Source organism: Candidatus Thiosymbion oneisti (assembly GCF_004359955.1).
Classification (GTDB): domain Bacteria; phylum Pseudomonadota; class Gammaproteobacteria; order Chromatiales; family Chromatiaceae; genus Thiosymbion; species Thiosymbion oneisti.
On the sequence record NZ_SMSC01000023.1, the window covers coordinates 1 to 57,671 of the forward strand.

Genomic DNA, 57,671 nt, shown 5'->3' on the forward strand with positions numbered 1-57,671 from the left:
CGCAGGTCGGGTCAGACCAGGGCGACGGAGATGGCTGGCATACGGCGGATGGCGTAAGCTTATCCGCCCTAGGCAGGCTGTTGCGACACCCTCCGTGAGCCGGGGGCTTGCAGGCCTGGTTTTCGGGATCGCCCTATCCGCCGCCGCAGGGTCCGATGACTACTGGACGCTCCCTGTCCCTCCCCAAGGGACTGCTCCTGCCGGCTATGTGGAGCCGGCAAAGGACCTTTCCCCGGCGGCCTGTGGGGTGTGTCACCGCAAGCAGTTCCGCGAGTGGTCGTCCTCGCTGCATGCCGGTTCGGCCCGCGGGGGCGTGCTGGGACAGCTGCCGGCGTTCGACCGGGAGACCCAGATTTCCTGCCTGAATTGTCACGCCCCGAGGAGCGAGCAACAGGCCAGGTTTCTGGCCGCCGATGCGGGCCAGGTGCAGTCGCTGAGCGGGGTCGATTGTGCGGCCTGTCATGTCCGCCGCCATCGCCGCTACGGCCCTGGCTCCAAGCCGATTACGCCCCATGGTCGGGTGGAGGCGCTGCCCTTGTTCAAGGACGCGGCGTTCTGCTCCCCGTGTCACCAATTCCCGGACTGGGGCGAGCGGGTCAACGGCAAGCTGTTGGAGAACACGGAGCAGGAATGGCGCGCCTCTCCCTATGCAGCCGCGGGCATCGGTTGCCGGGATTGCCACATGCCCGCCGGCAGCCACGCATTCAAGGGGATCCATGATCCGGGGATGGGCCGCCGGGCATTGCAAGTGGAAATCCGACGCGGGCAGGAGGGGATCGAGCTGCGGGCGCGCAACCTCGGGGCCGGTCATGCGCTGCCCACCTATGCCACCCCCCGCATCCGGGTGATACTGCGCAGCGGAGGCCCGGAGGGCGCCGGACTGGAGCATATCATCCAGCGTCAATTGCAGTGGGACCCGGACACGGGCTGGACGGAGGTAGCGGATACACGGCTGGGCCCCGGCCAGGAGCTAAGGCTGGCGCTCGCACTGGAACCCGCCGCGGACGCAGAGGCAGTCCTGTTCGTCGAGCCGGATGCCCTCTACGCTGAGCAGGTCTACCCGAGCCTCGAAGCCTCCATCGGGGCGGACCTCGATCCGATCTCCTTGCGACTGCTCCGGGAGGCAAGGCACCGGGCCGGCCAAACCGGCTTCGTGCTCTACCGCGCCCGGTGTCCGCCTTGGCCGGGACGGGAGGTCGTATGCGCGATTGAATTCGATATACAGCTTGAGTAGGGCGGATGTGTCGCAGTAAAGCATCAACCGCGATCTTCCAACACCATTTGCGAAACCGGAGTACCCTTCGCGGTTAGCCGCAAACCGGCGCCGGTCGGTTTTCCCCCCGCCCAAGTCGCGGCGCCACCCGCCAGCAAACGGGTAAGGCCATTGTCCGAGGTGGTGGGTACTCCGATAATCCGCGCCACAGTTTTGCGGTGAGAGGTGATTTCAAGGCTTTGCCCAGCCTGTGCTCGGTAGAGGTATTGGGATAAATGAGCCTTCAATTCTCGTATGGAAACCTGCATTGTGACCCTATCTTGTGTCCGTTTCCGTAAATCGTGGTCACATATTTTATGCCTGTCAATCGTAGAATATCCCAACTCTGCGTCTCTAGGGTCCAATCGTCCATCACCTTTTGCGTCTGCGTCCTTCGCGCCTTTGCGGTTCAAGAGTTGACTTTGCTTGGCAGTCGGCTATGGTTGGGCGCGCAGTATCCTTACTGTTTCGCCTTGGTCGATCATTCTATTATGGAGGATTCCCGATGAACCTACGCCGCATCTCCCTTGCGGGGGCGCTCTTCTGTGTTCTCGCCTTGCTGTCCGCAACCGCTTCCGCGACTCAGGTCCCGGGGCCCCTGGTGGATACCCAATGGTTGCGGAACAACCTGGATAAGGTCGTCATTCTCGACGTGCGCAAGGACGTGAAGAGCTTTGAGAGAAGGGGCAAGCGGGCGGGGGCGGTGAATCCCTGTGGCGTCGCGCAGCGGAAAGGACCGCGCAAGGTCGCAGGTCACATACCGGGGGCGATGCTGGTGCCCTGGAACAAGGTTACCGCCAAGCGCAAGATAGCGGGTAAGGAGATCAAGGCCCTGCTGCCCGCAAAATCGGATTTTGAACGGCTCATGCAAAAATCCGGTGTCGACAACGACAGCGCCCTGGTGATTACCAGCAAGGGGGAAGCGATCATCCACATGGCGCTCGCCGCCCGCCTGTTCTGGACCCTGAAGTACTTTGGATTCGACAATGTGGCCCTCCTGGACGGCGGTACCGCCCAATGGATCAAGGACAAGCAGAAGCTCGAGTTCGGCAGATCCAAGACTAAAAAGGGCGATTTCAAGGCCACCGCCGAGCGCGCCGAAATCCTGGCGAGTATGGAGGACGTCGAGAAACTGGCCGCGGGTCAAGGCACCGACCAACTGGTGGACGTGCGCAGCACTAGCGAGTATCTGGGACTTACGGCATCCGGAAAATTGGCCCGGGGCGTCAAGGGCCATGTCTCCGGGGCGAAGAGCTTCCCCATCAGTCTTTATGCCGACTCCTTCGGTACGGCTACCCTCTATGACAAGGACCGGATCAAACAGGTAGCAGCCCTATTCAAGGTGGATACTGAGGCCCCTACCGTCTTCATGTGCAGTGCCGGTGTGATGGCCAGCCTTGCTTGGTTCGTCACCTACGAGCTGATGGGCAACCAGAATGCGCGGCTCTACGACGGTTCCATGCACGAGTGGAGTCACAGCGGCAAGTCCGTGGTATCGATTGACTGAAAAAACGGTCAGCGCCATGAACCGAACTGCGTATGCCGACAAACCCAACGACCGCTCGGCAGCGAGTCTCTCTCGCTGCCTTGCATTGGTCCTCCTGGTTCTCATAACCGCCACCGGTTGTACGACACCGACCGCGACCCGAGAACCATCCCCGGCAGCGGTTGCCGACGCCAAAGAGTATCGGGCGCCCGGCATCCGCATTCGGCTCATCAATACCCTACGGGCAGGGGACCGGGGTACGCTGCTCGAAAGTCCGGGCTGGGTCGAATACGTCTTTGCCATCGACAACACCGGTAGCAGACCCCTCAGGATCCATGACGTAAAGCTCCTGAACGCGGACGGGCGCTATCTGGCCGCGGCGGATTCCTATGAACAGATCATCGCCCCTCCCAGTGCGGGGGGCCAAGTAGCCGCCAGCACCGCCGGTGCAGCGGCCGGACAGGTCATCCCGTTCGGGGGAGCGATCGTCGGCATCATCTCCGATGCCATCTCCGCTTCCACCGCCCAATCCAGGGAAGACGCCAAACGGGCATTCGAACGGCACAAGCTCAAAGCCGTCGAGCTGGCACCGGCAGGAAAGATAACCGGCAGCGCCTGCTTGCCCGATTTGGCGGCAAACCAAGCCAAGGCCCTGGTCATCAGCTACGGCCACGGCGATCAAACAAAACAGATCGAGATCCGGTTGTCACGCCGGGGGGCCTGAGTGCATACAGGTGTGATGCAGTGTAGACCTGGGGGAATTGTTTTTGTCCGCAAATGAACGCGAATCAACGCAAATCGGTTCGCCATCAGACGCCCGTTCAGACAACGCCAAATAACGCCGAACAGTGGGGTGTTAGGGCCGTTTAACATACGAAAACAGTTGGTTAGAGTTAGATGTCAACAACCCCTGGTCGCCAGCTGTCTGCCACAGGCAGGTCTCCGCGGTTAGTCAATCCTGCGCCTGCCTATTTGTGAGGAAAGACCAACCGGATGCCGGTGAAACCCTGCCGGTCACCGGGTGCGGCCCGGTTGCGGAAGCTGGCCCGACGCAGGCAGCCTTGGGTATGTAGACTGGCCCCGCGGAGGCTGAACCGAGCGCCGCCGAAGTCGGCCTGGGAGATCGAGCTGTCCGGGAAGGGGCGGAACTCGGGATAGGGGTGAAAGGGATTTGCGCACCACTCCCACACTTGCCCTATCCCCTCGATCAGGCCCGCGCGCGCCGCCACCTCCCACTGGTACTCGTGTTGCAGTACTGCCCCGTTCAGGTCCCCGTCCAGCCCGGCGACCCAGGCGGCGAATGCCTGCGCCTCGTGTCGGGACAGCCCGGCAACCGGCGCGTCGGGTTGCAGATCCACGGGCCCTTGGAGCCCAATGCCGTACCAGCACTGCGTTCGGTCTCGGCGCCAGTGTAACGGAGCGGCGGCACCCGAACCGTCTCGCCAACGCCGACCCTCTTCGCTCCAGAAGCGGTCTTCGCGATACCCCCCCGCCGCTATGAAGGCCAGAAACTCCGCATTGCTCACCGGCCGTTTGGCGATGCGAAAGCCTGAAAGCTCGACCGCCTGGGGTGGCAGCTCATTGTCATAGGCAGAGGGCTCGTCCCGAGATCCGATCCGGTAATGGCCCTGCTCGACGACGACGAGATCCGCTGCGGGGATCCTCGCCGTCAAGGCCCTTTCCACACGATAGCCGTCGTCCCGCTGCTGCATCCTGGCCGCGTGCAGTACCATAAGCATGCGCTCGTAATCGCGGGCCCCTTCCTGGAGCAATAACCATTGCAGCCGGTCATTCCGAAGCAAGTCGCTCGCCGGCAACGCCCCCGGCGTGGCCAACCTTCGCAAATGCTCGTCCTGAATCTGGGCGGCCCAATTGAGCAAATGAGCCGGCGGAGGAAGACGGGCCGATTGCAGCGCCGGGTCCATGGCACCGGGGGTGAACAGGGGACGCACCCGATCGGTAAGATCGGTGTCGCCGGCCAGGACCTCTCGCAGCCAGTAGGACTCTCGATACACCGAACGCCCGAGATACCAGCCGAGCGAGCTAAGCGCTGGATCGAAACGCTGGTTGGCATGGGCTGCGGGGACCCCGCGCAAGAGGTCGCGCATCATCTGCTGTAGGCCGCTGAGCCGGGCTAGGAGTTGGGGGGATGTCATCGTTGCGGGAATCCGTGCTCGAAGATTTCCCACATATAGTACAGATGACATTGAGCGGGCAGGATCTCCAAGGAAAATTTAGCCGCAAATAAACGCAAATGGCCGCAAATGAGCTTTAATGGACCAGGAAGAATCGATGATGGCGAACCAATCTCGACTACCGATTTGCGTTGATTTTCGGGTATCTTGAATTTTTGGTAGTGGTAAATTTTTAAATGGTTAGCGTAGAGCGGTTCATTATACCCCATTTCTTTATTTGATCCCCTCTCCCCAGCCCAATGCCATAAAGTTAAGCCTCAAAGCCCCTCTCCCGGAGGGAGAGGGAGTGCAGCGTGTGGCGTGCCCAACACACTGCTATTGGCGATGTTTCCATTTAAACCTTAACCACTACCGGCGTTGGTTGTGGGATCTGACTGAGCCTTGAGGAGCGATGTCCCTTTGTTAGGCATGAACTTCCACGAATTCGCTGTAAGAATGTGGCTGAGGCAGAGGCATACCTTCTTCTCTGATACCTTCAAGGTGAAACTCTATTAACTTAATGGCATTGGCCTGAAACCAACCATCGAGGAAAAGGATTATTTTTGCTGGTGTTAGCCAATTCTTCTGCATCGGTTTGCCTCCACAATCCCACCCCAACCTCTATTCTGTAGGGCAGATAATGTACCTCTGTCCTCATCAAGCTCAACAGGTACTTCTCGCGAATCTTGAGTCGGCAACTCACTCTTCACGGATGCTTCTTCAGACGGTGCTTGTTCTTCAGTCTTCATCACCGGCTACCTCTGTGCTTTGATAGTCTCAAGCCCAATATAGTGCCTTTTTCAAGGCCCCTCCCCTGCGGCGGAGGAAGCCGACTTCTGGGAAGCGTCCTCAGCCGGCTCCTCAATGACCTGCAGAAAGAGTTCTCCCCGCTTGATCATCCCGAGCTCGCTGCGGGCCCGCTCTTCCAGGGCGTCCAGACCCTCGTGGAGGTCGAGGACCTCCGCCTCGAGGACCTGGTTGCGGGCCCGCAGCTGTTGGAGCTCGACCTTCTGCGCGTTGATCTCATCCCGCAGGGCCTGGACCTCCGCCAGGCTGCCGTCGCCGGTCCACAGGCGATACTGCAACGCCAGCAGCAACAACAGCAATAAACCTACGAACCAGCGCATGGTGTTAGGACGGGTAGGGCATCACAGCCAGCGGAAGGCACTCTTGCCCGCGTAGCGGGCCTCGCTTCCCAATTGGTCTTCGATACGCATCAGCTGGTTGTACTTGGCGACGCGATCGGAGCGGGACAGGGAGCCGGTCTTGATCTGTCCGGCCTTGGATGCCACCGCCAGGTCCGCGATGGTGGTGTCCTCGGTCTCGCCGGAGCGATGGGAAACCACGGCGGTGTATTTTGCCTCGTGGGCCATCCGGATGGCCTCCAGGGTCTCGGTCAGGGTGCCGATCTGGTTCACCTTGATGAGGATGGAGTTGGCGGTTTGCTTGTCGATGCCTTCCTTCAGGATCTTGGTGTTGGTCACGAACAGGTCGTCGCCCACCAGCTGGACCTTGTGGCCGATGGCGTCCGTGAGCAGCTTCCAGCCGTCCCAGTCCCCTTCGGCCATGCCGTCCTCGATGGAGAGGATGGGGTACTTTTTTACCCAGTCGGACAGGAGCTCGCACATGCCCTTGGAGTCGAGCTTGCGGCCCTCGCCTGCCAGGGTATAGGTGCCGTCCTGGTAGAACTCGGAGCTGGCTACGTCCAGGCCCAGATACATGTCCTTGCCGGCCTTGAAGCCGGCCTTCTCGATAGCCTCCAGGACCACCTCGACGGCCGCCACGTTGGACGGCATATCCGGCGCGAAGCCGCCCTCGTCACCGACGCCGGTGGCCAGCCCCTTGCCGTGGAGCACCGATTTGAGGGCATGGAAGACCTCGGCGCCGTAACGCACCGCCTCGCGCAGGCTGGGGGCGCCCACGGGCATGATCATGAATTCCTGGAAGTCCACGCTGTTGTCGGCGTGCTCACCGCCGTTGAGGATGTTCATCATGGGCACCGGCAGCAGGAAGTCGCCGTCGCCGAGGTATTTGTACAGCGGCACCGCCCGTTCCTGGGCCGCGGCGTGGGCGGCGGCCATGGAGACGCCGAGGGTGGCGTTGGCGCCGAGCCGGCCTTTGTTGTCGGTGCCGTCGAGCTTGATCATCTTGTCGTCGATGTCTTTCTGGGCGCTGACCTCGGTGCCGACCAGGGTGTCGCGGATCTCGCCCTGGATGTTCTTGACGGCCGTCAGCACACCCTTGCCGAGGTAGCGGGATTTGTCCCCGTCGCGCAGCTCCAGGGCCTCGCGGGACCCGGTGGAGGCGCCGGAGGGGACCGCCGCGCGACCGACGGCGCCGGTGGCGGTGATGACGTCGGCCTCGACGGTGGGATTGCCGCGGGAATCCATGATCTCACGGGCCTTGATGTCAACGATCTCAGACATTTGGGGTTTCCTCTTTTGGGGTAAAGACTTACGGTTCGAGCAAGTCGGGTTGGATGATCAACTGAGGTTACGGGTTAATCCGGCGGTGCACAATATCCGGAAACAACCGGCAGGATTTTCTAAGGATGTTTGTCTGCGTTCGGCGTCTTGATAAGCGACGCATGGACGCGCCGCCTATCGTTAAGGCTCAGACGCGCCGCCACTGAACCTACCGCGAAGCGCCACCGAGGCTTCCAGCGTCGCCTGGAGCTGCCCGTCAGGCGAATTACGCATAGGCAAGGCGACGCCCTAATGGTTCCGGTATAGGATCATCAAATTCACGAGCCGTATCAATCCAAAGCTGCATAGCATCCTGTGCGTTGGCTAATGCCTCATCCGGTGATGCGCCGTGCGCCATACAGCCGGGCAGTTGGGGAACATCTGCGATGAACGACCCATCTTCATCACTCCAATAAATAATAGTCTCGTACCTTGTCATGTTTCGCCATAAAATGCCTTTCGTCTTCCCTCGCGCCTGAGAGGCTATCTAAAAACTAACACATTGTAGTAACGAACCGTTTCCCTGCGCTCGCGCCGAACTGGTAATAGAAATCGAACCTTCAAGGATTGCGTCCGAGCTCGGCAAATACTTCATCCGCATCAACGGCTGCAAGCTCTCCGGCACGATAGGCATGCATACGATCCTCGGCCTCTTTCAGCCATAAGGTGTCGAGCATGTTATCGGGTTTGTCGAGGCTGGCGATCAGTCCCTCGACCAGGGCGGCGCGATCCAGAACGGAAAGCTGCATTGCCTGCTGAAGCATTTGCCGGATATCGAAAAGTCCTCCTTTATTTTTTATATCTAAGTATTCCTTAACTGGTATTGAAGGCCAAGAAGAACTTGGATCACATGTATTTATAAGACGTGTTTTCTCAATTTCCAAAGTTTTTTTTAGTTTATGCCACGGAAAGGGCCACGATGGCTTTTTCACCCTCATCAAAGAGATTGAGCCAAATAAAACTTTGCATTTCCGGTTTTTTGTCGGGCGGGCAGTAATCCAATTTCCATAGAGTTTTCCTTCGGCGGCCACCGAGAAGATCATAAATCCATGATTTTCTTTTTCGAGTTCATGTTCGCCTTCTATTTTCGAAATCAGAGAGTATTCCATGTATCCCATACTGTTACTTACACGGAGCTCTCCTTTTAATTCACCCTTCCCTAAGAACTTTTTATTTGGTCTCTCATATATATCTAAGTATGCCTTCATCTTGTAGTGAGATGAGGGAGAATTCCTTGCACGGATAACATAATTCATTTTTGCACGGATATCATAATTCATTTTTGCATGGATAACATAAAGCAGGTCAAGATCCGGTTTGGAGTTATCACAAATGAGATCCTCAGCATTCCCCTCATATATCCCATCGAATTCACTAATTTGATTCATGAGTCGCGTTGGTAATTTAAATATGATACTTAAAATAATGCCACCAACGATACTAGATAAAATACCATTCTCGCTAATGAATTGGAAAATATAAATACCATTAATGGTCATTCTCACTTTCTCCTCTGATCTCAATTCCCCACGCGAATACCTTAAATGCCTCAAAGCCCGCGTAGGGCGGATAAGCTTGCGCCATCCGCCGTATGCCAGCCACCTCCATCGGGTGGTAGCCATCCCTGGCCTGATCCAACCTACGGGCCGCCATCCGGCGGGTGACGGCGCGCCCACCGCCGCAGCAATCGCAGCGCTTGGCGCACGCGCCTGACCCGCCCTACGGGCTCGTATGCCGGAAGAAGCTGGGGTTCCGTATCTCACCCCAGCCTGCAACCCTCCGCAGCGCAGAGCTTCCGCGTTCCCACGCGGCGCGTGGGAACGAGAGAATCAAGCAAATCGGTCGCAATCGATTCGCCATCAGCGACGGTTCTCGGTCCATTTCATTTAGGTTGATTTGCGTTCATTCGCGTTCATTTGCGGACTCTAAGGTTCGTCCTCGGGAAAACCACGAGCTTTGACTACCCGGTCCAGCTCTATCAGGGTCTCCAGCAGCTCGCGCATGCGGCCCAGGGGCCAGGAATTGGGGCCGTCGCTCAGGGCCTCATCGGGTCGGGGGTGGGTCTCCATGAACAGCCCCGAGATCCCGGCGGCGACTGCGGCGCGCGCCAGTACCGGCACCATTTCCCGCTGACCGCCGGAGCTGTCCCCCCGGCCTCCGGGCAGCTGGACGGAATGGGTGGCGTCGAACACCACCGGACAGCCGGTAGCGCGCAGCAGGGCCAGGGCCCGCATGTCCGCGAGCAGGTTGTTGTAACCGAAGGAGACGCCGCGCTCGCAGACCATGATCGCCCCATTTCCGGTGGAGCGGGCCTTCTCGACCACCAGCCGCATGTCCCAGGGGGCCAAGAACTGCCCCTTCTTGATGTTGACGGGTCGCCCCTGATCGGCTACCGCTCGGATGAAGTCGGTCTGGCGGCACAGGAAGGCCGGGGTCTGGAGCACATCCACCACCGCGGCCACCTCATCCAGTGGCGTGTCCTGATGGACATCCGTCAATACGCGCACCCCGATCCGGTCGCGCACGTCGGCGAGAATTCGCAGGCCGGCCTCCATTCCAGGTCCGCGGAAGCTGTTCAGGGACGAGCGGTTTGCCTTGTCGAAGGAGGCCTTGTAGATAAAGGGGATGCCGAGCGCGTCGGTGAGCGCTTTGAGCACGCCGGCGCTTTCCTGCACCAGGCCCTCGCCTTCGATGACACAGGGGCCGGCGATCAGGAACAGGGGGCGGTCGAGCCCCACCTCATAATCGAGTAGCCGCATCATGTCGCCTTCTCCGCTGCCTCGTGCCGCCCGAGCGCGGCCGCGATGAAGCCCTGGAAGAGGGCATGGCCGTCCCGCGGCGTGGAGGTAAACTCGGGGTGGAACTGGGAGGCGATGAACCAGGGGTGATCCGGGATCTCTACGATTTCCACCAGCTTGCCGTCCAGAGACCAGCCCGAGAAGCGCATCCCGGCGTCCATCATGCGGTCCAGATAGCGATTGTTGAATTCATAGCGATGCCGATGGCGCTCGCGGATCTGGGGCCGGCCATAGACTTTACGGGCCAGGCTACCGGGCTCCAGCCGGCAGTTTTGGCCCCCTAAGCGCATGGTACCGCCCAGGTCGGTATCCGCGTCGCGTCGCTCGATATGACCGTCCGCCTCCTGCCATTCGGTAATCAGGGCGATGACCGGGTGCGGTGTCGCGGGATCGAGCTCGGTGCTGTGCGCCCCCGCCAGACCGGCCAGGTTGCGCGCATACTCGATGACCGCCACCTGCATCCCCAGGCAGATGCCGAGATAGGGCACCAGGTTCTCCCGGGCATAGCGCGCCGCCGCGATCTTGCCCTCGACCCCACGTTCACCGAAGCCCCCAGGGACCAACACTGCGTCGAGACCCTGTAGACATCCGGTGCCCTCGTCCTGGATCCGCTCCGAATCCAGATAGACGACCTTTACCTTGGTGCGGGTGTGGACGCCGGCATGGGCCAGGGCCTCGGAAAGGGATTTATAGGCCTCGGTGAGGTGGGTGTACTTGCCCACCATGCCCACTGTCACCGCGTGCTCGGGCCGGTCGAAGCCCTGGAGTACCCGCTCCCACTCGCACATGTCCGCCGCCGGTGCCGTGAGCCCGAACTGCCCCACCACCAGGTCGTCGAGCCCCTGGGCGTGCAGCAGGAAGGGGATGCGGTAGATGTTGTCCGCGTCCACGGCGGAGATGACCGCCGCCTCCGGGACATTGGTAAAGAGCGCGATCTTCTTGCGTTCCGCCTCCGGCAGATAGCGCTCGGCACGGCACAGCAGGATGTCCGGCTGAATGCCGATGGAGCGCAGCTCTTTGACCGAGTGCTGGGTGGGCTTGGTCTTGATCTCCCCGGAGGTCTTGATGTAGGGGACCAGGGTCAGGTGCATGAAGAGGGCGTTCCCGCGCCCCATTTCTACCCGCAGCTGGCGGATCGCCTCCAGGAAGGGTAGCGACTCGATGTCCCCCACCGTGCCTCCGATCTCTACCATGGCGATATCCGCCCCCTCCGCCCCCAGGCGGATGCTGCGCATGATCTCGTCGGTGATGTGGGGGATCACCTGCACCGTCCCGCCCAGGTAATCGCCGCGCCGTTCCTTTCTAATGACGCTGTCGTAGATCTGACCGGTGGTAAAGTTGTTGTTGCGCCCCATGCGGGTACGCAAAAATCGCTCGTAGTGCCCGAGATCCAGATCGGTCTCCGCACCGTCGTCGGTCACATAGACCTCGCCGTGCTGAAACGGGCTCATGGTGCCGGGATCCACATTGATATAGGGATCCAGCTTGATCATGGTCACCAGTAATCCGCGCGCCTCCAGCAGGGCCGCCAGGGATGCGGACGCAATGCCCTTGCCCAGCGACGACACCACACCACCCGTAATGAAGATGCATTTGGTCATACCGACAAGGCGTCGAGGATTGAAGAAGAACCGGCCCGGATACCGCTGACAAACTAACAAATTCCCTTGAGTGCCTCAATTCTAAGAAGCTGTTTGGTTAAATGTAGAGAGATGCGCCATGCCCGAAATCGGGATCGGGATTCGATTGCGATCCCGATTTCGATCCAGGCCGGTGGGCGTGCCCGACTAGTTGGGCGCGGACTATTCATCGATGCGGTTCGCGCCACCCGACAGAGCCATCCTGAAAGATCTCCCGCGCTCACCGCATCCTACGCCCTACGCCCTTTGCCCGGTCAATCCGACTCGCTTCCAGCCACGTCCAGTCCCCCAATCAGCACCGAATCATTCAGCTCGTAAGCAGACAGCTTCTAAGGTTTAGAGCAAACGGCCCGATCCTTTGGAGTGCGCCGGCAAAGCGCCGCGACCGGATCGCAGCCGGCGGCGGTGTGTGCTACGACCACGACCTTTGCTCAAGGATAGGTAGTGTGGTGTTCCCCACGCGGCGCGGCGATGGCGCTTTGGTTTTTGGACGCTTCTGATCCAAAGCGGCGGCGGTTTGGTGCCAGCCGCCAGACCGGTGCGACCAGCCAATCATCGAGGAATCACCTGCGGTACTGGGCTCACCGACTGCCGCCGCACTCCAAAAGGCCCTCGGGGCGAGCAAGTTTTCACCCCGACCGCCAGCCGGCAGTGACCGGATGCGATCGGAACGCGTGGCGAATGACAGGGAGCTGGTCGTTGGTACTTGATTGCCGCTGGGTTCTCTTAAGTCTTGAGCGGTTAAAAATCGGCAACCCGTTGTTTCTATCGCGTTATCATTCGGTTGCGCTAGCGGGCCGATCGCAATTTCCCATCTGCCGCTGGTTGGCTTACACTTGCACTGCGTCATTCGACGCGATCTTCCAATCACCATGCCGTTACCTCCATGAGGTCTGTGGTCGCGGTTTCCGCGGAAGATACTCCTCTGTCTCGATTAGGAGCGACAGACTATGCAAAAACTTTCCAAGATCCTGGGCGTTGTCGCCATTGCCGGCGTCGCCGCTTTCTCTATGAGCTCCGCCCAGGCCTGGTGGGGTGGTGGCGGCCCCTGGGGTGGTGGGCCCGGCTGGGGTGGCTGGCCCGGCTCCGGCTATAACGACAACAACTGGTGGAACGACATGTTCGGCGATGGTTACGGCGATTTCAGCATGAACATGAGCGGCGGCGGCCGCGGCTCGGGCCGCGGCTACAACCGTTATCGCGATCGGTACGGTTACGGACCCTACGGCTGGGGCGGCCCATACGGCGGCTGGGGCGGTTACCCGGGCTATGGCGGTTGGGGTGCCCCTTACGGCACCCCCTTTGCCACCCCCACCCCTCCGACGGCCCCTACCCCCGGTAAGACGAAGAAGTAAAGGACGCAGCTGATTCTAAGGTTACCGGTAGTTCTGTAGGTCGGGTTAGGCGCGTGTTCCGGTGTATCGGTTGAGCCGATGAATCCGGACGCGCCATAGCCCGACATGTCGAGACACGATCGATCAACAACCAGGCCGGAGGAACCCTACCATGTGCCGACTACTCGCAGCTGCCGCCACCCTGTTCATCCTGCTCGGCGCCGCCCCCGCGGCCTTGGCGGACAACCCCAAGCTACGGATTGAAACTAGTAAGGGGCCCATTACTGTCGAGCTCTATCCCGATCAGGCCCCGATAACCGTAGAAAACTTCCTGGCTTATGTGGACGCGGGTTTCTACACCGGGACTGTCTTCCATCGGGTCATCAAAGGCTTCATGATCCAGGGCGGCGGGTTCGACAAGGAGATGCGGAAAAAGGCCACCCGTGCTCCCATCAAGAATGAGGCGGATAACGGCTTGAAAAACAAACGCGGCACCCTCGCCATGGCCCGTACCATGGAGCCCCACTCGGCTACTGCCCAGTTCTTCATCAACCACAAGGACAACGCCTTTCTGGATCACAAGTCCAAGGATCGACGGGGCTGGGGCTACGCGGTCTTCGGCAAGGTAACCGACGGCATGGAGGTGGTGGACGAGATCGCTGCCACTCCCACCGGAGCCTTCTCGAAAGACGGGAAAGATGTGTTCTCGAAAGATGTGCCGAAGGATGGCGTCGTCATCGAAAAGATCACGCGCTTGGACGGCTGACCCGGAACGACCCGATGATCAAGCTGACCACCAACCACGGCGATATCCTCATCGAGCTGGAACCGGATAAGGCCCCCCTTACCTGCGACAACTTCGAACGTTATGTACGCGAAGGCCATTTCGATGCCACCCTCTTCCACCGGGTGATCGATGGATTCATGATCCAGGGTGGGGGCATGACGACCGACTTCACGGAGAAGGCCACCCACACGCCGATCCGAAACGAGGCCAAGAACGGGCTCAAGAACCTCACCGGCACCGTCGCCATGGCCCGTACCATGGAGCCTCACTCGGCAAGCGCTCAGTTCTTCATCAACGTGTCCGACAACGCCTTTCTGGACTATCCGGGCCAGGACGGTTGGGGCTACTGCGTCTTCGGTCGGGTGACCGCCGGTATGGACGTGGTGAACACCATCAAGGGCATCAAGACCGGCTCCCGGCACGGCCACCAGGACGTGCCGATGCAGGATGTAATCATCGAGAAGGCGGAGATCGTCGATTGAGGAAAAACCACGAATCACGCGAATCAGCGCGAATCAATTTTCGCGTGGATTCGCGTGATTCGTAGTTTTAAACGATAGCATGGCTTCTCATCACCTCAATCCTGCCTGCTGCGTCGGGATCTTCCTGTTGCTGGCAACCGCTTGCGCCGTTTGCGCTGGCGAGGGTCGGAGCTGCGGTGCGGGAGCGGGTGGTATTGATCGGCGTTGCGTGGGTCAAGGTCGAGAAGGGCCTCCCACACCGGCGCAACCCCCGGTCCGCACATCTACTGCAACGCCCCCGGAGGCGGCCACTGGCGTATCCACTCAGGCGACCGTCGATACCGATCTCCTCCATGAGGGCCTGGATTGGGAGTATTGCGGTCTCCGCCCGGTCAGGCTTGGGCCGGCAGTGCGCCCGCCGCCACCGACCGCAGAGGACCCCTTGTCCTTGAGCGCCGATGCCTTCGATTATGATCAGGAGAGTGATCTGCTATGGCTGAGAGGGGACGTCCGAGGGGTCCAAGGCAACCGATTCGTCGCGGCGGACGGGGTTGTTTACGACCACAACACCTCGGACCTGGTGGCTAAGGGGAGCATCTTTCTCGCCGACCCGGGGCTCCGGCTCATCGCCGACGGGGCACGGATGAACCTGGCATCGGACCAAGGTAGCCTCTCCGATGTCTACTACCGATTCACGGGGAAGCTCAATGCCCGCGGCAACGCCGACCAGGCAGAGCTGGTTGACCCGACCCTGACCCGGTATCGAAATATCGTCTATTCCGCCTGCCGACCGGGACAGCGGGCCTGGTCCCTGGATGCCGCCGAATTGGAGCTGAATCAGGCCAAAGGATGGGGCGTGGCACGCCACGCCAAGCTACGGGTACGTGGCCTGCCGGTTTTCTACTCCCCGTATCTATCGTTTCCGATCGATAAGCGGCGCAAGAGCGGCTTCCTGGTGCCGACGTTCGGTAGCTCGGACCGCAACGGTATCGATGTCACCGTGCCCTACTATTGGAATATCGCCCCCCATATGGACGCAACCTTCTTCATGCGCCATATGACCAAACGTGGCCCGATGCTCGAGACCGAATTCAGGTACCTGTCGCCCCACCAGAGGGTGCGACTCTCCGGCGAGCTCCTGCCCCGGGACAACCAGCGCGACAGCCAAGACACGCGCTGGGCGTTACGGATCGAGCAGGCGGGTGCTTTCGGTCCACGCTGGTCGACTGCCCTGGATTACAGAGCCGTCTCCGACGACCAATATCTCGAGGATTTCAGTGCCCAGCTGGAGCAAACCAGTACGCGCAACCTCGAGCGCCGGGGCGATTTAAGCTATTCCGGCGACGGCTGGTACCTGCTCACCCGGCTGCAAGAGTTCCAAACCCTGGATGAAACCCTTGGGCCCGAGTCCAAACCCTATGCACGATTGCCCCAGCTGGTCTTTGGGATAAATCCGCGCAATCGGGTTGGCCCCGGAATCGAGCTGGGCGTCAGCGGCGAGTACGACTACTTCCATCACGATACGATCATACATGGGCACCGCACCACCCTCCAGCCCTTCGCCCGTTGGCCACTGCGCAGGCGCTACGGACATCTGATCCCGCAGCTGAATCTCCATCTGGCCGGATACGACCTTAAGGACCGGCAACCGGACAAGGATGCACGTCCCTCCTATGCGATCCCGAGCTTCAACCTGGATGCGGAGCTGGTGTTCGAGCGTGCGGTAAAGTGGTTTGGTCGGGAATCGCTGCAGACGCTTGAGCCCCGGGTCTTTTATCTCCACACCCCCTTCACGGAGCAGGCAGATCTCCCCGTTTTTGACACCGCCGAACAGAGCTTCAGCTACGACAGTCTGTTCCGACTGAATCGGTTCACGGGATGGGACCGCGTCGGCGATGCGAACCAGGTTACCCTCGGCCTTACATCACGAACCCTCGCCAGGGACTCGGGGCAGGAGCTGCTGCGGGCCAGCATCGGCCAGATCCTGTACGCTCGCGACCGGGACGTGCAGGTCTCCGGTCCGCCCGAAGAGGGGGGCAGGTCCCCGATTGCGGGGCTTCTGAGCGCCCGACTCCTGCAGAACTGGACCGGTCGCGCGAGCTTCGAATATGACTCGGACCAGGAGACCGATCGCTTGCGAAAGCAGACCCTGGAGCTACGCTACCAGACACCAGACAATCGGCTGCTCAACCTGGCCTATCGGTTTGATCTCGGCACCGGCGAGGAGAAGCTATACGAGAATACCGACCTGTCGTTCAGTCTACCGGTCAATCGAGGGTTCCAACTCGTCGGTCGCTGGCACTACTCTTTGCTCGACAGCCAGACGGTGGAGGCCTTCGCCGGCCTCGAGTACGGTCAGTGCTGCTGGCGGGTACGGCTGCTGGGCCATCATCTGAAGAACGAGCCGGCCAGCGCCGGTACTAACAGTGTCATGCTCCAGGTAGAGCTGGCGGGGCTCGGCTCGATCGGACAACAGGTGGACAAATTCTTCGAGCGCAGTATCTATGGTTATTCCATACACTAAGTACGGATGCTCCCAATTACCGATAGTGTTGAGCGAGCAGATATTCACGGAAGGATTATCCGCAAATCAACGCAAGCGGCAAAAAAATGATTCCTGTGTTACCGGTACTTCGGTGCTGCCGTACTCGGGGCACCAGTGGGCAGGGCCTACCGATCCGGGCCCTATTCGTCATCTTGATCTGCTCCCTCGTCCCCGCCGATGCCCTGTGGGGGGTCGAGGAGCTGGACTCTATCGTGGCGGTGGTCAACGACGATGTCATCGTCGCCAGTGAGCTTGAGCACCAGATAGTCCTAGCGATCCCTGCGATCCGGGACCGGGGGATGACGCTCCCGCCGCGTCCGGACCTGGAGCGTCAAGTCCTTGAACGCATGATCCTCGGACGCCTCCAACTCCAGAAGGCCAAGGACTTAGGCATCGTGATCGATGACGCCGTGCTGACCGAGACCATCACCAATATCGCCGCCCGTCACGGCATGAAGTTGGAGGAGCTGCGCGCTACCCTCGAGTCCGAGGGCGTGCACTACGAGGACTTTGCCGCGGATACGCGCCTCAAACTGATTACGACCCGCCTCCAGACCCACGAGGTCGTCACGAATATCAGGGTCACGGATCAAGAGATCGATCGTTTTCTAAAACGGGAATCCGGCCGCCTGATCAAGCGTAGCGATGTGAGGCTTTCGCACATCCTGGTCGCGGTCTCCGAAAATGCCCCCACCGTAGCGGTCAGGAAGGCCGAGGCCAAGGCCAAAGACCTGGTCAAGCGCCTACGCGGCGGCGCCGATTTCGCACAGCTGGCGATCCGTTTCTCCGATGGACGGCGGGCCTTGGAAGGCGGCGATCTCGGCTGGTTCCCGCTGGGCCAGGTCCCAACGTTGGCACAGAAGGCGGCCCGCTCGCTGACCAAGGGGGAATGCACCGAGCCGTTACGCAGTCCAAGCGGTTATCACATCATCAAACTGGCCGATTTCAAGGGTTCGGGCCCTAAGATCGTCAACCAGATCAACGCCCGCCACATCCTCATCCGCACCAACGAGGTGGTGTCCGACGACGATGCCAGGAATCACCTGGGGCAGCTGCGGATCCGCATCCTGGGCGGCGACGATTTCGCCACCCTCGCCCGTTCCCACTCCGACGACACAGGTTCTGCGCTCAAAGGCGGTAATCTGGGTTGGCTCGGCCCGGGAGATACGGTACCCGAGTTCGAAAAGGCAATGAGCACCCTGGCGCCGAATCAAGTGAGTGCGCCATTCAAGAGCAGCTTCGGTTGGCACATCGTCCAGGTCATCGAGCGCCGCACCCAGGACACCACGGACGAGGCCATGCGGTTGAAAGCCCGCGAGGTGATTCGGGAGCGTAAAGCCGATACGGCGATCGAGCTGTGGTTACGCCGGCTGCGCGATGAAGCCTTCGTGGAGATTCGGCTTCCGAGTGCCGAAGAAGAGAAGTCGCGGTAGAGATCCCCACGAGAGATTTGGCCGCAAATTAACGCCAATGAACGCAAATGGATCAAGAGCTATCGATAATGGCGAGCCAACTTGACCGACCTGCGGTGATTCGCGTTCATTTGCGGCAAAAAAGAATTCCTATTGTCGAACCACAAGCGCCGCATCGAGAGAACATAATTGTACCCGAATAGTTACTTTTTTCGATGTTCAATACATTTTAATTGAGAGGAATATCATGGTCCTTTCATTTCAATCATTATGGACTAACTACCCAAAACTATTACGACCATGTGATGGGCCTTGGCAAAACCAATGTGCAATACGGTTCTCGATTGCACTGGAAAAGACGGGGTTCGGTTTGGCCGGCTATAAGCATCCTGTTTGCAAACATGGTCATGCCCGAGGGGCGGACGGCCTTGCCAACTATCTGTGGAGGAATGTTCGGCCACCACGGCTTGTTACAAACAAGCAGAGCAGCATTACGAACAAGAAAGGAATTGTTTTCTTCGAAAACCTGAAAGGATTTCGAGGTGGACGAGGTGATCACATCGATCTTTGGAATAAAGGGATTACCAAAACCGGAGATTATTTTGGAGCCTGTCAAAAGGTATGGTTTTGGGAGTTGTTATAATGGCCCGCGGAATATTTGCACTTTTTGCATGTTTCCTTGTTTTGATCTGCTGGGGAAACGATCATGAAATTCCCTACGATCAGGAGACTGACCGAACGCAAAACGGAATGCCTGAAAAGAAAATCGTGGTTGGCGATTTCGAGCTCACTATATCGCGCTCGGATGATAAGTGCATAGTACACTATAAGGGTGAAGCTAAAATCGGAGCTATAAAAACCAATATGACATCTCCCTGTGTTTTTGCTGTTGGCCGAGATGGGAATGTTCATTCAGAGAAAACCAAATGGGGATGGAGTCTGATTCTTGTCAGCTCCGAACAGAGTACAAACGAAGGGGATTGTATTACCCGACTTCAAGGGATACTCGTAGGGAAAGGACAAGTTCTGTCTTCTCCTGTCCAACAGACGGTTGCCCTCTGTGGTCACGGACCATGGGATCAAAAATCATATCTTGTTTTTGCCGCACAGACAGCACATTTTCATGATCTGTGAAAAACATCTGCAGAAGATTCGGAAACGGGGTACGAGATTGTGATGATTGTCGGGGCACCTTTTTTCTTAGCTGCAAATAAGCACAAATGCACGCAGATAGATCGAGAACCCTTGATGACAGCGAATCGATTTCTGGCGATTTGCGTTGATTCACGTTCATTTGCGGCAAAAAATGATTCCCATGCTATCGGTACTCCGGTGCTATTGCACCAGCCTAGCATGCTTCCCTCCACGCCGCGATGAATAATGAACCCAGCTCTGACAAGCCTTGGGCCGGACGCTTCCATGAGCCCACGGATGCCTTTGTGGAGGCCTTTACCGCGTCGGTGGGTTTCGACCACCGGCTCTACCGCTACGACATCGAAGGCTCCATCGCCCATGCCACCATGCTGGCTCGCCAGGGCATCCTGACCACAGAAGAACGCGACCTCATCGTCGACGGCCTGATCCGCATCCGCGAGCGCATCGAAGCCGGTGGATTCGAGTGGTCGATCCCCCTCGAGGACGTACACATGAATATCGAGGCGGCGCTCACCCGGGACATCGGTGACACCGGCAAGAAGCTGCATACCGGGCGCTCGCGTAACGATCAGGTGGCGACGGACGTACGGCTCTACCTGCGCGCCGAGATCGACACCATCCGCGTCGAGATCGGGCGCCTGCAGGGTGCGATCCTGGAGCTGGCCGAACGCGAGGTCGAATCGGTGATGCCCGGCTTCACCCATCTGCAGGTCGCCCAACCCATCACCTTCGGCCACCATCTCATGGCCTGGTTCGAAATGCTGCAGCGCGACCGTGAGCGTCTCGCGGATTGCCGCCGGCGGGTCGATATCCTGCCCCTGGGGGCGGCCGCCCTGGCCGGCACCACCTACCCCATCGACCGCCACTATACGGCGGAGCTGCTGGGGTTCGCACACCCGGCGGAGAATTCCCTGGACGCCGTCTCGGACCGAGACTTTATCGTCGAGTTCAGCGCCGCCGCCGCGATCCTGATGATGCACCTGTCGCGCTTCTCCGAGGAACTCATCCTCTGGTCCTCCGCCCAGTTCGGCTTCGTCGAGCTCTCAGACGCCTTCTGCACCGGCTCGTCCATCATGCCCCAGAAGAAAAATCCGGACGTGCCCGAGCTAGTGCGCGGCAAGGCGGGGCGCATTTTCGGGCACCTGATGGGATTACTGACCCTGATGAAGGGCCAGCCGCTGGCCTACAACAGGGACAACCAGGAAGACAAAGAACCCCTGTTCGACACGGTTGACAACCTCAAGGGCTCGCTGAAGGTGTTCACGGACATGATGGGGGCGCTGCGGTGCAATCCGGAACGTATGCGCGCGACGGCGCGTCAAGGCTTTGCGACTGCTACCGATCTGGCGGACTATCTGGTGCGCAAGGGTATTCCCTTCCGTGATGCCCACGCGATCGTCGGCCAGGCGGTGGCCCTGGGTATCCGGGAGGGGAAAGACCTCTCTGAGCTATCCCTGGAGAGACTGCGGCAGTTTTCCGCGGACATCGCCGAGGACGTCTTCGCGGTGCTGACGCCGGATGGCTCCGTGGCCGCCCGGAACCACATCGGTGGTACCGCCCCGATCCAGGTGCGCGCAGCCATCGCGCGGGCCCGGGAGCGCATGGTGGATGACTGAGAAGCTGTTTGGTTAAAACGGATCCTGATTCTCTCCGCGGCGCGGAGCAACCAGGTTCCCACGCAGCGCGTGGGAACGAGAAAAAATTGGTTCTAATGCAGTACAGTAAAACCCCTAATACCATTTGTTGCTTCTAACCAGACAGCTGCTCAGATGATTGCAGACTGGCTCTTTGAAAAATGCCCGTTATCGCCAAGCGCGTCCTGATCGATCTCGCCACTCAGAGCCTGGAGCTCCGGGAGGGGGGGCGGGTGCTCGGGCGGTATCAGGTCTCTACCGCCCGCAATGGCCCCGGCGAGCAGCGGGACAGCGGTTGCACGCCCCGCGGGCTGCACCGGGTGCGTATCCGCATCGGGGCCAACTGTCCGGAGGGAACGGTGTTTGTGGGGCGACGGGCAACGGGCGAGATCTATGGCTCGGAGCTAGCAGGGCAATATCCCGGACGGGATTGGGTCCTGACCCGCATCCTCTGGCTCACCGGGTTGGAGTCCGGGCGCAATCGCGGCGGGTGCGTGGATACTTTGCGTCGCTACATCTATATCCATGGTTGCCCGGACACGGAACCCATGGGAGTGCCTTGCTCCCATGGTTGCATTCGCGTGCGCAATCGGGATCTGACCGAGCTCTTTGATCTGGTCCCGGTAGGGACCCTGGTGGAGATCCGCTAGTACACCTGCGTACAAATTGGGTAGTGCTCAATATATAGTGATCGTGCAATTATCCCATCGAAGAAGAGAGAGGTTCAGCAAGAAGTTCACCACTACCCATTAATAAGCACTACCCAAAGTTGACAGCCTTGCGTGCAAACCCTACATTGCCCTGTTAGCACTCGTATAAATCGAGTGCTAACCTGCTCGCTGTGGTCGAGCTTCGATTTCCCGCGAGAGGGTCTTGATGACGAGTACTGCCAGCGGTGACAGCCAGGTTAGCGAGCGCGCCCAGCATTTTCTCAAGGTCCTGATTGAACGCTATATCCGGGATGGTCAGCCTGTGGGCTCCCGGACCCTGTCGAAGGAAACGGGCCTGGAGCTGAGCCCGGCGACGGTGCGCAATGTGATGGCGGATCTGGAGGAGATGGGGCTGGTGTCCTCGCCCCATATCTCCTCCGGGCGGGTACCTACGGACTTGGGTTACCGGCTCTTTATCGATTCCCTGCTTACCGTCAAGCGATTGGCCGAACAGGAAGTGGCCGCGATGCGTCGCCAGCTGAACGACCTCGGCGATGCCTCCACGCTGATCGAGCGCGCCTCCCAGCTGCTTTCCGGCGTAACCCGTCTCGCCGGGGTGGTCATGATGCCGCGCCACGAGCACGGTGCCTTCCGCCAGATCGAATTTTTGTCCTTGTCCGGGGGTCGGGTGCTGGCGATTCTGGTGACCAGCGAAGGCGAAGTCCACAACCGGGTTGTCAATACGGATCGCAGCTATTTACCGGCAGAGCTCGAGCAGGCGGCAAACTGTTTGAACGCCATGTTCACCGGCCAGGATCTGCATGCGGTGCGCAGGCGCCTGGTGGCAGACATGAAGACCACCCGCGAGCATATGGACCGGGTCATGTTGCAGGCGGTAGAGATGGCACAAGGGGTGGTGGAGGCCGCCGAGGGCACCGACGATTGCTTTATCGCCGGGCAGACCAACCTGATGGAATTCAACGAGCTGGCGAGCGTGGAACGGCTCAAACAGCTCTTCGACGCCTTTACGGAGAAGAGTCAGATCCTGCATCTGCTCGATCGCTGCATCGCGGCCGAGGGGGTGCAGATCTTCGTCGGCGAGGAGTCCGGCTATCAGTTGCTGGACGACTGTAGCCTGGTTACGGCGCCATATGGTAGCGACGATCAGGTGATCGGCGTGCTGGGGGTGATCGGGCCGACGCGAATGAATTATCCGCGGGTCATCCCCCTGGTGGACATGACCGCGCGTCTGTTGACGGCGGCCCTGAAGCAACAATAGGGTACTCGGAGGTTCAGATGGTAGGGGAACGAGAGACAGACAAGCCGGAACAGGAGCCGGAAGGGCAGGACGAATCGGCGCAGGACACGGCAGAGACGACAGAGACGACAGAGGTGACGGAGGGCGTAGTGGCAGCGGGAGCCGAAGAGACAGCGATAGCGGCGGATGACGCCGACCCGGCCGGGGATGCTACGCCGGAGCGTCTGACCGCCCTGCTGGAGGACGCACGGGCCAAGGCGGACGAAAATTGGGACCAAGTGTTGCGGGTCCGCGCCGAGATGGAAAACCTGAAACGGCGTCAGGCCAACGAGCTGGAGAAGGCGCACAAGTTCGCCCTCGACGGCTTCGTGCGCGAGCTGCTGCAGGTACGCGACAGCTTGGAGCTCGGCCACAACGCGGCCTTGGACGAGCGCGCGGACCTTGCCAAGCTCCGCGAGGGCACGAAGCTGACCCTCAAGCTGCTCGCGGACGTGATGGGCAAATTTGGCGTCGAGCAGATCGACCCGAAGGACGAGCCCTTCGACCCCGCGTATCACCAGGCCATGACCATACAGCCCACGCAAGATGCGGCCCCTAGCACAGTGGTCACGGTGATCCAGAAAGGCTATCTGCTCAATGGCCGGCTGGTGCGACCGGCCATGGTGATTGTCGCGGCGGCCCCGGCATCGGAACAGGCTTGAAAACCACAGGGTTTTACCCCAACTGAGTCGGCAGAGAAGGCGCGTCGAGCGACGAGAACTCAACTTGGAGATAAGAGCATCATGGGCAAAATCATCGGCATTGACCTAGGTACGACCAACTCCTGCGTCGCCGTCATGGAGGGGGATAAGGTCAAAGTCATCGAGAACGCGGAAGGCGACCGCACTACCCCTTCCATCGTTGCCTTCAGCAACGACGATGAGGTCCTGGTCGGCCAATCCGCAAAGCGGCAAGCGGTTACCAATCCGCAGAATACCCTGTTCGCGATCAAGCGACTGATCGGCCGGCGGTTCGATGACCAGGTGGTGGGGAAGGACAAGGATATGGTCCCCTATCAAATCGTCAGGGCGGACAACGGCGACGCCTGGGTCGAGGCCAATGGCAAGAAGATGGCCCCGCCGGAGATCTCCGCCAAGGTCCTCCAGAAGATGAAGAAGACCGCTGAGGACTATCTGGGGGGTGAGGTCAAGGAGGCCGTCATCACCGTGCCCGCCTACTTCAATGACTCCCAGCGGCAAGCGACCAAGGATGCCGGCCGGATTGCGGGCCTGGATGTCAAGCGCATCATCAACGAGCCTACCGCCGCCTCCCTGGCCTACGGTATGGATAAGCAGCGGGGCGATCAAAAGCTCGCGGTCTATGATCTGGGCGGGGGTACCTTCGATATCTCCATCATCGAGATCGCCGAGATCGAAGGCGAGCACCAGTTCGAGGTGCTCTCGACCAACGGGGATACCTTCCTCGGGGGCGAGGACTTCGACCTGCGCATCATCGACTTCCTGGTGGCCGAATTCAAACGCGATCAAACCGTTGACCTGCGCAATGATCCCTTGGCCCTGCAGCGTCTCAAGGAGGCCGCCGAGAAGGCCAAGATCGAGCTCAGCTCCAGCCACCAGACCGACATCAACCTGCCCTACATCACGGCCGATGCAGCCGGACCCAAGCACTTGAACGTCAAGCTCACCCGGGCCAAGTTCGAATCGCTGGTGGAGGATTTGGTGGGGCGCACCATCGAGCCCTGCCGAATCGCCCTCAAGGATGCCGACGTAACCGCGGGTGACATCGACGAGGTGATCCTGGTGGGCGGCCAGACCCGGATGCCCAAGGTCCAGGAGCAAGTGGAGGCCTTTTTCGGCAAGGCGCCGCGCAAGGACGTCAACCCCGACGAGGCGGTGGCCATCGGCGCTGCCATTCAAGGCGGCGTGCTCGGCGGCGAGGTCAAAGACGTTCTGCTGCTCGACGTGACCCCATTGAATTTGGGGATTGAGACCCTGGGCGGGGTGATGACCAAGCTCATCGAGAAGAACACCACCATCCCCACCTCGGCCCAACAGATCTTCTCCACCGCCGACGATAATCAGACCGCGGTGACGGTGCACGTGCTGCAGGGACAACGCGAGCGGGCAGCCGACAACAAGTCGTTGGGTCGATTCGACCTGACCGATATCCCCCCCGCCCCCCGCGGGGTACCCCAGATCGAGGTCAAATTCGACATCGATGCCAACGGCATCCTCAATGTCTCGGCCAAGGACAAGGCCACGGGCAAGAAGCAGTCCATCGTCATCAAGGCCTCATCCGGCCTCGCTGACGACGAGATCGAGCGGATGATCAAGGACGCCGAGGCCCACGCGGAAGACGACCGCAGATTCCATGAACTGGTGGCGGCCCGCAACCAGGCGGATACCATGATCCACGCCACCCGCAAGTCCATGGAGCAGCTCGGGGACAAGCTGGAGTCCGACGAGAAGGCCTCCATCGAGTCCGCCATCAAAGACCTGGAAGAGACCATGAAGGGCGAGGACAAGGACGCCATCGACAGCAAAATCAAGACCCTGGGCGAGGCCTCCGCCAAGATGGCCGAGCGTCTCTATGCCCAGCAGCAGGGCGGGGCGCCCGGCGGCGCGGCGGGACCTGATATGGGTCCCAAGGCCGGTGGGGACGAGACCGGCGGTAATCAGGACGACGTGGTGGATGCCGAGTTCGAAGAGGTCAAAGACGACAAGAAATAGTATCAGTCGCTAGTGATCAGTGGACAGGAGCGCATGGGTGCCTTACCCATGCACCGTTTTTGCTTGGATGCTCCATTGATCCTGAGGTTTGAGATCTGCCCGCCGTCCACTGCCCACTGCCCACTTTGGAGCCATGTCCAAACGCGATTACTACGAGGTGCTCGGTGTCAGCCGCAACGCCAGCGACTCCGACCTGAAGAAGGCCTACCGGCGCCTCGCCATGAAGTACCACCCGGACCGTAATCCCGGAGCGGAAGCGGAACGTAGGTTCAAGGAGGCCAAGGAGGCCTATGAGGTCCTGAACGACCCCAAGAAGCGCTCGGCCTACGATCAATTCGGCCATGCCGGGGTGGAGACGAGCGGCGGATTCGGTGGGGCAGGGGATTTCGGTGGCGGCAGCTTCTCCGATATTTTCGGTGACGTGTTCGGGGACATCTTCGGCAGTGGGGGCCGGAGTAGGGGCCAGCGCGTGCATCGGGGCGCCGATTTACGCTACGATCTCTCCCTGACCCTGGAAGAGGCGGTAGCGGGAAAGGAAATCAAGATCCGCGTCCCCACCTTGGCGGAGTGCCAGTTCTGTGGGGGCAGCGGTGCCAAACCGGGGACCTCCGCCAAGACCTGTCTGACCTGCGGCGGCGGCGGCCAGATACGGATGCAACAGGGCTTCTTCTCGGTACAGCAGACCTGTCCCCAGTGTCGCGGCCAAGGCACTGTCATCGAGGAGCATTGTAGCTACTGCCGGGGTGAGGGCCGGGTCCAGGAGCAGAAGACCCTCTCGGTGAAGGTCCCGGCGGGCGTCGATACCGGTGATCGCATCCGGTTGTCCGGCGAAGGCGAGCCGGGGGAGCAGGGTGGACCGCCCGGGGACCTTTACGTTCAGATTCTGGTCAAAGAGCACCCCATCTTCACGCGCGAGGACAATCACCTGTTCTGCGAGGTACCCATCGGCTTCGTCACCGCGGCCCTCGGCGGTGAGCTGCAAGTGCCGACCCTGAACGGAAAGGTCATGCTCAAGATCCCCGCCGGGACCCAGACCGGAAAGATGTTTCGGATGCGCAGCAAGGGCGTGAAGCCGGTGCGCGGCGGCATTATCGGTGACCTCATCTGCCGCGTGGTCGTCGAGACGCCGGTCAACCTGACCGAGCGCCAAAAGGAGCTGCTACGCGAGCTCGACGAAGCAGTTCAGGCCGGGGGCAGTAAACACAGCCCTCACGCCACCTCCTGGCTCGATGGCGTCAAGAGCTTCTTCGAGAAGATGGGGTTTTGACATGCTTTGAGTTTTGCCCTTTGGGCCAGTAAACTCACCTCGCCTTTTTGGGAATCTTGAAAAATTCAGTTTTTTCAGCCTCTTTGTTAGTTGAATTTAGGCAAGAAACGGCTAATTCCTAATAAGCCTTTATAATAAGCTCCTGCTCTTTCTCCGTATAGGGCTCTCGGGGTTCAAGTACGCCGTAGGCGCCACAGGTTTTACAATGATATTGCAGGTTGCCGCATACATTTATGTTATTTTTGGTCAGCACTTTGCTGTGACATTTGCGGCACGTATGTACTTTCTTTTCAATAATCATCACTCAAAACCCTTTTGTTAAGTGGAGCTTGGCGGGCTTGATCTTTCGCGGGTAAGACCGGTCTGGTCGAACGGCTTCGACGCTCGCCACCATCGCCAACACTAACGCAGTGAGCAGCTGCCGCGAGGAGATATCAGGTTCCGTGTGATTATATACCAATCAAGAGTTATCCTTTGCTGCAAGCAAGAGCGGTGTTAGAGCTGCTCGTCAGGCATGATCACGCGGCTAGCGTTTGCCACGGTAACCTCCACAAATGCCGATATTGTGTTGATGGATGAGGTAATTGGCACTGGTGATGCCGCGTTTATAGACAAGGCCGAAAAACGGCTAAGCGACTTTATGAGCCGTAGCAAGGTTCTCGTGCTTGCATCCCCTAACGAGGCCATGATCCGAAAATTTTGTAACAAGGCGTTCTGTTGAGATATAAAGTTCGAGCTGTATAACGAACGCATCACTGCGGGAACGAACGAATGACTAAGCACACCCCGACCGAAGCCATCATTCTAGCAGGTGGCCTGGGAACGCGTCTCCGCACAGTTGTTAGCGATGTTCCAAAGCCAATGGCACCCGTACGAGGACGTCCATTTCTGGAATACCTGATGGACTACTGGATCGAACAGGGCATTCAACGATTTATATTGTCGGTTGGATACCTCGCAGAGATTATCGAGAGCCATTTTGGCCATTGGTACCATGGATGCAACATAGATTATGTTCCGGAAAAGACGCCACTTGGTACCGGTGGAGGGCTCCGGCAAGTGTTGCTAAAGACCCACTGGCAAAACCCACAGGTCATCCTTGCTAACGGTGATACATGGTACGAGGTCAACCTACCACAACTGGTGACCGATGCCATGTTCGCCAAAAAGCCAGTGACGATTGCCCTTAAGCCAATGCAGAGAAATGATCGCTATGGCGGTGTTGGCGTCGATGGTCATGGTCACATTACCCAATTTGGCCTCAAAGCCAGCACACGCTGTCTGGTCAACGGGGGCTATTACCTGCTTGATACCGAAGCGGTGACCGGCCAGCTTCGGAACTTTCCGGATAAATTTTCACTGGAGCAGGACTTTCTCGCAGCTATGGTCAAAGGAGGAAATGTAGCGGCCAGCATTCAGGATGTCACCTTTCTTGATATTGGTATTCCCGAAGACTACGCATTAGTCCCGCGAATATTGAAAAAGAAAAGGACATGAGTTACGCCCAGACCCTATCGCGGAACATTGCAGACTCCATTTTTCACGTCAGTTGGCTGGAAAAATTCAGCGGAACGACGCTTTTCTGGGAATCACCACTTCCAGAAAATCGAGCAACATCCTTAAAGCGTTGGACCAGTGCCGCTCATCAGGCGTGAAAAGCATCGTTTTCGCAGGACAAGGCGGAGGTCCGGCAAAAGCAACGGCCGACTACTGTATCGTCGCGCCGGGTACTAGGACCAGCGTAATACAAGAACTCCACATTATCCTCGCACATACCCTGTGTGAATGCGTGGAAGAGGCCCTTTTTCAACATCAAACGAAAAAAGAGTGAAGTAGATGTCCTACAACATTCTTGTTACCGGCGGTGCCGGCTACCTGGGCTCGACCATGGTGCCCGATCTGCTCGCTGCTGGTCATAAGGTCACAGTGCTTGATAACTTCATGTTCAAGCAGACCAGCCTGAACCACTGCGCATATCACCCACATTTTTCAGTAGTTAAAGGGGATATCCGGGTTAAAGAGACCATGGTATCACTCATGAAAGATGCTGATGTCATCATTCCCCTTGCTGCTCTGGTAGGTGCACCACTGTGCAGCCTAGACCCGGTTGGTGCTACGACCGTCAATCACGATGCCATTACACTAATGCTCAAACTCCTCTCCAAGGAGCAAATCGTACTCATGCCCACGACCAATAGCGCCTACGGTACCGGGGATGAGAACAACTACTGCAACGAAGAGTCACCATTGCGACCCCTCTCTCAATACGCCATCGAGAAGGTGGAGATTGAAAAGCAACTAATGGACCACCCCAATGCCATCAGCTTCCGGCTGGCTACCGTTTTTGGCATGTCGCCCCGCATGCGTATCGACCTACTCGTTAATGACTTTACCTATCGTGCAGTTTACGACCGCTTTGTGGTGCTTTTCGAAAGCCATTTCAAGCGTAACTACATCCATGTGCGCGATGTTTCCCGTGTTTTTCGGCATGCGTTGAACAACTACGACACCATGAAAGGCGAAATATACAATGTTGGCCTTTCCAATGCCAATGTCTCCAAAAAAGATCTCTGCGAACAGATTCAGAAGCAGTTGCCGGAGTTCATCTTTGTTGAGGAGAAGATCGGAAAAGATCCGGACCAGCGCAACTACATTGTCTCGAACGATAAGATAGAGGCAACCGGATTCAAGCCCGAGTTCTCGCTCGACCGCGGCATAAGCGAGTTGATCAAGGGATATACCATGATCCGCAACGCGCGCTACGGTAACGTCTGATACCGGTAGATGGCACAGAACTTCGACTTCGTCATTATCGGGGCAGGCATCGTTGGCCTAACCGTGGCGGCAGAGTTGCGCAAGCGACAACCTGCCGCCCGGGTTGCCGTGTTAGAGAAAGAGTCTGATCTAGGCGCACATGCCAGCGGCCGCAACAGCGGTGTTATGCATAGTGGTATCTACTATGGAAGCGATACGCTGAAGGCAAAAGTGTGCGCAACTGGCGGTCGGCGAATGGTAGAGTTCGCTCGGGCAGAAGGTATAGCAGTTAACCCGTCCGGAAAAGTCATCTTGGCTACATCGGAAAAGCAATTGCCGACTATTGAAAGATTGATGCGAAATGCAAGGGAGAATGAAATCCCGGCTGAACGGATCGACCAGCAGCAATTGAAAGCGCTTGAACCCTTTGCAGCTCCGGGAGCAGCAGCGATCTATTGCCCTACTACGGCTGTGATTGACTCCTCAGCGATTCTGTTCAGGCTGAAAGAGAAACTTGAACATCAAGGAGTCAGATTTCTATTCGGTTGTAAAGCAAGAGGACCGTTGCAACGGTCTAAACTGAATACCACACAGGGCGATGTCGGTTATGGCTTTCTATTCAATTGTGCAGGCGCCTATGCGGATACCATTGCCAAACAGTTTGGACTCGCACAGGAATTTGCCCTGGTCCCCTTCAAAGGTATCTATTGGAAGCTGAGTCTGGCTGCCAATCATAAGGTAAGAGCCAATATTTACCCGGTGCCGGATATCGATATGCCATTCCTGGGGGTTCATCTCACAAGAGTCATTAGCGGAGATGTCTACGTAGGACCAACCGCCATCCCCGCCTTTGGCCGTGAAAACTATGGTTGGTTACAGGGTATCAACTTGGCGGAGTCGCTGGACATCGGCTACCAAATTGCCGGAATGTACCTCAATAACGAGGACAACTTCCGCAAACTGGTTCATGCCGAAATGAGTAAATATTGGAAGCGAAACTTCCTAAATGCCGCGCGTAAACTCGTGCCATCGCTCTTAGCGAAGGAGATGGTGCCTACAAAGAAGGCAGGCATCCGACCACAGCTGGTTAATACCAAAACAAGTAGATTGGAGATGGACTACATCTTGACAACTACCGATGACTCGCTCCACGTGCTGAATGCCATATCTCCCGCCTTTACCAGCGCTTTTGCATTTGCAGAGGTGATCGTAGACAAGGCGCAGGTTCATTAGAGATTAGGGCTGGAATGTTTTTCTCGATTCATACACAACGCGCCGATCAGCCAAAACCGGCAATATTTCTGGATAGAGATGGTACCATCAATGTTGAAAAGAACTATCTTTACAGAATTGAGGATTGGGAATGGATCCCTGGTGCTAAAGAGGCAATTAAACGGTTCAAACAAGCGGGTTATCTGGTAGTGGTCGTAAGTAACCAGGTTGGTATTGCCCGATGAAAGTACGGCCCGGAAGATGTTGATCGATTTATTGACGAAAACCATATTTTTCAAGGTGTCCAATAGATGAAAAGATTTATCCTTATCGACCAGTCAATCAAAGATTCAGGCGGGCATCATCTCGAGTATGCGTTGCGCGTTTTAAAAGCAGCCAAGAAAAAAGGATTTAAGACTATCCTAGGAGTGCATAAAGACTGTGAGGATATTAGTAGTGAGCACATCGATGTCGTTGAAAAAGGGTTTACCCACACCTTTTGGGAAAACCTTCAAAGCGAATACACTATCCTTACTTCAGGTATACACAAGTTCATTAAAGGGATAATTGCAACGAAGAATCAACTGCTATGCGGACTGATGGGTAGTTCACTGGGGTCGACGTATTATATGGCATCGGTAGAGGGCTTGTCGCTACTTGATATCCTGGAGCGGTATGGAACAATAACCACTGACAGACGGATATCAGCAGGAAAAATTTTCTTTGGATATACTCTTTTCAAACTCAGCCGGTTCCGTGAAAAATTATCAACGTCGGTTATTTTGGTAATATCACGACGGATTGTACAACTAGTGCTCGTATCTATGGGTGCTGTAGTAGGTGTATTGTGTTCGCTGATACTTCTCCCTTATATCCTAGTACGTCAGCGTGGATCGTTAGTCCGTTCGGATAGTTATGCAAAGCAGTTTGCGATGGATATTCAGCGCCTGCTTGTGCGAGCTAATGCAGAAAGCGGAGACTTGGTATTTATACCAACACTAGGAAATATTGAATTGGTTGGTGTCGCCTTGGCTGTGAGGAAGTTGCAAATGGAATCTCTTTCATGGCACTTCTTGTTCCGCCGAAACATTTTTCATGGACGTGAGCCGAGCTATCAAGATCAGATTAATTCACAATTCAAGACGTTACAAGCTTTTTTGCTATGCAAATCGATGGTTTATAAGGAAAAAGCGATTTTCAATTTTTACACCGATACGAATGCGCTCACCGATCAGTACAAGCGACTCGGAGTATTTAGGTTTACGACCCTTCCCATCCCGCTTGATGGTTCACTAAATCGGCTAAAGCAAAGTGACAAGAAACCAATCAATATCTCATACATCGGTGATGCAAGGGACGAGAAAGGGTACCCACTGTTGGCTCGCATGGTCGATGATTTACGAGCAGCTGGTTTTAGTAGAGAAAGTGTACATTACACGTTCCAGAGCAATTTCAACGTTCCTGATGGTGAGCTAGGTTCACGGATTGCTAAAGCAGAGCTTGCAGCTGAACCAAACGCGCTTGTGGACCTACTTGAAGGGCCTTTTGAGAGTCAGGAGTATACGAACCTGGTTAATCAGGCGGACATTCTCCTGATCCCATACAATGCCAGTAATTACTATGCACGGAGTTCAGGAATATTCGCTGAAGCAATAGTTGCAGGCACACCTTTCGTAGCCACCGATAAATCATGGATGTCTCAGGAACTGTTTGAAGTCAATCAAAGGTATTATCGCGACCTATTGAAAACGCAGCCCAAACTGCAGTCTGTGACGTTGGAAAATCTTCAGGCACATTCTAGGTTTGTAATCCATACCCATCCAAGATCAGATGTTGTTTGGCTTTTGGTTAAGATCAGTCAATTAACCGCACGGCCGGGAGTTTATGCACACATTCGTTGGAAGAGTTCTCCGGAAATAGTTTTGGTGGCAAGTGAAGAGGCGGTCTTCTTTCGGCAGTTTACAGTTGATTTGAGATCCGAAAATTCTTATGCTCTTCTGCGTTTACCAAAAAAAGAAAGGTTTCTTCTGGAATTTGATCTGGATGATGGGCGCGGAAATGTTATGTCCCTATGCGACACCACAGTGTATGGGATTTCGGTACAAGTGCATGAGATGGATATTGACTCGACGGTTCCACTTTTTAAAGGGGGGACGTTCTATTGCATCAATGAAGATTTTTTGGCTGCTGTTGCTGAAGTCGTAACAAGGTACGCGGTTTACTCAAGAGATATCGAAGAAATCACTACACAATGGAAGGGTTTCCATAGCTCTGACGTTCTTGTAAATCGGCTTAGTGAGGGTATCCAATGACGCCCCGTATAATGACAATTGCGGATACTGTTTTCGGCTATGGATCTCCACAGATAGCAAAATTGACAGAATCAATTAGCAAGGAGCTACAAACAGCGAGTCATATTTTACAACCGTTGGTGCCAGAGCGCTCTGTTATAGATATGAACTTATCAAATATGACACTGGAAACAGTAGCCACATCCATGCATCCGTATACGATAGTTGGACGTAGCGAGTATAATGATAAGTGCGCAAGAGTTATTAATGCAATACGTCCTGATATTGTCATTATAACGAACTATCTTTTGTTCGATATTATTGATGACTTCAAATATAGACCGAAAAAATTGATCCATTTGGCCCTTGAAGACCTGGAGCCAATATTGAAAGCGAGAGATGCCTCGTGTAAAATTGAACGACTGAAGCGACAGGCAGAAAAAATCGATATTTGGTTATTTCCGGAATCGAATCGCGCACAGTACGACACAAACTTTCTTGGAATACGATGGGAGAAGGTTTTTGTTTTTTACAATGCGCCTTCTGATAGCTTCGTAGTAAATAAGGATAAAAACGGGCGTTTTATTTATGCGGGTACACTCAATGCCGACCTATCCATTGGCAAATATATATTTGATGAACAAATGGCGCCTTATCCTATAGATGTTTATGGTGATTTACAGGGAACAAATGAATCAATAAATACAATGAAGGGAAAATGGGATCATCTTAAGGGGCTTAGGAGGGAAAATCGAGTCAAATGGCATGGACAGGTACCAAAAATTACACTGGATAAGGTATTGCCGGAATACAGCTTCTCTCTGCTGTTATGGCTGCCGGTAGGACATGCATTTTTGAATGCTGCACCAAATAAGTTTTTCCAATCCGTCGCCACTGGAGTTCCTGTCATTTCAGCGCCGCACCCTCAGACCAAGATGCTTATCGAGCGGTATGGGTGTGGTCTGGTTTTGGATGGATGGGAGAGGCATCAACTTATTAATGGCATCAGAAAGGCAAAAAGAATTTTCGGGTCTTCCGTATATGATGAAATGTTAAAAAATTGTGAGCGTGCTGTGTCTACGGAGCTACGTTGGAGTACTCAATTTGGCAAATTCAACAAACGCTTTCATGTCGAGAATTGGGATTGAAAAATGAAAAATATCGTTGTTACCGGATCAACCGGATTTCTTGGGCAGCATCTAATACCGGTGTTGGAGAGTGTTTATGGTGCTGATAATGTGATTGGCCTCTCTACAAAAGATTTTGACCTGCTGGATCCGGATCAGGTCAAGCGCATGTTCGAGGTACATGAACCGGAAGTTCTGATTCATCTTGTTGCTTACTCGGGTGGAATTGGTGCCAACCGTCTCTATCCAGCGGATTTCTATTACAAGAATTCGTTGTTTGTCACGTTAATGTTCGAAGCAGCGGCGCGACACGGGGTCAGGAAAATGATCTATCCCATGGGCGGCTGTAGCTATCCTGCCACTGCAATATCGCCCATATCGGAAGATCAGATGTGGAATGGATATCCGCAAACCGAAAGCGCTGGCTACTCCGTGGCCAAGAAAATGGGCATCGTCGCCTCGGAAAGTTACCGGCAACAGTATGGTTTGAATTCGGTTGTGCTCATCCCTGGGAATATGTATGGCGAATACGACAACTTCAGCATAAGCGAATCTCATGTGGTCCCGGCTATGGTGCGTCGTTACTACGAAACCAAGCTCTCTGGCGAAAAAGAAATTGTCATGTGGGGAGATGGCGCTCCAGTGCGTGACTTTGTTTATGCCGGTGATGTCGCGAAAATTATCCCTTGGTTTATTGAGAATTACGATAGCAGTGAGCCGGTGAACATTTCGTCAGGGACCAAGACCAGCATCAAAGAACTTGCCGAGACGGTAAAGAAGAAAATGGGGTGGGATGGGGAAATTAAGTGGGATACCAGTAAGCCAAACGGCCAAATGATTAAGATTTTCGATGTGATACGACTCAGAAATTTGGGGCTGGCGTGTGACACCTCATTGGCGGAAGGGCTTGATAAAACCATTCAGTGGCTGGAGAAAAACTACTCTGCACGCACCGATGGTATTCGTTTGTAGAAAGATCAACTATTTTGGCGATTAAGAATGGGTAGTGTTTTAATTCGCGTGCCGTATCGCGGAGCGAGCCTCCATTCATGGCCAGCTCCGAATGTTGTTTCCTCTCGGGCAGGCAATCTTGCTCAGAATAATCTCGGATAAAGGATAGAGTATAGATATGGCATTTCCAAATTTCAAATTTGTTTTACTTTTTGCGCTTTTCACTTCATTGCTGATCCGCGTACTCATCTTGATTCCTGTCTCTTACTGGGGATCGGATGAGTTACTTTATCTAGATGCTGCATCGGAAATATGGTCTGGTAATTTTCAATCTGTTTATCTATCAGAGCCTATATATGCTTATCTGATTTCGCCTGCTTTCAGTTCAACAGAATACTATTTCGAATATTTAAAAATTATAAATCTCCTGATTTTTTCTTTAGGCTTGCTTATTTTTTATTTTGGTCTTAGATCTAGATTGGATTCGACGTCTTCATTGCTTGGCATAGTGCTTGTATTCATTATGGGGCAATTTTCGATTTTGGGCCATGCGATGACCCAACCATTACTTTTTTTAGTGGTTGCGGCGATTTGGTCCTGCAGCGCAATCATGCTTTTCGTTACAAGCTTAAGAGCAAAGAGGTTTTCAGCACTGATTTTTGGTGCGGTTGCTTCCATAGGGTTTTTTAGTTCGCCAAAATTGGTTCCGTTATTGTTTTTCGCTTTCTTCATGCTTTCGATAGCTGCAGTAAGGTATAAAGAACAAGCTTTCTTGGGAAAACAATTTCAGATATTAGGTTTGTTAACACTAACCTTCTTAGCGTGTTTCGTACTTATTTATACTCTCCTTCCCAGAGCAACCACCAGCGTATATTCACACATCGGAGCGAGGTTCCTGCCTTTGGCTATAGGTAATATGATCGATCAACCGAAAAGGTTTTTTGATTTGATTGTCGGTAGCTTCAGTGTCAGCTGGTTGCTTATGATAGTTCCTATGACAATTGCTGCGATTGTTATCATAAGGTCATTGAGAGAAAAAAGCGTTGACTGGATATTTGCGCTTCTGACCCTTGGTATGCCATTTATTTCGCTTTCGGTGTCTTTGGTCTTTCAGTTTGGGTATCCAGCTGCGGATATTAAATCTACGCTTTTTTACCGGTACTATTTTTTCTCCTCTGTCCCGCTGGTTTTTTTTCTGGTTTATGGGTTTCGGTTAACCTTTAGTCAGCGAGAAAGAACAATATTGTCGACAATCATAGTGCTTGTTTTAATTGCGGGGTATTATTCTCAAATGAGTGGTCTTAGTAGTATAAATATGTTCGGAGGGATAGAAAATAGTCAGATTTGGGCGGATACTTATCCGAAACTTTATGTGCTATTAATTGTGATAGTGTTTTTTTGTGCTGCTCTTTTTTACAAGGGGAAAAGCATGATAGGATTATCGATATTGTGTATGGCTATGATATTTAACGGTGTCGTTTCTTCAGTTCAAATGGGAAGGGAGATTCAATTAAAGTTGGATGACTGCGCCTTACTAAAGAGAATGATTGTAGATACCTCATACCCAGTCGTAGTAGTCGCTAAGGAGCGCTACTTTGCTGAGCATCTTGCTGTAGCTCCCCCGCTTTCAAAACACAGGATGTGGGGTGACGCTGTTGGAAAAGTGTATAGTGAACTTATGGCAAGATCGCCCCTGGCGAACATCGGTGACGTTGTTGGAAAACAATATGGTGAATTTCTGGAGTCTTATGCTCCGGTTTCGATGAGAACATCTTTCCTTGACCCCACAAAACCCTTCCATCTGCTTTTAAAAGGGGTGAGCAAAAGCCCTATTGTTAATAGCAATAAGGTGGAAATGATAGCGCACGTTAAAGACTGTCTTATGTTGTCCTTTAAACCACTGGATTAATGCGAGTCTAATCGTGCCGTCCGTTAGGTCTTCGTTGATTTGAGTTCAGCTTTTTGAGTGTCGCCAACTTGTGAGAATTCAATGAATGATAAAACGAAAGTGTGTGTAGTTATCCCATGTTATAAGGTAAGGGATCATATCTTGGGTGTCATCAAGGGTATTGGCTCTGAAGTAGATCTGATTTTGGTAATAGACGATGCGTGTCCAGAGAACTCTGGAGCGTTTGTGGGAAAGAACTGCGTAGATCCGAGAGTGAGAGTTCTGCGTCATGCTGAGAATCAAGGCGTTGGTGGTGCTGTGATGACTGGTTATGAAACCGCGATTGATGAGGGGATGGGAATAATCGTCAAGGTTGACGGAGATGGTCAGATGGATCCGGCTTTAATTCCCTTTTTTATACAACCAATCGTCTCCGGAGAAGCCGACTACACAAAGGGTAACCGTTTTTTCGACATCGAAAAGATTCGTGCCATGCCTGCGATGCGCCTTTTTGGCAATGCTATACTATCATTCATGACCAAGTTGTCATCTGGTTACTGGAATATATTCGACCCCACTAATGGCTACACAGCAATCCATGTAGAGATCGCGCGGCACATACCTTTCAACCGGGTCAGTCGTCGCTATTTTTTTGAGACAGACATTCTATTCAGGTTAAACACGCTGCGTGCGGTTGTGGTGGATGTACCGATGGATGCTTCCTATGGAAACGAGGTTAGTAATCTGAAGATTTCGCGAATAATTGGCGAATTTTTGCTTAAACATTGCAAGAACTTTTTTAAAAGAATTTTCTATAACTACTATCTTCGAGATATGTCGCTCGCCTCGCTCGAACTGCCCTTGGGCGTTATGTTATTCGTGTTTGGCGTTCTTTTTGGTGGATATCACTGGTTGGATTCAGCTTACCGACAAGATCCTGCAACTACAGGTACGGTTATGTTAGCCACGTTGCCGACCTTGCTGGGTATTCAGTTCGTGCTGGCGTTCATCAGTTACGATATTATGTCAGTGCCTACTCATCCAATTCATTCGGTGAAGCGATCAATACTGAAATCAGTGATTGAGTATCCCAAATGAAGTATCTCTTTGATTGGTTATGTGACCCCTCGGTTGAAGGAGTTGACGTCGATGGTACCGACCGGCTGTCAGTGCATCGCTGCATACTCAAGCGCAAACGTATGCTGCGTGAGGTCTTTCAGACATTTCACCATGATTTTCGTACTCTGGATGAGCGTTTTTTGTCCGGTGAAGGAAGCCGTATAGAGGTCGGGGCGGGTGCAGCACCCATTCGCGATTCCTTTCCGGATGTACTGGCAACTGACATAATGGAAAATCCACAGCTTGACCGGGTCTTGGATGCACAAGCGATGAAACTACCGGATTCCTCGGTCAGATGTGTCTATGCACAGAACAGTTTCCATCATTTTTCCGATCCAGAGCGTTTTTTTGCTGAGCTCCAGCGGGTGCTAATTCCCGGTGGTGGTGCAATCCTGATTGAACCCTACTATGGTCTGCTCGCCAGCCTACTATTTCCACGAATGTTCAGTACAGAGGGTTTTGATAAGAATGCATCATCTTGGCAGGTATCAACTACTAGCTCCATGCACGGTGCGAACCAGGCACTTAGCTATCTGGTTTTCGTCCGTGATCGGGAGTTTTTTGAGACGAGATATCCTGGGCTCAAGATTGCGTATCAACAGACTTGTAACAATTATCTGAAATACTTGCTGTCGGGTGGCCTTAACTTCCGGCAGTTACTCCCGGATTGGATGACTCAGTTTGTTGGCCTTCTCAGCCTTCTACTGTCGCCATTTAACAGGTGGCTAGCCTTGCACCATCTCATTGTGATAAAGAAGATCAGCACATGATATTCTTGCATTATCTATTGGTGCAAGTTGTCGCATACGCGATCGATATGGGTACATTTCTGCTGGTGTTTTATTCCGGAATGCTCGGTGCCCTCGGTTCAAATGTCATGGGCAAGGTCATTGCTGGGTTATTTGCTTTCGTCACTCATCAAGTCTCCACTTTCCACGTGCCACGCCACGCACGTAAAGCTCATCAGGCGTTACGTTACTTCATACTCCTGGGTATTAATGTTCCCTTGTCATCGGTTGTTTTAGCTCTAGTACTCCAGCTATTAGACTATGCGACATTGGCCAAGTTTGTATCGGACGCCATCTGTGTTTCCCTGACGTTTTGGATCAGCAAGAAGTGGGTTTTTTCATTTTCGCACGGTGTACGAGGGGAACAGTTTTGAAAATTCTTCTTACCGGCGCAACCGGCTATATAGGAACACACTTTCGAGAGAAGGCAGTTACTTGTGGGCATGAGGTTGTAGCAGCGTCACGGCACCCCCCGCCTGGGGATTCCCCTTGGATATTATTTGATCTCAAAGCCCTGGATTTATCACAGGTTCCTTGCGACACTGATTTGATCGTACATCTTGCGGCTAACACAACAGCAGATGAAGGAATCGCCGAAACCACAGAAATTGAAGTCGCAGATGCACTGATTGATGTAGCGCACCGGATTCATGCGCGGCTTGTCTTTATTTCCAGCCAGGTTGCATATGCGGGAGCACCAACAGCGTATGGACGGATCAAGTGGCAGATAGAACGTCGTGTACTCAAGGCTGGTAGTCTGGTGATCCGGTTAGGTCTGGTCTATGGAGGCCGGGAGATGGGTCTATTTGGCACCTTGGTGCGTTTGGTACGCGTATCGCCTATACTACCAGTGTTTATACCATCGCCCATGGTACAGCCGATCCATGTGGATGACTGTGTGGCAGGAATTTTGGCTGTATCGGAGCTTACAAATTACGAAAGACGGGTATACGTGCTCGCGTCCGCTCGTCCGATTTCGATTACAAAGTTTTTAAGTGCGATCGCTCGTCATCGCGTAAAGAAAATTCGACTTTTCATTCCGGTGCCGGTGCTTTTCATTCGTCTGCTCATCAGAGGGCTATCTCTTATTTCTTATACCTCGTTCGGTCTCGCTCGGCTGGAATCGCTATTTGTACTACCACCAGTTGACACCGCTCGCGATCTTAATGAACTCGGCTTGAAACTACGCACCCTTTCAGCGGGAATGCTTGTCTCTGATCATAACCGTCGACGGTTGCTGTTGGAGGAAGGTCTAGGTCTTCTTACCTATGTTCTACGCACGCAGCCGCGGGGCGTGTTGGTCAGGCGCTACGCCAGAATGATTGAAACTATGCGGGACGGGCAGCTGGCAGGTTGGCGAGGTTGGGTATACCGTTCTCCGATTTTACTTGCATGTCTGGAAAGAATACAATCAGGTGTACATCCGGTTGCGGATGACTTACGTTGGCGTATTGGCGCTGCCACCTTAATTGCGGAGGCGAGTGTCCAAGGATTCGACCGGTTTCTGGCTATGGGGAAACGCACGCGAGTCCCGATAGCTATTTTCATGGTCGGGCGTGTGGTAGTGGCAGAAGTGTTCATTCTTCTCTTGACGCCTCTGCTTGCTCCGTTGTTGTGGCTGATAGGCCGTCAAAGAAACAGTACTTGATGCAGCCTGATTTTGATGTTGTCGTCGTGGGAAGCGGTCCGGCCGGAGTCTCTGTATCCTTCCCATTGGCAGAGGCGGGTATTAGAACATTGATGGTTGATGGTGGCCTAGAGGCAACGATTCCAGCCCTAACGGATCCTTTCTTAACGGAGCGTGCAAACAGCCACGAACAGTGGAAGTGGATAATTGGTGAGGACTTTCATGCACTAAGAAATATAGAAGCTATCTCGCCCAAATTTAGGGTGCCTGCCCATGGCTATGTTTTTCAGGATTTCCTTACGCGAAATCAGATCGTTTCTAAGGATGTTGTCGCGATTGGTTCGCTCTCAAGTGGTGGTCTATCGAATGCATGGGGATGTGGTGTCGCACGGCTTTCAAAGTCTGAGTTATCCTATTTCCCATTTCCCTTAGAAGAAATTTACTCTTCTTATGGTCGGGTCGCTCGTCGCATCGGAATCAGCGGCCGCTCAACTGATGATCTGAGTGATTACTTCGGGGTGGACGAGTGGGCTGATCCTGCCTTACTTTTGGATGCTGTCAATGATTCAATATTCCGGCGATATGCAACTGGAAGCTCTCTAACTCCCGGGTTCCGTCTAGGGCGTGCACGGCTGGCTGTTTTAGCTCGAAATACAGAAGACAGGCGAGCCTGCAACCTCAGTGGAAATTGCTTGTGGGGGTGCTCGAGAAAAGCTCTTTACTCTTCCGCAGATGAGGTTAGTGTCCTATCACGAAATATATCGTTTTATTACCGTAGCGGATTCTTGGTAGACAACATTCGCGCGAATAATGGCCTTATCTTACTCGAAGGAACCGGACCTGACGGGTATTGGTCTGTGGCCGCCAAACGCATCGTACTCGCTGCAGGCACACTTGCTACCACTCGTATCGCTATGCGTGCCATTGGTTATGGGGGTTCTCTTAGGTTGCAATGCTCTCCGGCAGCGGCTTTCCTGCTTTGGGTTCCTGGCATGACCGGCCATGAGCATAGCCATGGTTTCGGGCTTGGCCAATTATCGTTTGTTCTTAAGCTCGCCGACGATGTCACAGCATTTGGTTCTACTTTTTCACCAACCGGGATACCAGTTACAGAGTTTGTTCGTCATCTCCCACTTAGTGCCCGCTATGGAATTGATGTACTTCGACATTTGCTGAGTTCTTGCCTGGCAGGCAATCTATTTTTCCCAGGCAATATTTCACAGATTTCATTGAGACTGACGGTAAATGGAACTCTTCTTATTGAGGGGAACCATGGGCAGTATGTATTGAATCTAATGTCTAATGCATCGCGGTTACTTCGTTGTGCTTTTTGGCGTCTTGGTGCTATTTTAATGCCGATGAGTTTTTCGGTTGCAAAACCCGGAAGCGATACCCATTATGGATGTACATTGCCGATGCGGGAGAATCCTAAATTAGGTGAAACAGATCGGTGGGGTGAGTTAAAAGGGTTTGATAATGTTCATATTGTTGATGGGGCATCTCTTTCATCTTTAAGCGAGAAGTCACACACTCTCACTATTATGGCGAATGCTGATAGAATCGGTAGAGAGTTAGCTATTAGAGCCAATAATGAAAAATCCGTGTTCAATCGAACTACCTGAAGGCGGTGGTTTTAACTCCTTTTCAGACACTAAACGATATGCGACAGACCTACGCGACTAATTGCAGTAAAAGAAGATTCGCTATCACACGGTGGAATTAATCTCGAGCCGGGACGTTATGTGGTCAAAGTAGATTTCGATTGTCCGCATGATGTAATTGCAGGTCTTGCCATAAAAAGTATTTCGGATCTCCTGGCATATTATGAGGTAGAAGCAAAGTATCTGAAGCAGCATAGTTGTTCAAATATGGTGATTGAACTGCATCGGTATGAGTCCTGACTGTAGAGCTGGTTGTAAAGAGTGATTATTGTGCATCTTTAAAATACATCGAAATCGAAAAGATTGAATTTGGTTGAGCATTTTAAGATGATTATAGTGGTTGGCGGTAACGGTTTTGTTGGTAGTGGATTTGTGAGGCACTTCAAAAGTTGTGGTGCCCCTACTACCGTTATAGGTCGTGATAATTATGCGGATCATATTGGGGCGGAATGCGATATTCTTATAAATGCAAACGGAAACTCTATGAAGTTTCTTGCCAAAGATGATCCAAAGGGAGAATTTCAAGCGAGTGTGGTGAGTGTTCGCAATAGCCTGATTGATTTTACATTCAAGAAATACATCTACCTTTCCACCAGCGATGTCTATCCCGATTGCTCATCCACTGCTGTGACTCAAGAAGATCTGCGACTTGATTATGCTTCACAAAGCCCATACGGCTTTCACAAACATCTAGCCGAACTCTGCGTACAGCATACTGCAAAGGATTGGCTGATTATCCGGCAAGGGGGCTTTGTCGGCAAAGGAATGAAGAAGAACGCGGTCTTTGACGTGTTATATGGGGATAGAATTTGGGTACATCCGGAGAGTCGGTTTCAATTTATCAATACCGATGACTCTGCGCGGCTCGTGATGGAGTTGGTAGAGAGGGGATTATCCAACCAGGTGTTCAATCTAACAGCAACCGGGACCATATCAGTGAGGGAGGTCATGGGCTTATCTGGTCGCACTGTACCCTATGACGGAGGAGTGAAGCCTCTACGTTATGAGATCTCGACAGAGAAAGTGTCGAGGTATGTGGGATTACCGAAAACGGGAGAGACAGTGCGTAGCTATCTCTCAGGAGAAAGTGAGCGATGAAACAGCTTTTTGAGAACCTCGGGCTGCTAATCCCGCCGCTGCGCCGGCTGTATGAAGAGCGAGATGTCTATGTAAACGAGGTTCATCGTCTAACATATCAGCTGGCTAGACATAAAATAGAAAATAATGTATTTCGGCAGGAGTTGAAAGAGAAATCAGATTCATTAGCTGAATATGAGACAGAAAATAATACACTTCGGCAGGAGTTGAAGGAGAAGTCACATTCATTAGCTGAGATATATAGTGACCATATTCCATGGGAATTGCCCGTGCAGTTCTGCGCAAGTGACTGTATTCATGAAGGAGATACGGTGTTGGATGTCGGTGGCAATGTGGGGGGGGTGGCCATTGCATTCTCCCGTATGGTCGGGCGGGGGGGAGTAGTTTACACATTCGAACCCAATATGGAAATATGGCCGCACCTACTTGAAAATTTAATGATAAACGATGCAGGTAATGTTTCTCATGTGCCCTTAGCCTGTTTTTCACAAACGGGAAAAATTATGCAGTTTTATTCAGGGCCTTCCTGTTATAAGGCTGAATCTGGCCTAATGAAAAAGATCGACGGAGCAATTAGTTCTGATGTGGTAACAATTTCAATTGATGATTTCTGTGATGTAAACAATATACGGCCTGCATTTATGAAGATTGATGTGGAAGGTGCGGAGATTCATGTACTGAGGTCAGCTTCTAACTATATCGATGATTTGCATTTCCCTATGATTTTGGAATACCAGTCTCACAGCCATCCGGATCAGAATGACCCGCTGGTCTATCTTGAGGAAAAAGGGTATTTGTTTTTTGACGTTAATACATATAACAAGGAAACGGCTAAATCATATTCTTTAATGCCCGAATTTCCGCTAGTTAATGTTCTCTGTGTTCACAAGGATAGCGATTTGGCTAGCTTGTATCTTCGTATGTGCAAAACGCAAACCTATAAGGCCGATTTGAGCGAAACTGATGTACTAACACATGGCGATATTAACCTTGAGCCTGGGCGCTATATTGTAAAAGTGGATTTTGATTGTCCGGAGGATGTAATTGCAAGTATTGCTGTTGAAAATGATTCTGGTTATTTAGCTTATTATGAGTCAGATACAAAGCATTTGAAGCAACATAGTTGTTCAAATATGGTGATTGAACTCGGTAATGATGAATCCCTAACTGTGGCGTTGATTAAAAAAGGAGATTACAATGCATCGTTAAAAAGCATTGAAATTTCAAAAATTGAGCTTGGTGGAAACACATGATGGTATTCATACTTGGCGATAAGAGTTGTGGTGTCTCTACCACTGTTATAAGTCATGATAATTATTCGGGTTATATTGAGGTAGAATGCGATATTCAGTAGTGGTAAAGTTTTAAATGGTAGAGTAAAATGATTGATTTACAAGTGTGGGCTCGCTGTCGACAATGTCCCCACTTAAACATTAACTACTATTATAGTATAGAGTTGGACAAGCCTCGTCCCATTGTTGGAGAACCTTGCAGTCAAAGGAAATAGCTCGTGAAGTCGTGCCCAATCTGTACTACCAATGATCTACGTCCGTTTTTCAAAGAGCAGGGGCGCCTGATGGTTATCTGTGCACAGTGCCGGCACATTGTCTGGGACCGGATGCCTAACGAAGAAGAGGTGACACGCTACTACGAGCAGCAGTATACAGCCGATCATCAGCAGGAAGAGATTCAGGAATCAATACGAGAGTATTACCGCAGCCACCTCGACGAGTTATTTTCCTGGGGAAGAGGGCGAAGGGAGGAGGCGTCGCTTCTTGATTTTGGATGTTCCTTCCCCACTTTTCTTGAAGAGGCCAAGAAGGCTGGCGTGGGTCGCGTGATCGGGGTTGAACTGGACGAGGCAGCGCGAACACGAGGGCAAAGTCTTGGCCTGACCATGCTGCATCCTGCGGAAATAGGAGAGGTCGAGTCGCAAACCGTTGATGCTGCTCGTTTCTCACACACCTTGGAGCATCACATCGATCCCTTGGCAATCCTTTGCGGGGTCGTGCAAAAGCTCAAGAGAGGTGCGGTGGTTTACCTCACGCAACCGAGCTTTCCGGTTTTGGCAGCTCAGACTTCGAGTAAAGGGCTGATGGATGCCGTATGGCCTGAGCACCTCCACTTCTTCTCCCCCATTTCGCTGAGGGTGTTAATGGAGAGAGCGGGGCTGCGTCTGGTTTCGTTCTTCACGCACCAGAATGCTGACGCTGTAGTGTCCAAGTACGCGCGTGAACTGGATCTTGCATACAGCGTCGCGAATCTGCGGGATCTTGAGTGTCTGGGGAATGACCTTTTCGGACGCAATGCGAATTTCCCCGCTTTTGCAGGCGAAAACGGTGCGGCCTACGGTTTGAAGGAGTAGACCCTGCCGCCTGCGACGCTTGCCTAAACATATTGTATGGGGACAAAATTTGGGTACATCCGGATGGTCGTTTTCAATTTATCAATACCGATGAATCTGTACGAGTTGTGATGGAGTTGGTAGATAGGGGGTTATCCAACCAGATGTTCAATCTTACTGCGACCGGAACTATATTAGTGAGGGAGATCATGGATTTGGCTGGTCGCACTGTACCCTATGCCGGAGGGGCGAGGTCTCTACATGAGATCGCGACAGAGGAAGTGTCGAGGTATGTAGAATTACCGGAAACGGAAGAAATGGTGCGTAGTTATCTTTCAGGAAAAGTGATCGATGAAACAGGTTCTTAAGAAACTCGTGCTGCGATTTCCCGCGCTGCGCCGATTGCATCAAGAACGAGATGTTTATGCCAAGGAGGTTGGTCGCTTAACACACCAATTAGCCAAATATGAGGATAAGCGTACGAGATGCAAGATGCTGTTCCTTGTCGGCTACTGGGGCTATGGGATTGTTGGCGATGATGCCATTCTTTCAGCATTGTTGGCAGATTTAAAGGAACGTTTTGGCCAAAACGTGGAAATAACAGCTACATCTTATCGACCTAAGCGAACAACTGAACGTTTTGGTATTGACGCAATTGAATTTGATGATCTGTCAAGAGTAATTGAAAGCGTGAAATCCAGTGATTTGGTTATAGTCGCTGGCGGTGGTGCCTACAATGAATACGATCCGTGGTGCACTGAAACAAGGCTCGGAAATGCTCAGGGCTACAATGTTTTCTGCGCCATGATCCCCTATCTATGTAATCTGGCTAAGATCCCCTGTTTTATTTGCGGTGTTGGAGTCGAGCCCATTTATTCAGATATTGCAAAACAAGACATTGCTCGCGCGTTCGGACTTGCAACCGTAGCGACAGTTAGAGACTCGGGATCTTTGGAAGTAATAAAATCATGCGGCATTAGCGCTAATTTTCCTACGGTAACGATGTGTCCAGCATCAAGGACGAGAACTCGGCGATCTGACTATGTTGATCATATCAGACAAGAAGCTCGTAACCATAATAGGTTCTTGGTTGGCGTTTCGCTTCGCCACTGGGATTATGAACACTGGAGGTATCCAGCTAAGAGTTGTGCTTGGGAAGATTGGCTAGCTGGTGATCTGAGGGATATCCAGGCTAAATTTAATTGCGAATTTCTTTTCATACCGTTTCAGGCAGCAGAAGAATTCGGAGACTTGGGAAATGACATTCCTATTATGCGAAGAGTTATCAATAAAGCTAACATTTCTAATTTCTCGCATATATGGGATTCCCCACTCGAACCTGAAAATGTAGCTTATGGTCTGTCGGTGTGCAATATGGTCATCGCATGTAGGTTTCATTCGGTGATACTGTCCCTCGCATCTGGTGTGCCGGTGTGTGCATTATCTTATTCTAAAAAGGTTCGCTCGATAATGACAGATGCTAATTTTAGTGAATTTGTGGTTGATCTTGAAAGCGCTTTGCGAGGAAGCCTAACCGAAACAGTTATCAAGTTGCTAAACCGGCTTCCAGATGTTTCAGCAAAGGTACGCAGCTATCGCAAAGTGATGCGTGACAAAGGCTTGAAGAATATAGAGATAATAGCAAGCTTTTTGATAGCTGATAGAAGGCAGCAGCCCGATCCCAGGAAAACTTTCCTCCTAACGTATCTTGCTTTAATAGCACAGCGGGAGCGTGTGAATAGCGACATTGAACACGTGACTACTGAATTGAATATGGCAATTTCCAATTCGTTAGGGTCGGCACAAGAATCCAAGCTTGTTGTGGAAATTCTGGAACCGCTTATTGATAAAATTGACGACGGTCAGATCATTTATTATTACGCGCTCGCACTCCATCAAAGCGGAGAAAATTCTGACTTGGCACTGGATTACTATAATAAGGCGTTGGCAAGAGGGGCGGACGAGTTTTGGGTCCATTATAACAGGGGGACTTTGTTGTATTCGATTGGAAAAATAGACCTTGCCGAAAGTGACTGGCGAGCGGTTCTTTCATTGCCATGCCTTCTTAATGAACCCAAGGAACATATTCTTCGGTCTATGCCATATCTTTCCCCTGAGTCGACAACGTGATTATCTCACGTACACCCTTCCGCATCTCCTTCTTCGGTGGGGGCACCGATTATCCCGATTGGTATAAACGCCATGGGGGTGCAGTGCTCTCTACATCGTTTGACAAGTATTGCTATATCACCTGCCGTGAGCTGCCGCCATTTTTCGACCATAAATATCGTATCGCCTATTCCAAGATTGAGAATGCCTGCGAAATTGCAGATATCGAGCACAGGGCCGTGCGGGCGGTGTTGGAGACGTCGGGGCTGGAGCAAGGCCTCGAAATTCACTGCGATGCCGATCTGCCTGCCCGTTCCGGTCTGGGTTCAAGTTCGTCCTTCGTGGTGGGGATACTTAATTCGTTACAGGCATTCGAAGGCAAACGTGTGTCCAAAGAGTGGCTAACACAAGAGGCGATATGGATTGAGCAAGAGGTATTGAAAGAGACGGTCGGATCTCAGGATCAGACTGCGGCGGCTCATGGCGGTTTTAATGTGATTTCCTTTGCTACTGATGGTGGCATCAACGTTACCCCGGTGATTATGCCGGGTGAACGAAAAGTGCTTTTAAATAATCATTTGATGCTGTTTTTTACCGGGTTTTCGCGCATTGCTTCCAGCATCGCAAAATCAAAGGTTGCGAATCTTAAGAGGAAATCAGATGAGCTTCATCGCATGCGTACAATGGTTGATGATGCCATGGATATTCTCACTTCGGAGCAGGATATTCGCTATTTTGGTGAGATGCTTCATTCCGCCTGGGAACACAAGCGTTCACTATCGGATCAGGTCAGCAATTCACAGATAGATAATTTGTACTTGAAAGCACGACAGGCGGGGGCAATTGGAGGCAAGCTACTCGGTGCCGGTGGCGGTGGGTTTATGGTGCTTTTTGTCGAGCCGGAAAAACAGGCTTCGGTCAAGAAAGCACTTAGCAGGTTGATACAGGTCCCCTTCAAATTCGAATCGACCGGTAGTCAAGTGATCTACTACCAGCCATCGGGTTGAAACTTGATAATGAACAGTAAGGAAATTCTCTGTGTAGTAGGTACACGACCGGAAGCCATAAAGATGGCGCCGGTGATATTGGCGTTAAAGAAAGAGCCATGGGCTGAAGTTCATGTGCTTGCCACTGCCCAGCATCGCCATATGTTGGACCAAGTATTGAATCTCTTTAGTATTAGGCCGGATATTGATCTTGACATTATGCGCCCCAATCAGGCGTTGACAACCTTGGCGGCCCGCATTCTACTTGATCTGGATGATGTGCTTCTAGCAGAGAAACCGGATGCAGTATTGGCACAGGGCGATACAACAACGGTAATGACGGTAGCTTTGGCCTGCTTCTACCACCGGATTCCTTTCGGGCATATCGAGGCTGGACTACGCACCTGGGATCTGCAGAACCCTTTTCCGGAAGAGGCTAATCGAGTCATTGCAGGAAGGCTTGCCTATTGGCACTTCGCTCCTACGGAGAGATCACGCGATAATCTACTACGTGAAGGTATCGCTGACAGGGAGATTGTGGTCACAGGCAATACCGTAATTGATGCCTTGATGATTACTGCTGCAATGGATCCGGAACTCGGCATTGATCTGGATTTGGATAAGCGATTGGTTCTCGTTACTGCTCATCGTCGGGAGAATTTCGGGGAACCATTCAACAATATCTGCCGGGCACTGCGCACCCTTGCGGAATGCAATCCTGATGTGCAATTCCTCTATCCTGTGCATCCTAATCCGAATGTAAAAGATGTTGCGTACGATCGGCTGGTGGGTTGTACAAATATTCATCTTTGTGAGCCCCTGGACTATGCGCCATTCGTGGCGGCTATGAAGCATGCTTACTTCATTATCAGTGATTCAGGTGGTGTACAGGAAGAGGCGCCCGCATTGGGTAAACCAGTTCTGGTATTGCGCAAGGAGACAGAACGCCCGGAAGCCGTTGAGCAGGGTGTGGTTAAACTCGTGGGTTTGGATGAAGAACACATCGTACCCGAGGTACAGCGGTTGCTCGACGATGAAAGTGCTTATAAGGAGATGGCGCGTGGTATTTCACCCTATGGGGATGGGTATGCAGCGGCACGTATCGTAGACGTATTGAGAGACCATTTTGCCTGATGCGATTGGTTTATCTGTCGCCGGTGCCTTGGCAAAGTTTTGCGCAACGGCCGCAAAAGTTTGTTGAGTGGTTTCATGATCGCACCGCCGGCGAGGTGCTGTGGGTTGATCCTTACCCTACTCGTTTGCCTCGGGTGGTGGATTGTTTGAGGGTAGACCGGGAATCGCGCGGGGTTTCACCCAAGGCCCCGAGTTGGCTGAAAATTTTGACGCCGCGAGCTTTACCGATTGAACCCTTGCCTGTGGTGAACAGGATCAACACATTGTTATGGCGCAAGGTGTTCGACCGAACATCTGTGTTTGCATCAGAAGGGCCATGCTGGATTGGTGTAGGCAAACCCAGTCGGCTGGCTTTGCGGGTGTTGAACAGCGTGCCGGGCATTTCCTCCTTTTATGATGTGATGGATGATTTCTCTGCCTTTTATTCAGGTTGGTCACGCTCTGCGATGAAAAAGAGTGAGTCTCTATTGTTGCACCGAGTGGGAAACGTTCTTGTCTCTTCAAGTACATCCCTTAACCGCATGAGGTCGTTGGGTAAAGAGGTTGTTCCGGTACCGAATGGCTGTGATATCAACCAGTTACCACTTGTAAGTGCCTTGCCCAAGCGTCCTGCACAGCCAGTTTTGGGATACGTGGGTACCATTGGTTATTGGTTTAACTGGTCTATGGTAATTTCACTGGCTCGCAACAATCCTACGATACTGCTGCGCTTGATTGGCCCCGTTCATCAGCTTGCCTCCGGTCCCTTACCCGAGAACGTTGAGCTTCGTCCACCCTGTTCTCATGCTGAGGCTATCCAGGCAATACAAGGTTTTTCGGTAGGGCTTATTCCGTTCAAACAAAACGCACTGACGGCATCGGTGGATCCGATCAAGTATTACGAATACAGGGCGCTTGGTCTTCCCGTGATCTCTACATCATTTGGTGAGATGGTGAACAGATGGCACGAACCGGGGGTGTTTCTTGTGGGTGAGGGTCACGATTTGGATCAGGTTGTGCGAGCAGCACTCACCTTTAGGTTTAAGGCGGGTGAAATAGAGGCATTTCGTTGCGCAAATAGTTGGAAGGTACGTTTTGATGCCAGCGGAATCCTCCGGTAATTATGATGTGGTCATCGTCAATTATAACGCCGGGTGTTTTTCCTGTCGGAGAGGGAGTCTGTCGTGAATCGGCTCTGCTGAGGCCACGCTGCTGCTGGAGAAGTGGTACGGCTGGGTACGCGAGAAGATGGGGTTTTGATCATTTCGTGGTTAATGGTAGCCTTGCGACCATCCAGCCGTGACGCGGTTGAATTTTTTCACTCTGTTACCACAGTGGCTGAATGTTAAGTATAGCTGCGACACAATGCCATTAAGTTAGCTACTGACCACTTGTCGTGGTAGATCAGGATGCGGAGGAGAAAACCACGAATTGGCGCGAATCCATTCGCGCGGATTCGCGTGATTCGTCGTTTCTCCTCTTGTTTGTCGACCAGTAATGCTTAACTTAGTGGCATTGAGCTGCAGCACCCAAGCTAAATGTCAGCAGCCCTTAGTTTGTGCGGGCCTCGGTCAGCTCGTAGGTTGGGCAAAGCCGCCAGGGACGGTGGCGTGCCCAACAAGTCATTTAAATATTAACCACTACCTGTGTAGGCCTCGGTCAGGCCAAGGCCGCTTCACCGAAATCGAAGTCCAGCTCCGCGGAGGGGGGTTGCAGGAAGTCTCCTTGAATGAAGTCAACGCCGCAGCCGAAGACGCGGGCGATGGTCCGGGGATCTTGGATGTGGGCGACGATGACCTTGGCCCCCACCGCGTGGACGCGCGTAACCAGCTCCGTTAAGCGCGCCGGGTCCGGCGCCCTGGTGGGCGGCAGGGGGAACCGTATCAGCGCAATACCTAGGTCGTCGATCAGGTCGGTTACCTGCGGGTCGTCTGCGGGCACATCCAGACAGGTCTCGATCGCCAGGTGTCGCAGCGCCTCGAAACGGGTTGCGGCGACCTCCCGCGCGGCGGAGAGCTCAGCGAATTGGAATTGCAGGATCGGCAGCGTCTCGATGAGATTCCACGCGGCGATCTGGTTCTGGAACCAAGACAGCCACTCCTCCGCGTTCAGGGTCTCCAGGCCCTGATGCAGGAAGAGCCGCAGCCGCGGATGGGTAGCCTGCTCCTGCCGGAGCCGGTCCAGGGCGTGCTCCATGACCCAGCGGTCGATGGCCGGCAGCAGACCACCCTGTCGGGCGGCGGGGAGGAAAGCGGACGCCGGCAGGTACTCGCCGTCCGGCAGCTTGAGCCGCAGACCGGTCTCGTAGAGCGCTTTCCTTTCTCCCCGCAAGGCCATAATGGGCTGGTATACCAGCTGTAGGCCTGCGGAGCGCAGCGCCGCTTGGACCAGTGCGGTCAGCTGCGCGACGCGTTCGGGATTGGGGTCAGCAGGCGCCGGCGGTCGATTGCTTCCGACCTGGCTGCCGACCTGGTTGTCGGCCGGTTCGCCTGACTTTGAACGGACCTTCTCAGTGCGAGTCAGCAGGGACGGGGTATCGTCTCCGCTCGGGTGTTGCCGCCCCTGCCGCCTACGAAAGGTGCGGATGTTCCGGCGGACGGTTGCGACTAATTGCTCCGGGTGGACAGGCTTGGTGATGAAGTCGTTTCCACCCACCCGCAGGGTATCCAACTGCCGACTCGGATCCAGCTCCGAGGAGAGAAAGACGACCGGGGTCGCATAGACCGCTTCGTGCTCACGAATCAGGGCCGTCAGCTCGATGCCGTCTACGCCGGGCATGTGCAGGTCCATGAGCACGAGATCCGGCCGAAACGCCTCCAGGATCTCCAGCACGCGACGCGGATCACCGACACTGCGGGTCCGCATTCCCGCATCCTCCAGAACCCGGACGGCGAAGTTGACCGCCACCGGCTGGTCGTCGACCACCAGGATCCGGTAGCCATCTGAGCCGGGGGTATCGCTGAGCGCGAGCAGCCGAGCGGCCAGCTCGTCCGCGGCCACGGGGCTGGTCCAGAAGGCGTCCGCGCCCGCCCGCAAGGCCTGCAGCCGCAGCTCGATTGCGCTGGAATGGGCGATGCAGGTCAGCATGGGACGGCTACCCCAGCGTCGCTCCACATGGCCCATCAGCGAAGCGATGTCCTGTCCCTCGGGCAGGGTCTTGGTGTCCAGCACCAGGATCGCTCCCAACCCCGGACACCTATCCGCCGTCAGGGCATCGACAGTCGGGAAGGCGACTATCTTGATGCCTGCCGTGACGAGCCGTTCCGAGACCGCAGCGATCAGCTTGGTGTCCTTGCTCAGGAATATAATGGGTTGCGGTCCTTGTAGCTTGCGTTCCATGGTCGTTTTCCCCTCGTCCCATAAGGATTGGAACTGTTTAAAGCATGGAACGATCCTTGCTCTTTGGCTAGGCGTCAAAGACGCCTATCCACGTTTCGGCATCAGAAATAGCGCGTCAGCTCGATCCGGATGAAATCGTCCGCTGCGAACGCCGCCAGTGGATCGCGGGAGGCCATGTCCAGGAAGAGTTGTCCCTCGACGGAGAGCTTGTAGCTCTGTCCGATGCGGCGGCTCGCCTCCACTCGAAACGATCTGCTGTGGTAATCGAGATCGAAGAAACCGCCGGCGAGTAGTTCGCTGCTCTGGGTGTCGTTGAAGGTCAGCCGGGTACCGATAAAGAGGTCGTTCTGAAACGGCGAGCTGGCATCGAGTCGGCGCGAGTCATAGTTATATTCGGCCAATACGCCCAGGTCGAGCTGCGTGTCATGGATGCCGACGAAGGTATACTCGAAGCCGCCGACCGCCGCGCGATAATCTTTCCCTTTGGTCTCACGGTGCACCGCCTCCAGCTTCCATAACCAGGCCTCGCCGGTGTATTGAAATTCCAGGCCCGCCTGCCGCAGCAGGGGATAATAGGGTATCAGGCCAGATGCGCCGTTTTGGGTGGCGCCGGCTTGGGTGTCGGGCACCAGGTCCGGAGCGCGCGCCGTTCCGTGGAACCAGGAGAGCGCCGCATCGACAGGGCCGATGGTCTGATTCCAGCGCAGGGCATAGTCGAAGTGTCTTTGCTCCAAATCGGATTCATAGCGCGCCCGGTCGGTGTCGACCACCAGCGGCGTGCGCAGGCGCCCCTCGGCGCCCGGAAAGGTGCGCTCCCGAAACCAGGGCAACAAAAAGAGGTCGATGGCGCCGTTCCCCAGCACCCTGGTGACACGCACCATCGGTTGGCCCAGCTTGTCTTCGCCGTCGATGTTCTCGATCAGATCCGTCTGATTGACGATGTCCACCAGGTGCTGGGATTCGGTCACCCCCCAGAACACCTTGTCGATACCGGCGCGAATCTCCCAGCCGTCGGCCACGTGCAGATACTTGAACTCACGGATATCGGCGTGGGTGCGCTCCTCATCCGTGCTATCGATACGCAAGAAGGGAATGAAGGTGAGCCCTCGCTTGCCGTCGTGCCACTGATGGCGGAGCTCGGGCTGAAAGCTGAGCGACAGGCCACTGTTCTTTTGTTCGGACCACCGGGCGGCGGAAGGGAAGATGCGTGCCTCGACGGCCAGATTCCCGGACCAGTCCAGGGGGTAGGCCGCGGACGCGAGGGTTATCGACAGCGCCGGCAGCAGCCTTTTCACGAGATTCATTGGGGTGTGCCGCCTTTAGGGGCTGTTGACATAATCGTCGTACCAACCGCCAATAGGACAAGATTGGTAGGATGATCAGGATTAACAGGATTATTTTTCCTAATTAAAACATCCTGTTAATCCTGGAAATCCTGTTAATCCTGTACCATTAGGAGACAAGCCAAAAGGTTGGTTTACCCCTTATTAAATGTCAACACGCCCTGGAATCAGCGCAGGCGCGCCAGCGCGTTCTTGTTGAAATCGCCGCTGCTAAGTCCCGTGTCAAAGCGGTAATTGGACCATTTCAGAGTCGTCGACTTTCCGGTCTGATGATTTTGCATGAACATCTCGTCGGCGCGCCAATAGTTACCGGTGGAGAGGCGATAGGACTTATAACCTTTCCACTTGAGCGTCTTGAGATGGGCGCCTTTGCGGTCATAAAACTCCAACTTTACGCGGCGGTATTCCTTGGTATCGACCCATCCGACCTGACGTGAATAGCCCGAATACTTATAGGCCGGGATGCGCTCTACCACATGGCATCGCCAACCCTTGCCGCAGGCTTCCTCACGCAGGTATTGGTAGCGGTACTTCTCGACCTCTTGCGAGCCCAGATCCTCGAATGCGAACTCGCTGCCCACGAAGGGACCGGATTTGTTGCGCGAGGTGATGCGTTTGACGCGCTTCAGGGCCGGCAGATAGAGCCACTGATCGTCCGGCCGCAGACCATGGGAAAAGGTCAACATCGCGGTCCCCTTGACATCGGCCGGCTCGTCGAACAGCGATAGGCTCTTATCGCCGTCGTTTTGCATTTCCAGGGTCTTGGTGCGGATCCTGCGCCGACTCTCGTTGCCCCTGCGGTTGCGCAGGATCATGATCAGGTCGGCGGTTTGGTCCTTCCAACCGCTGTCACGTCGGTCGGCCGCTTTTGCAACCCGTAATCCCTTTTCCGCGGGTGTCTCGGCCGCGAGCGGCATGCTGAGAACCAGCAAGATCAGGATCGGAACCAGTCGTCTAGCCATCGTTTTCTCCCGTATCGATCAGGGCACAAAAAAGCCCAGCTCCATTCAAATGGAAGGGGGATAATTGCAAGGCGGGCGTGTATAAGGCTTCCCGAAATCGTCACCTTCTTCGTCCGCACGACCCCCCATTAATGCCTGCCGTGCACCGAACTATCATCGTTTCCCGCCGCTGCAATGCGTTTCACGTCTTCTGCTGAGAGACCGAGCAATTCGGAAACTTCCGCAACATCAAGCCGGTTCAACAGACGGTGCATAATCCGTGCCTCACCTTGCTCCTCACCTATTTTCCTTACCTTTGCGGTCATGCGGGTAAGATTAGCACAGCAGTCGATCAGTGCTTCGGCACTGCTTACTAAGGCGAACTCGTCGTTGTCGGGCCGAGCGCAGGCCCAGGCCCGGGTTCCCCCCGTTGCAGCCACATATCCAGGCGCATCAACAGCGGGGGTAGCCCGCGTAGGGCGGATAAGCTTGCGCCATCCGCCGTATGCCAGCCACTTCCGTCGCCCTGGCCTGACCCGACCTACGGGCTGCCACCCACCGTCATCCGGCGGGTGACGGCGCGCCCACCGCCGCAGCAATCGCGGCGCTTGGCGCACGCGCCTGACCCGCCCTACGGGCTCTTGGCGCACGGGTGTAATCCGGGCGGTACCGATCGCAGCGGCTTCGTCCGCAGCGAAGAAGGCCAGCGCCTGGTGCGGGTAGTCAAGGATGAGGTTCTTGAAGTTCTGGTCGTGGACATGATCCGGGCCGGAAAAAAAGCGGGGCATACACCTGTCTGGCTTACGCATTCGTCGACGTTGGGCTAAGGGCATCATCGCCGTGCCCGCGTGCCCCCTGTTGCAGCCACCCGTCCAGACGCATCAACAATGGGGGTAGAAATAAGAAGTCGCACAGCAAGGCGAATGCGATCACAATCGAGACCAAGAGCCCCATGGCGCTGTTGATCTCGAAGGACGAGGTCGCCAGCACCAGGAAGCCGCCGATCAAGGCGATCGAGGTCACCCACAGGGCGACACCGACCGTCTGGAAGGCGTAGCGAACCGCCTGGGCAGCGTCGAGCCCCTGCTCGCGGCGCGCGCGCAGATATTTATTCAGAAAGTGAACCGTATCGTCGACTACGATGCCGATCGTCATCGCCGCAACCACGGAGACGCCCAGGCCGATTTCACCATCGATCAGGGCCCACACGCCGAACGCCATCCCCGCCGGCACCAGGTTCGGAATCAGGCTCACCAGCCCGTAGCGCCAGGACCTCAGCGCCACCATCAACAGCAGCGAGATCAGGATCAGGGCGATGACTGCGCCACTGATCAGACTGCGAATATTGCGGCTCCCGATATGCGCGAACATCACCGTCGGACTGGCGCCGTAGGTGAGAATCTCCGGTGTATGCCGCTCCATCCAGTCGTAGACACGGCGCTCGAAGGCGAGCACCTCCTTGGTCGACAGGGTGTGCAGGGTCACCCTCATGCGGGTCGCCCGCTTGTCGATATCGATCTGGTTATTGAGGTCCAGACCATAGGGCAACGACATCTCGTACAACAGCAGATATTGGGCAGCGAGGTCGCGCTGCTCGGGCAAGCGGTACCAGGCGTCCGCATCGCCGTGCAGATTACGATTCAGGCGCTTGAAGATATCCGTAATCGTATTGACATGCACCACCTCCGGCTGAGTGCGCAGCCAGTTGGCCAGCGCCTCGATCTGTCGCTGGCGTGCCGGTGAGGCAACGCCACCCGGCTCCCCCGCGTCGAGCGAATAGTCGATGAAATAGACGCCGGTCAGGTTCGCGACGACAAAATCGCTATCGGTGCGGAAGCGGATGCGTTCGTCGAAATAGTGCACGAAGACGTCGTTGCTCTCGTTCATTGGCACCAGCGCGACCAGGGTCACGATGGTCGCGCCCACCCCGACC

At 54.4% G+C, this 57,671-nt stretch carries 51 protein-coding genes (1 of these 51 running past the window's edge); 37 read left to right on the plus strand and 14 right to left on the minus strand.

The features are described 5' to 3' along the window. The coding region (locus E1958_RS13945) for a multiheme c-type cytochrome (protein WP_133512401.1) at nt 1–1,234 on the plus strand (1,234 nt) is incomplete at its 5' end. A 23-nt stretch (nt 1,235–1,257) separates the two neighbouring features. On the opposite strand, the gene E1958_RS13950 is transcribed toward E1958_RS13945, so the two are convergent. Next, nucleotides 1,258–1,521, minus strand: a complete 264-nt coding sequence (locus E1958_RS13950; protein WP_133512402.1) for a type II toxin-antitoxin system Phd/YefM family antitoxin — start codon at nt 1,519–1,521, stop codon at nt 1,258–1,260. Between the two features lie 236 nt (nt 1,522–1,757). On the opposite strand from E1958_RS13950, the gene E1958_RS13955 reads away from it, so the two are divergent. Together E1958_RS13955 and E1958_RS13960 are read left to right on the plus strand one after the other, a co-directional pair. Continuing rightward, complete coding sequence (locus tag E1958_RS13955) at nt 1,758–2,759, plus strand: sulfurtransferase (RefSeq protein WP_165741476.1); 1,002 nt, start codon at nt 1,758–1,760, stop codon at nt 2,757–2,759. Nucleotides 2,760–2,775: 16 nt separating this feature from the next. Next, the gene (locus tag E1958_RS13960) at nt 2,776–3,462 is read left to right on the plus strand and encodes a hypothetical protein (protein ID WP_133512404.1); all 687 of its coding nucleotides are present in this window, start codon (nt 2,776–2,778) and stop codon (nt 3,460–3,462) included. Nucleotides 3,463–3,706: 244 nt separating this feature from the next. Here E1958_RS13960 and E1958_RS13965 read toward each other — a convergent pair whose 3' ends face one another. The 8 genes from E1958_RS13965 to E1958_RS14000 all read right to left on the minus strand — a co-directional run bounded on the left by E1958_RS13965 (nt 3,707) and on the right by E1958_RS14000 (nt 11,776). Then, nucleotides 3,707–4,894 carry an SUMF1/EgtB/PvdO family nonheme iron enzyme gene (locus E1958_RS13965; RefSeq protein ID WP_165741474.1) on the minus strand — a complete coding sequence of 396 codons (1,188 nt, stop codon included), beginning with the start codon at nt 4,892–4,894 and terminating at the stop codon, nt 3,707–3,709. A 441-nt stretch (nt 4,895–5,335) separates the two neighbouring features. Continuing rightward, on the minus strand, nt 5,336–5,503 hold the full coding sequence (locus E1958_RS20935; protein WP_176722493.1) for a type II toxin-antitoxin system HicB family antitoxin: 168 nt from the start codon (nt 5,501–5,503) through the stop codon (nt 5,336–5,338). Nucleotides 5,504–5,712: 209 nt separating this feature from the next. After that, a complete protein-coding gene (gene ftsB / locus E1958_RS13975) occupies nt 5,713–6,039 on the minus strand; it encodes a cell division protein FtsB (RefSeq protein WP_133512406.1) in 327 nt (108 codons plus the stop codon). Between the two features lie 21 nt (nt 6,040–6,060). Continuing rightward, on the minus strand, nt 6,061–7,338 hold the full coding sequence (gene eno, locus E1958_RS13980) for a phosphopyruvate hydratase (RefSeq protein ID WP_133512407.1): 1,278 nt from the start codon (nt 7,336–7,338) through the stop codon (nt 6,061–6,063). Nucleotides 7,339–7,603: 265 nt separating this feature from the next. Then, the gene (locus E1958_RS13985) at nt 7,604–7,816 is read right to left on the minus strand and encodes a type II toxin-antitoxin system HicB family antitoxin (RefSeq protein WP_133512408.1); all 213 of its coding nucleotides are present in this window, start codon (nt 7,814–7,816) and stop codon (nt 7,604–7,606) included. A 121-nt stretch (nt 7,817–7,937) separates the two neighbouring features. Next, nucleotides 7,938–8,876, minus strand: coding sequence for an addiction module protein (locus tag E1958_RS20940; protein ID WP_207787532.1), 939 nt, complete (start codon nt 8,874–8,876; stop codon nt 7,938–7,940). A 426-nt stretch (nt 8,877–9,302) separates the two neighbouring features. Beyond that, the gene (gene kdsA, locus E1958_RS13995; RefSeq protein ID WP_207787530.1) at nt 9,303–10,139 is read right to left on the minus strand and encodes a 3-deoxy-8-phosphooctulonate synthase; all 837 of its coding nucleotides are present in this window, start codon (nt 10,137–10,139) and stop codon (nt 9,303–9,305) included. Continuing rightward, nucleotides 10,136–11,776 (minus strand): CTP synthase, encoded by a 1,641-nt coding sequence (locus E1958_RS14000; RefSeq protein ID WP_207787528.1) that lies wholly within the window; start codon nt 11,774–11,776, stop codon nt 10,136–10,138. The genes kdsA and E1958_RS14000 overlap by 4 nt, the downstream gene beginning before the upstream one ends. A 989-nt stretch (nt 11,777–12,765) precedes the next feature. Here E1958_RS14000 and E1958_RS14005 point away from each other — a divergent pair. The 34 genes from E1958_RS14005 to E1958_RS14170 all read left to right on the plus strand — a co-directional run bounded on the left by E1958_RS14005 (nt 12,766) and on the right by E1958_RS14170 (nt 51,236). After that, nucleotides 12,766–13,170 (plus strand): sulfur globule family protein, encoded by a 405-nt coding sequence (locus E1958_RS14005; protein ID WP_089729157.1) that lies wholly within the window; start codon nt 12,766–12,768, stop codon nt 13,168–13,170. A 151-nt stretch (nt 13,171–13,321) separates the two neighbouring features. After that, nucleotides 13,322–13,915: a peptidylprolyl isomerase gene (locus E1958_RS14010; RefSeq protein WP_133512409.1), complete on the plus strand. Its 594-nt coding sequence runs from the start codon at nt 13,322–13,324 to the stop codon at nt 13,913–13,915. Between the two features lie 14 nt (nt 13,916–13,929). Beyond that, a complete protein-coding gene (locus tag E1958_RS14015) occupies nt 13,930–14,418 on the plus strand; it encodes a peptidylprolyl isomerase (RefSeq protein ID WP_133512410.1) in 489 nt (162 codons plus the stop codon). A gap of 79 nt (nt 14,419–14,497) precedes the next feature. After that, nucleotides 14,498–16,921 carry an LPS-assembly protein LptD gene (locus E1958_RS14020; RefSeq protein WP_133512411.1) on the plus strand — a complete coding sequence of 808 codons (2,424 nt, stop codon included), beginning with the start codon at nt 14,498–14,500 and terminating at the stop codon, nt 16,919–16,921. 95 nt (nt 16,922–17,016) lie between these two features. Then, nucleotides 17,017–18,375, plus strand: coding sequence for a peptidylprolyl isomerase (locus E1958_RS14025; RefSeq protein ID WP_243725275.1), 1,359 nt, complete (start codon nt 17,017–17,019; stop codon nt 18,373–18,375). A gap of 226 nt (nt 18,376–18,601) precedes the next feature. Then, a complete protein-coding gene (locus tag E1958_RS22065) occupies nt 18,602–18,997 on the plus strand; it encodes a type VI secretion system amidase effector protein Tae4 (protein WP_207787526.1) in 396 nt (131 codons plus the stop codon). Continuing rightward, complete coding sequence (locus tag E1958_RS14035) at nt 18,997–19,488, plus strand: hypothetical protein (protein WP_133512413.1); 492 nt, start codon at nt 18,997–18,999, stop codon at nt 19,486–19,488. The genes E1958_RS22065 and E1958_RS14035 overlap by 1 nt, the downstream gene beginning before the upstream one ends. Nucleotides 19,489–19,727: 239 nt before the next feature. Further along, nucleotides 19,728–21,125 carry an argininosuccinate lyase gene (argH, locus tag E1958_RS14040; RefSeq protein ID WP_133512414.1) on the plus strand — a complete coding sequence of 466 codons (1,398 nt, stop codon included), beginning with the start codon at nt 19,728–19,730 and terminating at the stop codon, nt 21,123–21,125. A 179-nt stretch (nt 21,126–21,304) separates the two neighbouring features. Further along, nucleotides 21,305–21,793: a L,D-transpeptidase gene (locus E1958_RS14045; RefSeq protein WP_133512415.1), complete on the plus strand. Its 489-nt coding sequence runs from the start codon at nt 21,305–21,307 to the stop codon at nt 21,791–21,793. Between the two features lie 226 nt (nt 21,794–22,019). After that, nucleotides 22,020–23,072 carry a heat-inducible transcriptional repressor HrcA gene (hrcA, locus tag E1958_RS14050; RefSeq protein WP_133512416.1) on the plus strand — a complete coding sequence of 351 codons (1,053 nt, stop codon included), beginning with the start codon at nt 22,020–22,022 and terminating at the stop codon, nt 23,070–23,072. A gap of 17 nt (nt 23,073–23,089) precedes the next feature. Continuing rightward, on the plus strand, nt 23,090–23,752 hold the full coding sequence (gene grpE, locus E1958_RS14055; RefSeq protein ID WP_133512417.1) for a nucleotide exchange factor GrpE: 663 nt from the start codon (nt 23,090–23,092) through the stop codon (nt 23,750–23,752). 81 nt (nt 23,753–23,833) lie between these two features. After that, nucleotides 23,834–25,780 (plus strand): molecular chaperone DnaK, encoded by a 1,947-nt coding sequence (gene dnaK / locus E1958_RS14060; RefSeq protein WP_133512418.1) that lies wholly within the window; start codon nt 23,834–23,836, stop codon nt 25,778–25,780. A 133-nt stretch (nt 25,781–25,913) separates the two neighbouring features. Next, nucleotides 25,914–27,047, plus strand: a complete 1,134-nt coding sequence (gene dnaJ / locus E1958_RS14065; RefSeq protein ID WP_133512419.1) for a molecular chaperone DnaJ — start codon at nt 25,914–25,916, stop codon at nt 27,045–27,047. Between the two features lie 771 nt (nt 27,048–27,818). Continuing rightward, nucleotides 27,819–28,544, plus strand: a complete 726-nt coding sequence (locus E1958_RS14070; protein ID WP_133512420.1) for a sugar phosphate nucleotidyltransferase — start codon at nt 27,819–27,821, stop codon at nt 28,542–28,544. 52 nt (nt 28,545–28,596) lie between these two features. Continuing rightward, nucleotides 28,597–28,878: an SIS domain-containing protein gene (locus E1958_RS22070; protein ID WP_207787524.1), complete on the plus strand. Its 282-nt coding sequence runs from the start codon at nt 28,597–28,599 to the stop codon at nt 28,876–28,878. Nucleotides 28,879–28,883: 5 nt separating this feature from the next. Next, complete coding sequence (locus E1958_RS14080) at nt 28,884–29,822, plus strand: NAD-dependent epimerase/dehydratase family protein (RefSeq protein WP_133512421.1); 939 nt, start codon at nt 28,884–28,886, stop codon at nt 29,820–29,822. Nucleotides 29,823–29,831: 9 nt separating this feature from the next. Continuing rightward, nucleotides 29,832–31,034: an L-2-hydroxyglutarate oxidase gene (gene lhgO / locus E1958_RS14085; protein WP_133512422.1), complete on the plus strand. Its 1,203-nt coding sequence runs from the start codon at nt 29,832–29,834 to the stop codon at nt 31,032–31,034. Between the two features lie 14 nt (nt 31,035–31,048). Then, entirely contained in the window at nt 31,049–31,258 is a 210-nt protein-coding gene (locus E1958_RS14090) for an HAD-IIIA family hydrolase (protein ID WP_133512423.1), read from the plus strand. Between the two features lie 66 nt (nt 31,259–31,324). Further along, nucleotides 31,325–33,325, plus strand: coding sequence for a glycosyltransferase (locus E1958_RS14095; RefSeq protein WP_133512424.1), 2,001 nt, complete (start codon nt 31,325–31,327; stop codon nt 33,323–33,325). Between the two features lie 11 nt (nt 33,326–33,336). After that, complete coding sequence (locus E1958_RS14100) at nt 33,337–34,452, plus strand: glycosyltransferase family protein (RefSeq protein WP_133512425.1); 1,116 nt, start codon at nt 33,337–33,339, stop codon at nt 34,450–34,452. A gap of 3 nt (nt 34,453–34,455) precedes the next feature. Continuing rightward, nucleotides 34,456–35,403: an NAD-dependent epimerase/dehydratase family protein gene (locus E1958_RS14105; RefSeq protein WP_133512426.1), complete on the plus strand. Its 948-nt coding sequence runs from the start codon at nt 34,456–34,458 to the stop codon at nt 35,401–35,403. A gap of 157 nt (nt 35,404–35,560) precedes the next feature. Next, nucleotides 35,561–37,291 carry an ArnT family glycosyltransferase gene (locus tag E1958_RS14110; RefSeq protein WP_133512427.1) on the plus strand — a complete coding sequence of 577 codons (1,731 nt, stop codon included), beginning with the start codon at nt 35,561–35,563 and terminating at the stop codon, nt 37,289–37,291. Between the two features lie 81 nt (nt 37,292–37,372). Beyond that, nucleotides 37,373–38,368 (plus strand): glycosyltransferase family 2 protein, encoded by a 996-nt coding sequence (locus E1958_RS14115; RefSeq protein WP_133512428.1) that lies wholly within the window; start codon nt 37,373–37,375, stop codon nt 38,366–38,368. Further along, nucleotides 38,365–39,159: a class I SAM-dependent methyltransferase gene (locus tag E1958_RS14120; protein WP_133512429.1), complete on the plus strand. Its 795-nt coding sequence runs from the start codon at nt 38,365–38,367 to the stop codon at nt 39,157–39,159. Before E1958_RS14115 ends, E1958_RS14120 begins: the two co-directional genes overlap by 4 nt. Continuing rightward, nucleotides 39,156–39,551, plus strand: a complete 396-nt coding sequence (locus E1958_RS14125; protein WP_133512430.1) for a GtrA family protein — start codon at nt 39,156–39,158, stop codon at nt 39,549–39,551. Before E1958_RS14120 ends, E1958_RS14125 begins: the two co-directional genes overlap by 4 nt. Then, nucleotides 39,548–40,825, plus strand: a complete 1,278-nt coding sequence (locus E1958_RS14130) for an NAD-dependent epimerase/dehydratase family protein (RefSeq protein WP_165741464.1) — start codon at nt 39,548–39,550, stop codon at nt 40,823–40,825. Before E1958_RS14125 ends, E1958_RS14130 begins: the two co-directional genes overlap by 4 nt. Next, nucleotides 40,825–42,426, plus strand: a complete 1,602-nt coding sequence (locus E1958_RS14135) for an FAD-dependent monooxygenase (protein ID WP_133512469.1) — start codon at nt 40,825–40,827, stop codon at nt 42,424–42,426. The genes E1958_RS14130 and E1958_RS14135 overlap by 1 nt, the downstream gene beginning before the upstream one ends. Nucleotides 42,427–42,792: 366 nt before the next feature. Then, nucleotides 42,793–43,563, plus strand: coding sequence for an NAD-dependent epimerase/dehydratase family protein (locus E1958_RS14140; RefSeq protein ID WP_133512432.1), 771 nt, complete (start codon nt 42,793–42,795; stop codon nt 43,561–43,563). Further along, complete coding sequence (locus E1958_RS14145) at nt 43,560–44,816, plus strand: FkbM family methyltransferase (RefSeq protein WP_133512433.1); 1,257 nt, start codon at nt 43,560–43,562, stop codon at nt 44,814–44,816. Before E1958_RS14140 ends, E1958_RS14145 begins: the two co-directional genes overlap by 4 nt. Before the next feature lie 365 nt (nt 44,817–45,181). Further along, nucleotides 45,182–45,928, plus strand: coding sequence for a class I SAM-dependent methyltransferase (locus E1958_RS14150; protein WP_165741462.1), 747 nt, complete (start codon nt 45,182–45,184; stop codon nt 45,926–45,928). A gap of 330 nt (nt 45,929–46,258) precedes the next feature. Beyond that, the gene (locus E1958_RS14155; RefSeq protein WP_133512435.1) at nt 46,259–48,037 is read left to right on the plus strand and encodes a polysaccharide pyruvyl transferase family protein; all 1,779 of its coding nucleotides are present in this window, start codon (nt 46,259–46,261) and stop codon (nt 48,035–48,037) included. Next, on the plus strand, nt 48,034–49,023 hold the full coding sequence (locus tag E1958_RS14160) for a GHMP family kinase ATP-binding protein (RefSeq protein WP_133512436.1): 990 nt from the start codon (nt 48,034–48,036) through the stop codon (nt 49,021–49,023). Before E1958_RS14155 ends, E1958_RS14160 begins: the two co-directional genes overlap by 4 nt. A gap of 9 nt (nt 49,024–49,032) precedes the next feature. Then, nucleotides 49,033–50,136 carry a non-hydrolyzing UDP-N-acetylglucosamine 2-epimerase gene (gene wecB, locus E1958_RS14165; RefSeq protein WP_207787518.1) on the plus strand — a complete coding sequence of 368 codons (1,104 nt, stop codon included), beginning with the start codon at nt 49,033–49,035 and terminating at the stop codon, nt 50,134–50,136. Continuing rightward, complete coding sequence (locus tag E1958_RS14170) at nt 50,136–51,236, plus strand: glycosyltransferase family protein (RefSeq protein WP_133512437.1); 1,101 nt, start codon at nt 50,136–50,138, stop codon at nt 51,234–51,236. Before wecB ends, E1958_RS14170 begins: the two co-directional genes overlap by 1 nt. 538 nt (nt 51,237–51,774) lie before the next feature. Here the strand turns inward: E1958_RS14170 and E1958_RS14175 are convergent. From E1958_RS14175 to E1958_RS14195, 5 genes are all read right to left on the minus strand, one after another. Next, nucleotides 51,775–53,454 (minus strand): response regulator, encoded by a 1,680-nt coding sequence (locus tag E1958_RS14175; protein ID WP_133512438.1) that lies wholly within the window; start codon nt 53,452–53,454, stop codon nt 51,775–51,777. A 101-nt stretch (nt 53,455–53,555) separates the two neighbouring features. Next, nucleotides 53,556–54,758 (minus strand): hypothetical protein, encoded by a 1,203-nt coding sequence (locus E1958_RS14180; protein WP_207787516.1) that lies wholly within the window; start codon nt 54,756–54,758, stop codon nt 53,556–53,558. 206 nt (nt 54,759–54,964) lie between these two features. Beyond that, complete coding sequence (locus tag E1958_RS14185) at nt 54,965–55,759, minus strand: outer membrane lipoprotein-sorting protein (RefSeq protein ID WP_089729201.1); 795 nt, start codon at nt 55,757–55,759, stop codon at nt 54,965–54,967. 128 nt (nt 55,760–55,887) lie between these two features. Continuing rightward, entirely contained in the window at nt 55,888–56,526 is a 639-nt protein-coding gene (locus E1958_RS14190) for a hypothetical protein (protein ID WP_089729203.1), read from the minus strand. 13 nt (nt 56,527–56,539) lie between these two features. Beyond that, nucleotides 56,540–57,671, minus strand: the final stretch of a protein-coding gene (locus E1958_RS14195; protein ID WP_133512439.1) for an efflux RND transporter permease subunit. Its footprint extends 1,208 nt past the window's final position; the window shows 1,132 of its 2,340 coding nt (coding positions 1,209–2,340); its start codon lies beyond the right edge, outside the window; it ends in the stop codon at nt 56,540–56,542.

Coding starts and splice junctions, on each gene's coding strand:
- E1958_RS13950 (WP_133512402.1), bottom strand. CDS start 1,521: ATGCAGGTTTCCATACGAGAATTGAAGGCTCATTTATCCCAATACCTC.
- E1958_RS13955 (WP_165741476.1), top strand. CDS start 1,758: ATGAACCTACGCCGCATCTCCCTTGCGGGGGCGCTCTTCTGTGTTCTC.
- E1958_RS13960 (WP_133512404.1), top strand. CDS start 2,776: ATGAACCGAACTGCGTATGCCGACAAACCCAACGACCGCTCGGCAGCG.
- E1958_RS13965 (WP_165741474.1), bottom strand. CDS start 4,894: ATGACATCCCCCCAACTCCTAGCCCGGCTCAGCGGCCTACAGCAGATG.
- E1958_RS20935 (WP_176722493.1), bottom strand. CDS start 5,503: ATGCAGAAGAATTGGCTAACACCAGCAAAAATAATCCTTTTCCTCGAT.
- ftsB (WP_133512406.1), bottom strand. CDS start 6,039: ATGCGCTGGTTCGTAGGTTTATTGCTGTTGTTGCTGCTGGCGTTGCAG.
- eno (WP_133512407.1), bottom strand. CDS start 7,338: ATGTCTGAGATCGTTGACATCAAGGCCCGTGAGATCATGGATTCCCGC.
- E1958_RS13985 (WP_133512408.1), bottom strand. CDS start 7,816: ATGACAAGGTACGAGACTATTATTTATTGGAGTGATGAAGATGGGTCG.
- E1958_RS20940 (WP_207787532.1), bottom strand. CDS start 8,876: ATGACCATTAATGGTATTTATATTTTCCAATTCATTAGCGAGAATGGT.
- kdsA (WP_207787530.1), bottom strand. CDS start 10,139: ATGATGCGGCTACTCGATTATGAGGTGGGGCTCGACCGCCCCCTGTTC.
- E1958_RS14000 (WP_207787528.1), bottom strand. CDS start 11,776: ATGACCAAATGCATCTTCATTACGGGTGGTGTGGTGTCGTCGCTGGGC.
- E1958_RS14005 (WP_089729157.1), top strand. CDS start 12,766: ATGCAAAAACTTTCCAAGATCCTGGGCGTTGTCGCCATTGCCGGCGTC.
- E1958_RS14010 (WP_133512409.1), top strand. CDS start 13,322: ATGTGCCGACTACTCGCAGCTGCCGCCACCCTGTTCATCCTGCTCGGC.
- E1958_RS14015 (WP_133512410.1), top strand. CDS start 13,930: ATGATCAAGCTGACCACCAACCACGGCGATATCCTCATCGAGCTGGAA.
- E1958_RS14020 (WP_133512411.1), top strand. CDS start 14,498: ATGGCTTCTCATCACCTCAATCCTGCCTGCTGCGTCGGGATCTTCCTG.
- E1958_RS22065 (WP_207787526.1), top strand. CDS start 18,602: ATGGTCCTTTCATTTCAATCATTATGGACTAACTACCCAAAACTATTA.
- E1958_RS14035 (WP_133512413.1), top strand. CDS start 18,997: ATGGCCCGCGGAATATTTGCACTTTTTGCATGTTTCCTTGTTTTGATC.
- argH (WP_133512414.1), top strand. CDS start 19,728: ATGAATAATGAACCCAGCTCTGACAAGCCTTGGGCCGGACGCTTCCAT.
- E1958_RS14045 (WP_133512415.1), top strand. CDS start 21,305: ATGCCCGTTATCGCCAAGCGCGTCCTGATCGATCTCGCCACTCAGAGC.
- hrcA (WP_133512416.1), top strand. CDS start 22,020: ATGACGAGTACTGCCAGCGGTGACAGCCAGGTTAGCGAGCGCGCCCAG.
- grpE (WP_133512417.1), top strand. CDS start 23,090: ATGGTAGGGGAACGAGAGACAGACAAGCCGGAACAGGAGCCGGAAGGG.
- dnaK (WP_133512418.1), top strand. CDS start 23,834: ATGGGCAAAATCATCGGCATTGACCTAGGTACGACCAACTCCTGCGTC.
- dnaJ (WP_133512419.1), top strand. CDS start 25,914: ATGTCCAAACGCGATTACTACGAGGTGCTCGGTGTCAGCCGCAACGCC.
- E1958_RS14070 (WP_133512420.1), top strand. CDS start 27,819: ATGACTAAGCACACCCCGACCGAAGCCATCATTCTAGCAGGTGGCCTG.
- E1958_RS14080 (WP_133512421.1), top strand. CDS start 28,884: ATGTCCTACAACATTCTTGTTACCGGCGGTGCCGGCTACCTGGGCTCG.
- lhgO (WP_133512422.1), top strand. CDS start 29,832: ATGGCACAGAACTTCGACTTCGTCATTATCGGGGCAGGCATCGTTGGC.
- E1958_RS14090 (WP_133512423.1), top strand. CDS start 31,049: ATGTTTTTCTCGATTCATACACAACGCGCCGATCAGCCAAAACCGGCA.
- E1958_RS14095 (WP_133512424.1), top strand. CDS start 31,325: ATGAAAAGATTTATCCTTATCGACCAGTCAATCAAAGATTCAGGCGGG.
- E1958_RS14100 (WP_133512425.1), top strand. CDS start 33,337: ATGACAATTGCGGATACTGTTTTCGGCTATGGATCTCCACAGATAGCA.
- E1958_RS14105 (WP_133512426.1), top strand. CDS start 34,456: ATGAAAAATATCGTTGTTACCGGATCAACCGGATTTCTTGGGCAGCAT.
- E1958_RS14110 (WP_133512427.1), top strand. CDS start 35,561: ATGGCATTTCCAAATTTCAAATTTGTTTTACTTTTTGCGCTTTTCACT.
- E1958_RS14115 (WP_133512428.1), top strand. CDS start 37,373: ATGAATGATAAAACGAAAGTGTGTGTAGTTATCCCATGTTATAAGGTA.
- E1958_RS14120 (WP_133512429.1), top strand. CDS start 38,365: ATGAAGTATCTCTTTGATTGGTTATGTGACCCCTCGGTTGAAGGAGTT.
- E1958_RS14125 (WP_133512430.1), top strand. CDS start 39,156: ATGATATTCTTGCATTATCTATTGGTGCAAGTTGTCGCATACGCGATC.
- E1958_RS14135 (WP_133512469.1), top strand. CDS start 40,825: ATGCAGCCTGATTTTGATGTTGTCGTCGTGGGAAGCGGTCCGGCCGGA.
- E1958_RS14140 (WP_133512432.1), top strand. CDS start 42,793: ATGATTATAGTGGTTGGCGGTAACGGTTTTGTTGGTAGTGGATTTGTG.
- E1958_RS14145 (WP_133512433.1), top strand. CDS start 43,560: ATGAAACAGCTTTTTGAGAACCTCGGGCTGCTAATCCCGCCGCTGCGC.
- E1958_RS14150 (WP_165741462.1), top strand. CDS start 45,182: ATGCCTAACGAAGAAGAGGTGACACGCTACTACGAGCAGCAGTATACA.
- E1958_RS14155 (WP_133512435.1), top strand. CDS start 46,259: ATGAAACAGGTTCTTAAGAAACTCGTGCTGCGATTTCCCGCGCTGCGC.
- wecB (WP_207787518.1), top strand. CDS start 49,033: ATGAACAGTAAGGAAATTCTCTGTGTAGTAGGTACACGACCGGAAGCC.
- E1958_RS14170 (WP_133512437.1), top strand. CDS start 50,136: ATGCGATTGGTTTATCTGTCGCCGGTGCCTTGGCAAAGTTTTGCGCAA.
- E1958_RS14175 (WP_133512438.1), bottom strand. CDS start 53,454: ATGGAACGCAAGCTACAAGGACCGCAACCCATTATATTCCTGAGCAAG.
- E1958_RS14180 (WP_207787516.1), bottom strand. CDS start 54,758: ATGAATCTCGTGAAAAGGCTGCTGCCGGCGCTGTCGATAACCCTCGCG.
- E1958_RS14185 (WP_089729201.1), bottom strand. CDS start 55,759: ATGGCTAGACGACTGGTTCCGATCCTGATCTTGCTGGTTCTCAGCATG.
- E1958_RS14190 (WP_089729203.1), bottom strand. CDS start 56,526: ATGCCCCGCTTTTTTTCCGGCCCGGATCATGTCCACGACCAGAACTTC.